The organism is Pedococcus sp. 5OH_020 (assembly GCF_027812955.1).
Taxonomy (GTDB): Bacteria; Actinomycetota; Actinomycetes; order Actinomycetales; family Dermatophilaceae; genus Pedococcus.
In genome coordinates this window covers 226646-280888 of sequence record NZ_JAPYZV010000005.1, presented here as the reverse complement: position 1 = coordinate 280888, position 54243 = coordinate 226646, and the positions used below count along the sequence as shown (strand labels likewise).

Below are 54243 nucleotides of genomic sequence, written 5' to 3'. Positions count from 1 at the left end.
ACGTTGAACAGCGCCACCTGGATCCGCTCGGCCAGGTCCGGCAGCTCGTTCAGACCGAAGACCCCGCGGTTCGAGCGCGGTACCAGCCCGTAGTGGACGGTCTCGGGGTCGCCGAGGGTCCGCCCTTCCGCCACCTTGACGGGGTCCACGTCCCCGACGAGGTCGCCGACGCTCGTGTCGGGCGTCGCCAGCTTCTCGGTGTAGCGCTCCGTCCGGTGCCGCCATACCACGGGCAGGTCGTCGCCGAGCTCGGCCTCGAGCCGCCGGCACCGGACGCACACCGGCCGGACGGGGTCGTCGTTCACCTCGCAGCCTTCGACGGCGGGCGTCCACTCGTCGAGCAGCTGTCCCAGGGTCCGCATCAGCCTCGACTTGCCCTGGCCCCGTTCCCCGAGGAGCACCAGGTCGTGGCCGGCCAGCAGTGCCGCCTCCAGCTCTGGCAGCACCGTGTCGTCGAACCCGACGATCCCCGGAAAGGCCTCCGCGCCGGTGCGTAGACGGGCGAGGAGGTTCTCGCGGAGCTCTTGCTTCACCGAGCGGTGCGCGTAGCCGGTGGCCACGAGCTCGCCGAGGGTGCGCTGCACAGGAGTGGGCGTCATGACCTGAATCTACGTCCGCCGCCGCGACGCCGACACCAGGGCAGTCAGAAGCCTGAGTGCTGGTCCCCGGCAGGCGGCGGGGACCAGCATGCAGTCAGGCGACCGTTCGGCCGGAGAGCCTGTCCCGGAGCCGGTCGACGAGCCCGACGCCCGGACCCACCGCCTTGTGGAAGAGCTCGGAGTTCGGCGCGGAGGGGTGCGGGCGAGTCGGCGCGAGCTTCTTCGCCGTCTCCACCTTGCCGGCGATCTCCACCAGCTCCTCGCGTGGGACGCTGGCACGCAGCTGCGGGAACTGCTCGCTCTCCTCGTCAGCCACGTGGTCCGCCAGGACGGAGTCCAGATGGGTGACCACCTCGGTGAACCGGGGGTCCTCCGGGTTCAGAGCCTCCAGCTCCTTCATCGTCTTCTCGATCTCCTTGTGCTCGGCGATGTCGTGCTCCACGGCCGCCTCCCCGTCCGGAAGATGCTTGCGCATCGCCGGGTAGACGTACATCTCCTCGGCGACGGCGTGCCGCACGACCTCGGTGATGAGCACGTCGGTCAGCTCGCGCGCCTCGCCCAGGTCGGTCGTCCCCAGGATCTGGGTGAGCAGCTCGGTGGCCTCCTGATGGTCGAGCGTCAGCACGTCCACCACATCGAGCGGCGGCAGGTCCACACCGGTTGCGGGCGCCACGTCGACGCCTTCCCCGGCTGAGGTGTCGGCTGACCCGCTCATCGCCTTGGCCGCGACCGCACCGGCGGCGAGGGCGGCGGCGCCGACCGCCCCGGCAGCGACGGCCTTTCCGGAGATCCCGCTCTTCCCGTCGTCGCCACGGGAGAGGTCGGCCGCGTCGACCGACGGCGTGCCGATATCGAGGTCCTCGTTCACCCCACCTCGCCAGCCGCCGGTCTCGCCGGACCGCCCCTCGATGAAGGACTTGAACCGCTCGAGGTCGGCCTCCGCCTGACGTCCCACGACACCGAGCGCGTCGCCGGCCTTCTCCACCATGCCCTCGGGCTCGTACTCCAGCTCCAAGGTCACCTGGGTGCGGCCGTCATCGAGCGGGGAGAAGTAGACGGCTCCGGCGTTGGTGGCACCCGCCAGGGCGGCCCACGCGACCTTGGTGTCCGGGACCTGCTCCAGGATCGCGGCGTCCCACTCGCGGCGTACCCCGGCGATCTCGGCCACCCAGTGCAGGGTGGTCTCGTCCAGCTGGGTGACCTCCTGGACCCCGTTCATGAACTGGGGGAACTCCTCGAACTGGGTCCACTGGTTGTACGCCGTCCGGACGGGCACGTCGACCTCGACCGACTTCTGCACCTTCGTGCTCATGTCTCTTCCTCTCTTGCGACGGCTGGTGTGCGAGACGTGTACCCGCGCGGCGTGGGCGCAACCCCCGTTCCCCGGCCCGGGCCCCCGGGCACGGGCGTCGTGCTCCTCCGAAACGCGTGACCGTGCACAGAGGGGCCGACCAGAGTGGTCGCCAGCAGAGTGGTGGGCCAGGAGAGTGGCTCAGAGGTCTTGGTCGGGGCCAGCGGCTCCCGGGACGACGTCGAGCCGCCGCAGCAGGAACAGCAAGGCTGCCGCGAAGTCGTTGTCCTTGGTCTCCCTGGCGACGTGCTCCCAGTCGACCTGTTCGCGCAACGCTCGGGCGACCGGCAGTAGCCGCGAGAAGTCGCAGTACTGCTCCCGTAGGACGCTCAGCTTCCCGACGATGAGGTCGGTCGCCGGCAGCACGGGCATCTGGACCGACAGTACCTCCAGCGGGACGGCCCGCTCCAGGTCCTCGCGGACCGCACTGCGCCCGGCCGCCCGGAAGATCACGTCGACCAGGGCGCCGTCGAGGTACACCTTGAAGAGCCAGTCCTCCGGCGGCTGCACCACGTCGAAGTCCTTGTCGGCCAGCACCCGCACGGCCTCGGCCGCGTCCTGCTCGGCCACGATGAAGTCGACGTCGTGGTCCGGCTCCGGGCCGCCGAGGGCCCAGACCGCGTACCCCCCGGTCAGCGCGAAGGGGAGCCCCGACTCCTTGAGGGCGACCGCCACCGCCTTCAGTGCCGTACGAAGGTTCTCCTGGTCCTGTCCTTCCATGCGGGGGGTGATACCCCCTGGGGTGCGGGCCAAGCAGGGCGTCCACGACGGCGGCTTCGGGACTGCTCGAGCCGGGTATGGGGGTCTCGTGCGCGTAGCGACGTTCAACATCCTCAACGGCCGCGTCCCGACGGACCAGCACGTCGACCTCCGGGGGCTCGAGGAGTCGGTGCGACTGCTCGACGCGGACGTGCTGGCCCTTCAGGAGGTCGACCGCAACCAGCACCGGTCCAACGACGCGGACCTCACCGCCATCGCCGCCGAGGCGATGGCTGCCCCCGAGCATCGGTTCGTGGCGGCCCTGGCCGGTACGGCGGGGACGACGTGGATCGCCGCGACGGGGGAGGAGCAGCCCGACGCCGCGGCGTACGGCATCGCACTCGTCTCGCGCTTCCCAGTGCATGGCTGGGAGGTCATCCGGCTGGCGCCGCTGCGGACCCGGGTCCCGTTCTGGTTCAAGGGTCGCAAGCTGCCGTACCTCGTCCACGACGAGCCGCGGGTGGCGGTCGTGGCGACGGTCGAGACACCGCGCGGGCTCGTGACCTTCGTCAACACACACCTGTCCTTCATCCCGGGGTGGAACGCCCGACAGCTGCGCCATCTGGTCCGTAGCCTGGCCGGCCGGCCAGGGCCCACGGTCCTCGTCGGCGACCTCAACATGGGGCCCAAGCAGGCCGGGCGTCTGACCCGGATGCGAGCCGCGGCCTCGCACCCCACCTTCCCGGTGGACGGCCCGAGGGAGCAGCTCGACCACATCCTGCTGTCCGACGGCCTGGTCGCCTCCCACGGGCAGGCGCATGCGCTGCCCATCTCGGACCACAGGGCCTTGAGCGTCGAGCTGTCCTGACTACGGGCCGGGCTCTGCTGCGGCGCGCTTCGACTTTTTTCTCTCCGGCGGTATCAGCCACCCCGCCCGCCCCTCTTGTGGTGTGGGTCCGAAGGGATCCGGAAGGACCGGGTTCCGGGACTTCAGTACACATCGACAGCACCACGGGCAGGGGCCACGCGGTGCTGGCAGCCGCGGCGACCGACGGGGGACGCCTGCGGAGGACGGCGGCTCGCCGACCGTCACAACTCATCCCATCGGGTGGCTTCCGCCGGGACGCCATCAGGAAAGGTCAGTCATGTCTGTCACAGCATCACCCACCGACGAGGCGACGCCTCGTTCCGCTCGTCACCGCAGTGGCACCGCGTGGGCTCTCGCCCTCGCTGCAACGGTGTCCGCCGTCTCACTCTGTGCGGCGGGGCCGGCCCAGGCCGACCACACGGCACCGCTCAAGGCGAGCAGCGGAAAGCTGCTGGCCGACAAGTACATCGTGGTGCTCAACGACGGGGCCAGCGGCGCCGCGACGGCGAAGCGCCTCGGCGTCAAGACGAGCCACGTGTACTCGGCCACGATCGACGGCTTCTCCGCGACCCTGACCAAGGCGCAGCTGTCCAAGGTCCGCCACGACGCGTCGGTCAAGTACGTGTCCCAGGACGGCCAGGTGACCGCGGTCGCCACGAAGCCGACACCGCCGATGACGAGTGCCCGGGTCGCCCCTGGCAGCGTCCGGCAGAGCTCCGGTCCCTCGTCCCAGGTGGTCCAGGGTGGCGCCACGTGGGGCATCGACCGCATCGACCAGCGCACCGGGCTCAACGGCCAGTACCTCTACACCACGACCGGTCTGGGCGTCCGCGCCTACGTCGTGGACACCGGCATCTACACCGCGCACAGCCAGTTCGGTGGCCGGGCCACTGTCGGGTTCGACGCGCTGGGCGGCAACGGCCAGGACTGCAACGGCCACGGGACGCACGTCGCGGGCACCATCGGTGGCGCCACGTACGGTGTGGCCAAGCAGGTCTCCCTCACCGCGGTGCGGGTCCTGGACTGCAGCGGCAGCGGGTCCTGGTCCGGCTTCATCGCCGGCGCGGACTACGTGACGTACACCCACAACGGTCCGTCCGTCGCGAACGCCAGCCTCGGTGGCGGCTACAACGCGGCCGTCAACGACGCCGTCGCACGCTCGACCGCACAGGGCGTCACGTGGGCCATCGCGGCGGGCAACTCCGCGACCGACGCCTGCACGCAGTCGCCGGGCTCCAGCCCGTCGGCGATCACCGTCGGTGCGACCCTGTACTCGGGCGGGTACGACTACAAGGCCGGGTTCTCCAACTACGGCCCATGCGTGGACATCTTCGCCCCCGGTCAGAGCATCACGTCGTCGTGGATCGGCAGCACCACCGCCATCAACACCATCAGCGGCACGTCGATGGCGTCACCTCACGTGGCCGGCCTCGCGGCGCTCTACCTCCAGCAGAACCCGTACGCCACCCCGGCGCTGGTCAGCGACGCGCTGAAGTCGACGTCGGCCCGCAACGTGGTCTACTCGGCCGGCACGGGGTCGCCGAACCTGTTCGCCCGCAAGTGGAACTCCAACCTGCTCTCCGGGCAGCAGTCGGTCCAGCCTGACGGCTCGTACTGGTACCAGGCCAACCCCGGCTACATCCAGGGCTGGGTCCAGGGCACGGCCGGCACGGACACCGACCTCCTCCTCGACCGGTGGAACGGCAGCAGCTGGGTGCTGGTCGCCGCCTCGACCTCCCTGTCGAACAAGGAGCGGGTCGTCTACAACGGAGCCGGCGCGAGCTACTACCGCTTCCGGATCCTGAACTACAGCGGCGCGGGCAGCTCGGACCTGTTCACCAACCACCCGAACTGACAGGGCCGAAGGCCTGGGACAACCGTCACGACGAGGCCCGGGACTGCAGAAGCACGAACGGAGGCCGGAGCGACCGCTCCGGCCTCCTTTCGTCGTGCCCGGCCACGCAAGGTCGCAGGCAGCGCCATGGTTGCCGCTGCCTTGGACACCTGGCGCCACGGTGGCTGCTGCTGGACATCACACCTAGCAGGCGGAGTCCAGCCCCAGGGCGCGGTCCACCTCGGACTGGTGAAGGGGCCGGCCGACCGCGGTGACGGTATCCATGACGTCTGCGAGCAAGGTGATCTCCTGCTCGAGGGCGGTGTCGCTGAGCAGTCGGGCGGGATCGCTGGGAACCATGGTGCGCTTTCTCGAGTGATGAGGGTCGACGGTAACCCGCGGTGGCAGGTCGTCCTGCCCCGGCGCGGGCCCCACCCGCGAAATGGCCCGAACGGGTGATGCCAGCCCTACGTTCGGCGGGCAGACTGAACGCGACGTTCAGCCGTCGACGGGTCAAACAGCCGGCCCACCGGACTGCGCTGACCGACCCGGCGCCCCCGTTCTCATCGAGAGCGGGGGCGCTCGCATCTGCCACGGCCGTTTTGCCGCACTCGACTTCGGGTAGACCACCGCCGACCGAGGTTTGCGAGGAGGATGTCGTGCGCGTTGTCGTGACCGGTGGCGCAGGGTTCCTGGGAAGCCACCTGTGCCAGAGGCTGCTGGAGAACGGGTCGGAGGTGCTCTGCCTGGACAACTTCGTCACGGGTAGTGCCGACAACGTCGCGCACCTCATGGCACATCCAGGTTTCCGGCTCGTGCACTGTGACGTGACGAACTTCGTGCACGTGCCCGGCAAGGTCGACCTGGTCCTGCACTTCGCCTCGCCGGCCTCGCCGGTCGACTACCTCAAGCTGCCCATCGACACGCTCAAGGTGGGTGCGGTCGGCACCTGGCACGCCCTGGGTCTGGCGAAGGAGAAGGGCGCCCGGCTGGTGCTCGCGTCCACCTCCGAGGTGTACGGCGACCCCCAGGTGCACCCCCAGCCGGAGGACTACTGGGGGCACGTGAACCCGATCGGTCCGCGAGGGGTCTACGACGAGGGCAAGCGGTACGGGGAGGCGCTGGTGACGGCGTACCGCACCAGCGAGGGCGTCGACGCGGGCATCGTCCGCATCTTCAACACCTACGGGCCGCGCATGCGGCCGTACGACGGTCGCGCCATCCCGACGTTCATCCGCCAGGCGCTGCTCAACCAGCCGCTCACCGTGGCCGGCGACGGCTCGCAGACCCGCTCCGTCTGCTATGTCGACGACCTCGTCACGGGCGTCGTGGCGTTCGCGGAGTCCGGCCATCCGGGTCCGGTGAACATCGGCAACCCCCAGGAGATGTCAGTCCTTCGTATCGCCGAGGACGTCCTGGCCGCCACCAGGTCGGACTCGGAGATCAAGCTCGTCGACCTGCCGACCGACGACCCGAAGGTCCGCCGACCCGACACCACCCTCGCCCGTCGGCTGCTCGGGTGGGAGCCGGTCGTCCCCTGGGAGCAGGGCCTGGCCCACACGGTCGAGTGGTTCAGGGGAGTGGAGCTCGAGGCCGGCTGACGACTGGGTCCAGCAGGCTGGCCAGTAGCTCGGATGCGGCGGCCAGGACCTCGGATACCGTGGTTCGGGCCAGCCGGACGTCCGTCGTGGCGCCGTGCGGGTCCCCGGGCGGGTCTCCCGGTCGCGGGTGCCACAGCACCTTGTGCAGCTGCGGGTCGACCAGCGGCCCCCAGGTCCTCGCAGGGGTCGGCCCGAAGAGCAGCACCGACGGCGTCCCGTAGGCGGTGGCGAGGTGCGCGACCCCGGTGTCCCCGCAGAGCGCCAGTGCGGCGGAGCCCACGAGCTGCGCGAGGGCCGCCACGTCGTAGCGACCGCAGCCGTCGACGGCCCGGGGGTCCGCAGCGGCCACCTGCGCGCAGAGCTCGGCTTCCGAGGGCGTGCCGGTCACGACCACGTCGTGACCGTCTGCTGCGAGCGCGGCGACGACGGCGGCCCACCGCTCGGCTGCCCAGCGCCGCGAGGGCGACGCAGCACCGGGATGGACGACGACATGCGGGGCGCGCGGCAGCGGGGGTAGGCGGAGGTCCTCGGCGTCACACCATCCACCAGCCCAGCGGGCCAACGCACACCAGCGTTCGACCTCGTGGTCGTTCTCGGGCCACGGCGGACCGTCCGCGGGGGAGGCCTCGGGTGGCCTGAAGGCGATGAGCCGCCCTGGGCGCAGGGCGCGCAAGAGGTTGTGGCTCTGCGGACCTCGCCCGTGCAGGTTGACGGCGACGTCCGGCGGTGGGCCGGTCCAGGCGAGGGCCGTCAGCCCCTCGGTGGGTAGCACCGCGTCCACGACGCCGAGGTCTCGCAGCCACGTGGAGAGGGTCGCCGGGCCGGCCAGCACCAGGCGGGCCCGGGGGAACGCCCGGCGTAGCCCGCGCAACGCGGGCACGCCGGTGAGTGCGTCCCCCAGGCCCAGCGCGCGCAGCGCGAGGACGGTGCCCGCCGGGGTGCTCACGGCCAGGAGGGCTCGGTGGAGGTGGCCACCACCAGCTCACGGACCTCGCAGCCCACGGGCATCTGGAGCGCCGAGAGCACCGCGTGGGCGACGTCCGCCGGGTCGCTCAGCTGCGCGTCGGGCCCAGGCCGGTACTGCTCCGTGCGACCGTCGAAGAAGTGCGTCCGCATCCCTCCCGGGACAAGGAGGGTGACGCCGACCCGGCCGGCGAGCTCCATGGCCAGGGCGCGCGTGAACCCGACCACGCCGAACTTCGAGGCGCAGTATGCCGTGGCGTCACCTGCCGGCCGAAGGCCCAGCGTGGAGGCCACCGTCACGACGGTGCCCCGAGTGCGCTCGAGGTGCGGCAGGCAGGCCCGGATGACGGCGGCCGTGCCGAAGAGGTTGACGCGGACAACGCGTTCCCACGTCTGCGCGTCGATCTCGGCGAGCGGGCCGCAGGCGTCCGTGCCGGCCGCGGTCACGACAGCCTGGGGTGGTCCGACGGTCGACACCAGCTCCGCGACGGCCTGGTGTGCCGCCTCGGTGTCCGCCAGGTCCGCCACGGCGTGGGCGATGGTGGCGTCCTCCGGGGCGACCCGGTCGATAACCGCGGGGACTCCGCCGGCCTTCTCGACGGCCGCGACGAGCGCCGCCCCCAGGCCACTGGAACCTCCCGTGATGTAGACGACTCCCAGGTCACGCTGCTCACTCATGCTGTCTCCTCGCTCACGGTGCGGCGGCCAGGATGGCCGTCGTCGAATGGCCTGACAGGTAGGGGACCAGGACGACCCTGCCGCCCCAGCTGCGGACCTGCGCGGCCTCGGGAAGGTCCGCTCCCTCGTAGTCGCCGCCCTTCACCCAGAGGTCGGGGCGCAGTGCGTCCAGAGCCTCCGCCGGGCTGTCCTCGTCGAACACCACGACGGCATCGACGCAGGCCAGTCCGCGTAGAACGGTGGCACGGTCCTCCGCCGGCTGCGCCGGGCGCCCCTCGCCCTTGAGCCGTCGGACGCTGTCGTCGGAGTTGATGAGCACGACCAGGGCGTCCCCGAGGCGGCGGGCTGCCTCCAGGCACGAGACGTGGCCGGCGTGCAGGATGTCGTAGCAGCCACCGGTCGCCACTACAGTTCCTCCCTCCGCCCGGACGCGTCGTACGAGGTCCATGGCGGACTCCGGCTGTCCAGCGCCGGCGGACGCGGCACGGGAGAACGCAGCGGAACGGCCTGTCGAGCGACCAGCGGAACCCGCAGCGGACCCGTCAGGGTGGGAGACCGGCGTGCGGTCGTCGTGCCGGGCGCGGCGCTCTCGGAAACCTGACGTGCCACCGGCCTGGACCCAGCCACGGGCCTGAAGTACGGCGGCGCTGACGGCCTCACTCGTCGTGCTGGCGCCTGCGAGGGCGGTGACGGCCGCCGCGACGAAGGCGTCGCCGGCCCCGCAGACATCGCCGTCCACGGCCGTGGTGGGCGCATACACCGGCTCTCCGGCGGTCGTGGCGAGCCAGGCCCCGGTGGCTCCGGTGGTCACGCAGACCGCCTTCGCCGACCACAGCCGGACCAGCTCGCGGGCGACCTCGTCGGGCGGCGCGGTCGGCAGACCGGCCGCGGCCCTGGCCTCGTCGAGGTTCGGCGTGACGAGGGCGCACCCAGGGATGGGGCGGGGACCGCGGGGGTGGGGGTCCCAGACGACCGGGTGGTGGCCCGCGCGGGCGGTGAGCACCTCGCGAAGCTGCTCGTGAGCCGACATACCCGCGCCGTAACAGGAGACGAGTACTACGTCGGCCGACTCCAGCGCCCTCACCGCCTCGGCCGGGAGAGGGCCGAGAGGGCGCGCGGGGCCGCCCTCGTCGACGCGCAGCAGCGACTGCCCGCCGCTGCGGACCCGGGTCTTGCACCGGGTTGCGCCGTCCTGAGCCAGGCCCAGCACGCGCACGCCGGCCTGCTCGAACGCGTCCCGCAGCAGCCGGGCGGGCGCGTCGTCCGCGAACGGCGCGACGAGGGTGACCTCGACGCCGGGCTGCACGCACAGCAGCGCGCTCAGCCCCGCCCCGCCTGGACCGGCCGACTCGGAGTCCACGTCGACGACCGGCACGGGCGCATCCGGGCAGAGGCGCTCCACCCGACCCACGAGGTCGCGGTCCACCACCACGTCGCCGACGACGACGACCCTGCCTCGGCGGCTCACGCGCTCGCCTCCCGGGCGCTCGGCGACAGCAGCTCACCTCGGGCCTGCAGGGTGGCATCCATGGCCGCACAGATCGCGTGGACGGCCGCCAGGTGCACCTCCTGCACCGCAGCGGTCGAGCCGGCGGTGATCGTCAGAGCCTCGTCGGCGAGCGCGGCCAGGGGGTTGGGTGCCGGCCCGGTCAGGGCCCACACCTGCAGACCCAGCTCGTGGCCGCGCTTGGCTGCGTGCACCACGTTGCCGCTGGTCCCACTCGTGGAGAGCAGCACCAGGATGTCGCCCGGCCGCCCGTGCGCCTCGACCTGACGCGCGAAGATCTCCTCGGCTCCGTAGTCGTTGAGGATCGCGGTCAGGCTGGAGGTCTCGGCGCACAGGGAAAGCGCCGAGAGCGGTCGCCGCTCCCCGCAGAAGCGCCCGACCAGCTCGGCGGTGAGGTGCTGCGCCTCGGCCGCGCTTCCACCGTTCCCCGCGGCGAGCAGCTTGGCGCCTCCCACCAGGCAGGTCGCGAGCTGCTCCCCCCACTGGCGGACCAGCGCGTGCTGGGCGAGCAGGCTCTGCATCCCGTCCTGGAACTCGCGCGCGTGCGCCTCCAGCCAGCTCCTCGTCCGGTCCAGGCTGGGCTGGGGCTGGCTGCCGGCTCTCGACACCGCCTCCACGAGCGCGCGTTCGGTCTGCGCGGTGACGACCGACCAGTCGTACCGCGCGACGGCGCGCGCCCGCGCGCTGCGGCCCCATTGGCGTGCCAGGGCAGGGTCAGCCAGGAGCTCCCGGATGCCGTCGGCCAGGGCCTGGGGGTCCTTGGGCCGCACCAGCCGGCCGGTCTCCCCGTCGACGACCGAGTCGAGCAGGCCACCGACCGCACTGCCGACCACGGGGCGGCCGGAGGCGGCGGCTTCCAGGGGCGTGATGCCGAAGGGCTCGTACCAGGGTGTGGCGAGCACGATGTCCGCGGACCGGTAGACCGCCGGCATCTGGGCGTGGTCGAGCTGCCCCGTCATGAGCACCCGGTCCTCGACCCCCGCCTCGCGGGCCACGGCGCGGAGCCGCCGCGCCTCGGGGTCCTCGTCGAGGAGGTCGGCAGGGGGACCGCCGGCGATGACGAGCTCCACGGTGCCAGGCAGCTCCGCCAGAGCCCTGATGGCGACGTCGAAGCCCTTGCGCTCCACCATCCTGCCGACCAGCAGCAGGCGGGTCCGGGCGTGCGGGGACGCGGCGCCGTCGGGCGTGAAGTGCGCCGTGTCGACGCCACAGGGGATCACGCGGACGTGCCGCGTGGCGACCTGCATGTGCTCCAGCTCTGCCACCTCGTCGGCGCACGTCGCGACTACCAGGTCGACGTCCCGGGCGATGGTGCGCTCGAGGTGCAGCCGCTGCCGCGGGCTGGTGTCTGCCGCTCCCTGGAACCGGCGCTTGACGCTGCCGAGCGCGTGGAACGTCTGGACCACCGCCACCCCGCGGGCGCGGCCGGCCTGCAGGGCGGCGAGGCCCGACATCCAGAAGTGGGCATGGACGACGGCCGGGTCGCCGTGGCGCTCCCAGTCCGCCTCGACCCACCGGCCGAAGTCGTCCATCAGGGGGAGCAGCTCGTCCTTGGGTACTGGATGCGCGGGTCCCACCGGGACGTGGACGACCGTGGCTCCTGGCTCGAGCGTGACCCGCTCGGGCTGGTCCGCGGACTCATGGCGTGTGTAGACCTCGACCTGGTGGCCCCGCCGAGCGAGGCCGCGGGCGAGGGCGTCGACGTGCACGTTCTGCCCGCCGGCGTCCACTCCGCCCAGCGCCGCGAGCGGGCTGGCGTGCTCGGAGATCATCGCGATCTTCATCGTGCTACCTCCTTCAGGATGAGGTCCCAGTCGGTCAGGAACCTCTCGAGCCCGTAGTGGGCGAGGGCATGGGCGCGGCCGGCGAGGCCACGGTCTCGCGCTTCTTGGGGGTCGGCCAGCCACCGCAGCGCGGTGCGACGCAGCAGGTCGAGGTCGTTGCTCACCACACCGGCCTCCGCCGGGACGGCCGCCGGCGCCTCGGTGGTGGAAAGGGCGAGCACCGGCATCCCGAGCGTCATGGCCTCCAGGAGCGAGAGGCCCAGGCTGGTCCAGCGGTAGGGGTGGAAGTAGCAGCGGTGCCGCGCCATGGCGCCGTGCAGCTCGTGCTGCGGCAGGTCGTGGACCGCTCCCACCAGCGACGGGGCTCCGTGCTCCGCGGCCACCTCGGCCAGCTGGTCGGTGCCCATGCCGTAGACGTGCAGCGGCGCGTGCCGCGCAAGGTCCAGGACGAGGTCCGTCCCGGCCACCCGCCAGCGTCGGACCGGCTCGTTGACGACCACGGCGACGCTCGGGTCGTCGCCGGTGTACAGAGGGCCCGGGTCGGGGATGCCGTGGTCGACCACCACGGTGCGCGCCTCACCGCAGTCCCAGGCCATGGCGTTGAACCGAGTGACGTGCACGACCGGCAGCCCCGCCAGCGCGCTGTCCTGCACCACAGGGTGCACACTCCGGACGGCGTGCTCGGTGGGGGCGTTGTGCTCCAGGTACACCGCGGGGACGTCCTGGCCCGCGCGAAGCCCGGTATGCCGCGCAAGCAGCTGGGCCTCGTGAGGCCGCTGCAGCACCACGACGTCGATCTCCTCCTCGCCCAGGCGCTCCAGAGGCACCTCACGGGCCGCCGCAGGCCAGTCCCACGTCCGCGCCCGCCCACGTCCGTCCGGCCCGCGGTCCGCGACGACGGGCAGCACGTACTCGTGGGAGCCGGAGACGAAGCTGGTCGTCCAGGAGCCGTGCACATGCCAGAGCAGGACCTTCACCGGACACCTCCCGCCACCCGTGCGGGAAGGCCCGTGGCCTGCGTGCTGCCTGAGCCCCCCGGTGTCCCGGCGAGCTGGCGCACCGCACCCACCACCTCTCCCGCCGTCACGGTGCCGAGGCAGGGATGACCCGGCAGCGGGCACTCCCGCGCCCGCGTGCCGCGACAGGCGGCCTGCTGGTCGCCCAGGACGAGCGCGGGCACCCCCCAGGGACCCCAGCGCTCGACGGGGACGACGGGGGAGAAGAGGCTCACCACCGGTGTGCCCACGGCCGCCGCCAGATGCGCCGGCCCCGTGTTGCCCACCACGACGCACGCAGCGTCGGCCAGGACCCGGGCGAGCTGGCCGAAGGTGGTGCGGCCCACCAGGTCGCGCACCCCCGGACCGGAGATCGCGCGGGTCTCCGCCCGCTGGTCAGCGGTGCCGGTGAGCACCACCCGCCAGCCCTCCCGCGAGAGCGCATGCGCGATCTCCGCGGCATGCCGGGGGTCGATCGAGCGGCTCGGCACGCTGGCCACCGGATGCAGGACCACGTACGGGCCGGGTAGTCGCAGGTCCGGATCTGCGGAGGGGACGTGCACCCTCAGCCGTCCGTCGTCGTGCTGCGGGCGGGGGAAACCGGCGCGTTCGGCGAGCCGCAGGGCCGCCAGGACCTCGTGGCCGCCCCCGGGACCGCCGTCATCGTCGCCCTGAGGAAGACGACGCTCCCGAAGGTCCAGCAGAGAGCCCGGGTAGTCCTCGCTCATCGCGCTGACGCGAGGCACCCCCGCCATCCGTGCGAGGAGGGCCATGGGCAAGGGGCTCTGGTGGTACGACGTGAAGATCACCGCGTCGGCGTAGCGCCGGTCCGCGAGGGTCTGCACGAGCCCGCCGAGGGCGACGGCGTCCACGGGAGGAGGCGTGTGCCCGCTCCACGGCGCGTCGAAGACCAGCACGTCTCGGACGCCGGGGAGCAGTCGGGCCGCGGCGACACCAGCGGGCGAGACCAGGAGGTCGACGCCGTCGCTTCCCGCAGCCAGGGCGCGCAGGGCAGGCCCGGTCAGCAGGACGTCGCCGTCGCTGTCGAGCCGCACCGCCAGGGTCCTGCCCCGCCTGGCGGTCGGTGCGGAGGTCTGTGCACCGGTGGTGGTCCCTCCCGGCGGCCTAGCCACGGGTCCACCCCAGGATCAGGTCGACCGCTTCGGTGAGGTCGGCTGCCACATGGGGCGCCGCCGCCACCTCCTCTGCTCGCGTCGCCCCGGTGGGCACGAGGACCGAACGGGCCCCGGCCGCGCGGGCGGCCAGGACGTCCGCCTCGATGTCACCGACGACCACGCAGTCCTGCGGCCGCAGCCGCAGCTCTCGCGCCGCGGCGTGGATCATGCCCGGGCGTGGCTTGCGGCAGTCGCAGTCGTCGGCCGGGCCGTGGACGCAGACCTGCCAGGTGTCGAAGACGCCGACCTGGGCCTGGACCTCGGCGTTGACCTCCGCGACCTGCGAGGCCGTGAGCAGACCCCGGGCCACCCCCGACTGGTTGCTGACGACCCCCAGCCGCAACCCGTGGGCACGCAGCCTGCGCACCGAGTCCGCCGCACCGGCGACCGGCCGTACCCTCGCCGGCTCACCGTTGTACGGCACGTCGTGGACCAGGGTCCCGTCACGGTCGAAGAGCACGGCTCTGGGCGCTGGGGGCCACGGCGGGGCCCCCCGGTGGCGCCACCATCCGCGAAGCCGGTGCCAGACGGCCGCCGGCGGGATGGCGGCGCTCGTCCAGAGCATGCGCGTGAGCTCGCTCCGGTCACGGGGACCGGCCTTGGTACGTCGCCAGGTGAAGTCAGCGGTGAGTACCAGCCAGCCCAGGATCCCGGCATACCCTGTGCGGCGTAGGGAACCCGAGCGTCGCCGGGCCAGCGAGGCTTCCGAGGCCGCGAGTCCCGAGACTCCAGCCGCAGCCGCGGCCAGGGTGGCGACGTGCCAGGGCAGGCGCCCCCGGCCGGTCTCTGCCAGCAGCCGCCAGTGCGGCCCGTGCAGCCGGCGCATCAGCGCGTCGTCGGAGTTTCCCCGCTGCACCGCCAGGCTGACGCCGGCGCTTGCCGGCCGTACAGGGTGGCGGATGCTTCTCGAGCCCCGTACCAGGGTCCAGCCTGCCCTCCTGACGCGCAGGGCAAGGTCAGCGTCCTCCCGGTAGGCCCGCGGGAACCGCTCGTCGAAACCGTGGACGTCCTGCAGGGCCTGGCGCCGGTAGGCCATGTCGGCGGTGGCCCAGCGGGCGTCCTGCAGACCGGCTGTGGAGCGTTCCCAGTCGGTCGGCGGGCGCTCGGCCGGAAGGGGTACGACGATGCGCCCGGAGCTCCCGGCCACCGTGGGTCCGGCCACACGGAGGTCGCCGGCCAGCTCGTCGGCCCAGGTCGGTGGCAGGACGATGTCGTCGTCCAGAAAGACCACCCATGGCGCCTTCACCACGTGCCATCCGAGGTTCCGGGCTGCCGCCGGCCCCCGCCCCAGTCCCTGGACGACCCGCACCGGCAACCGCTCGAGCAGCGTCTCCGGCACGGCCGCAGCGGGCTCGGGGTTCGGGCGGTCGTCGACGACGACGACCTCCTCGGGCAGCGGCCCGTCCTGGCCGGCCAGCGAGCGGAGCATCACCTCCAGGCTCGGCCGCGCGAGGCTCGGCACGACGACGGCATAGGTGTCCTCCGGGCGGGTCGGGGCGCTCACCGACCACCGCCGAAGAGCGCCGACCGGCGCACGAGATGAGGACCCACCACCATCGCGTCCACGGGGGCCGATCCGAAGAGCTCCAGCGCGTCGCGGGGGTCGTCGACCATGGGCCGCCCCGCCGTGTTGAGGCTCGTGTTGACCACCACGGGGAGTCCCGTGCGCTCCTCGAAGGCCCGCAGGAGGGCCGCGACGTGTGGGGTGGTCTCGTCGTCGATGGTCTGGATGCGTGCGGTGCCGTCCACGTGCACGACTGCGGGGATGCGGTCGCGCCACTGCGGTGAGACCGAGTGGACGAACAGCATGTACGGGCTTGGGAGCGGGCCGTCCCCGAAGATCTCGGCCGCCCGGTCCGCTAGCACCATCGGCGCGACGGGGCGAAACTGCTCGCGGCCCTTGACGTCGTTGAGCCGCTCGAGGTTCGACGCGCGCCCCGGGTGCGCCATCAGGGACCGGTGACCGAGTGCGCGCGGGCCGAACTCGCTGCGGCCGTCGAACCAGGCCAGCACCCCGTCGCCGGCGAGAATGTCCGCCGCCTCGCCGGCGAGGTCCTCCGGCGTCGTGAACGGTACGGCGGCGGAGTGCAGCCACGCGGCCAGGTCGTCGTCACTCCACTGCCGTCCCAGCGCGGCGGTCGTCATGGGCTCGGGCAGACGGCCGTCGTCACCCAGGCCGGCGTCGCCCTCCAGCGTTGCCTGCAGGGCCGCGCCGAGGGACGTCCCGGCGTCACCGGCGGCGGGCTGGACCCAGACCTCCTCGAAGGGCGTCTCCCGCCAGATCCGGCTGTTCGCCACGCAGTTGAGCGCGGTGCCCCCGGCCATCGTGAGCACCCGGTCTCCGGTCTGGTCGTGCAGCCATCGCGCCAGGTTGACCAGCACCTCCTCGAGCACCACCTGCACCGAGCAGGCGAGGTCGGCGTACAGCGGCGGCCAGTCGGTCTCGCCGCCGTGACGTCGCGGCGCGAAGGCCGTCCAGTCGGGCACCGGTGCGGTGAACCCGCCGTCGCCCGTGGCTCGGATCATGCCGCGCAGCTGCTCCGCGTGGACGGGCTTGCCGTAGGACGCCAGCGCCATGACCTTGAACTCGTCACTGGACCGCAGGAACCCGAGGTGGTCGGTGAGCGACTCGTAGAGCAGGCCCAGGGAGTGCGGCAGAGCCTGCGCCGCAAGCGTGTCCAGGCGGCCGTCGTGGTACCGGCCGGCCAGGTGCGACGCCTGTTCGCCTCGCCCGTCGAGGACGAGCACGCTCGTGCTGCGCCCGGGCCCGGTCACGGGGGTCGCCAGCGCGGCGGACGCGGCGTGGGCGACGTGGTGCGGGACGAACCGCACCCGGTCCCGGTCGAGCCCCGGCAGCGCGGTGCACAGGAAGCCCGGGGCGGACTCGGCGTACACCCGCCGCAGGTGGTCCCAGGGGTCGTCCAGGCCCATGTCCTCGGCAGGTTTGGCGAGTGACGGGTCGAAGGAGTAGGCGACGACGTCGAGATCCTGTGGGCGGAGCCCGGCCTCGGCCAGGCACCACCTCATGGCCTGCTCGGGCAGCTCCCACGCGGAGAAGGGCACCGGGCGCTTGCCGTGCTTGCGCCTGCTGAACCGTTCCTCCTCGGCGGCCGCGACGATCCGACCGTCCACCACGAGGGCGGCGGAGGGGTCGTGAAACAGCGCGTTGACTCCCAGAACTCGCATGCCGCCTGACTACCCGGGGAGAACCGCTTCTATTCGGTCCTGCGGAGAAACGCTTCTCCGTGCCCCTGGCGACGGTCGTGGCTGGACGTTTTGACCAGCGGTTCCTGGGGCAGGGTGCACGCGTGACCACTACCCTGACGCCCCAGGACACCCCCGTCCCTTCACCTGCCCTTGACGCCGCGGATGCACCAGACGCCGCCGAGGCGGCAGGCGCAGCGCAGGTCGCGGCGGCCGTCGAGGGCGCCGCCGATGCCGCGCGCGGCTGGCGCCGGACCTCCCCGGGCGACCGCGCCGCTGCCTTGCGCGAGGCGGCAGCACAGGTCCGCGCGCACGCCGACGACCTCGCCGGCGCGCTGTGCGACACCACCGGCAAGCTGCTGCGCGACGCGCGCGGCTCCGCCCTCGTCGCCGCCGAGCTGCTCGACGAGGCGGCCGTCACCGGTCTGGGTGCCACCGGGCGGACGCTTGCGGGCGGGAGCGGCGCGCTGGACTGGGTGAGAGCCGAGCCCCGCGGCGTCGTCGCTGTGCTGACCCCCTGGAACGACCCCTACCCCGCTGCCGCGGGCTTGCTCGCTGCGGCGCTCGTCACCGGCAACACGGTGGTCCACAAGCCCTCCGAGCGCAGCCTGGAGCCAGGGCTCCAGCTCGCGCGGCTGGTCGCCGGCTGCCTGCCGGACGGCGTGCTGCAGCTGCTGTCGGGAGACGGCGCGGTGGGTGCCCTGCTCGTGCAGGACCCGCGCGTCGACGTCGTCGCGCATGTCGGTAGCAGCGCCACGGGCGCGTGGATCAGGCAGCAGTGCGCGGCCAGGGGCGCCAAGGCGATCGTCGAGAACGGCGGCAAGGACGCGCTCCTGGTGGACGCCGGGGTGGATCCGCGGTGGGCTGCCGAGCAGATCGCCATCGGCGCCTTCACCAACGCAGGACAGCTGTGCACCTCGGTCGAGAGGGTCTACCTGCACGAGGCGGTGGCGGACGCGGTGCTGGAAGAGCTGGTCCGGGTGGCAGAGGAGCTGCGCCCGGGGGACCCTCGCGCACCCGAGACGACGCTGTGCCGGCTGGTGGACGAGCGCCAGCTACACGTGGTGGAGCAGCAGGTCGAGTCGGCCCTCGAGGCCGGTGCCTCCGCCCTGACGGGAGCTCGGCGGCTGGACCTGCCGGGAGCGTGGTACGCCCCGACGGTGCTGACCGGCTGCAGGCCCGGGATGGCGGTCATGGACGAGGAGACCTTCGGCCCGGTCGCACCCGTCATGCGCGTCCCGAGCTGGCAGGAGGCGCTGTGGGAGGCGGACAGCGGGCGCTACGGGCTGGCCGCCACCGTCCTGACCGCAGACCCCCAGCATGCGATGGAGGCCGTCGAGGTGCTGGACGTCGGCACCGTCAAGGTCAACGCGGTCTTCGGCGGGGCCCCCGGAGGTTCTGCCGACCCACGGCGCGCCAGCGGCCAGGGGCGCGGCTACGGGCCGGACCTGCTCGGGGAGCTGACCCAGCTCAAGGCCGTGCACTGGGAGCCGGTGAGTTCGGAGCTCCGCGATGGGTAACACGCCCGGACAGCAGTCGGCCGCTGCGGTGACGACCGTGGTGGCCACCCGGGACCGGTGGCCCCAGCTGCGTGAGTCTCTGCGTCACCACGAGGGTCCGGTCGTCCTGGTCGACAACCACTCCAGCGACGGGACCCCGGAGCGGGTTCGCGACGAGTTCCCCGACGTACGGGTCGTCGAGCTGCGGCGCAACCGCGGAGCCGTGGCCCGCAACGTGGGGGTGCAGTGCGCCACCACGCCGTTCGTCGCCTTCGCCGACGACGACTCGTGGTGGGCGCCCGAAGCCCTGGACCTCGCTGCGACGGTGTTCCGCGACCACCCTCGCCTGGGACTGCTGGCCGGCCGCACCCTCGTAGGCCCGCAGGAGCGTCTCGACCCGGTGTCGCAGGAGCTGGCCCGGTCCCCGCTGGGAACGGCGCCGGACCTCCCGGGTCCGTCGATCCTGGGTTTCGTCGCATGCGCTGCGGTGGTTCGCCGGAAGGCGTTCCTGCAGGCGGGCGGCTTCGACCCCGTGGTGTTCTTCATGGGAGAGGAGGAACGGCTCGCCCTGGACCTGGCGGGACTCGGCTGGGGCCTGTCGTACGTCGAGGCGGTGGTCGCGCACCACCACCCTTCGCCGGACCGCGACGCGGGCCACCGTCGCGCCCGGGAGACCCTCGCCGCCCGCAACCGGGTGCTGACCGCGCTCATGCGCCGCCGCTGGCGGACAGTGGCGCAGGTGACGCGGGACGTCGTACGTCAGGGGCCGGAGGGCCGGGCAGGCCTTGCGCAGGCAGCGCTCCGCTCGCCCCTGGCGCTGGCACGCCGCCGTCCCGTGCCACTCGAGGTGGAGCACTCCAAGGCCCTGCTCGAAGGCCGCTCGGGGCAGGCCGTCCAGGTGGCTGCCTGAGCCTTCCGGTCACTGCCTGAGCCTTGGCGGACCCTGGCGGCGTCCCGCTGAGCGGTGGTCCGCATGCCGAGGGGTGACCGGGGTAGGTACCGACATACCGCAGGTACCACCCACTCACCAGCCAGGAGGAGACATGGCAGACACCGTTCGAGACGCGATGACCGCCGGTGCGGAGTGCATCGGCGAACAGGAGACCGTGGCGGCGGCGGCTCAGAAGATGAAGGACCTCGGCGTCGGCTCGCTGCCCATCTGCGGCGAGGACAACCGGTTGAAGGGTATGGTCACGGACCGCGACATCGTCGTGAAGGTCGTCGCCGCGGGGCAGGACCCCCAGTCCACGACCGCCGGGTCCCTGGCCGAGGGCAAGCCGGTGACGATCGGGGCGGACGACTCGCTCCAGGAGGCCCTGCGCACCATGTCGCAGTACCAGGTCCGCCGGCTCCCGGTGATCGACGGGCATGACCTGGTTGGGATGCTGAGCCTGGCAGACCTGTCGAAGGCGCTGCCGGAGGAGGCCGCCGGGGACCTCGTCCAGGCCATCTCCAGCGGAGGACCGACGCTCTGACTCGTCCGCGGTCCGGAGGCCACCTCTGCCGGCTCTTCCCGACTGCGACGACGCTGCTCTTCCCGGCTGCGACGAACGTCGTGGGAGCGGGGCGCCGAAAGGGCAGCGCGGAGGAGCCGGCAGGCTAGGCCGGAAGAGCCGGCACGCTAAGCCATCGGGTGGGGGGCGTCGGCCGTCTGGACCCTTTCCGGCGCCACCCTTTCCGGCGCCTCCGGCGCCACGGCGCCAGGAGCGTCCGGTGACGGGAAGGTCCTGCTCGCCGGCGTCGAGAGCCTGAGGCGGACGCCGCTGCGAGGCATGGTGGGCATCCGCCGCTCGCTCACCGTCAGGTCCTGGGCAGGCACCGTCCAGTCCAGCGCGGCCAGGAACCCGGCGCTCGTCGCGAGGATGCCCAGGGCGGGGTCCTCTCCAGGGCAACGATGGCCGGCGGCCACGAGGCCGCCACCCTGGGGCACGAGCGCATCTGGCTCCACATCATGGGCACCGAGGAAGCGGTCCGGCCGGAACCGGAGCGGCTCTGGCCAGTAGCGTCCGTCCCGCAGCGTCCCGACGACGTCCAGCACCACCCGGGAGCCGCGCGGGACCACCGTGTCACGGAAGCGCAGGTCGCGTCGCGCGATGCCGACCAACATCGGCACGAAGGGGGCGAGCCGGCGCACCTCGTGGGCGAAGGCGTACGCCGCCGATCCCGGTACGGGTCGTGATCCGGCGACGTGGTGCTGCTCCTCGCGAAGGCGGTCCCGCCACGACGGATGCTGAGCCAGCGCCAGGGCGGTGAAGGCCGCGAAGCGCGCGACCGCGACGGTCGGCCGGAGCAGGTTCAACAGCTCCACCGCCGCGGTGTGGACGTGCAGCGGCGTCCCGTCCTGCTCGGTCCAGGACGCCACGACGTCCAAGGGGGAGCCCTGGGGCGCGGCGGGGCGCCCCTGCCGGGCGTTCGTCACGGTGGACTCCGCCCACTGGTCGCTCTCGTGTCGCGCCCGCCGCGCTCGGACGTACGCCGGGCCTGGGACGCCGAAACCGTCGACGATGAGGGCGAGCCGGCGAGCCACCCGATCCGCCTCGGAGGCGGAGACCTGCACGCCCGCCCAGGCCAGCACCGCCCGACCGATGACCGTCACGGCTTCGTCGTAGACGGACACCTCCTGCTCGGTGGTCCAGGTCTGCGCCCGGCGCGCCCACTCCGCGGAGACCTCGTCGACGAGGGCGACGACCGAGCGGGGCCCGAGCACCTGGACGAACATCGCCTTGCGGTGTAGGTGAGTGGCGTCGTCGAGGCCGTGGACCGCACCCTCACCGAACAGGACGTTGGCCACGAAGGGTGGCATCGCGTCCCGCCGCCGCACGGCGGAGGTGTCGGTGAACAGCCGCACCGCCTCGGGGCCACGCACGAGGACGGCTGGGCGCCCCATCATCCGCACCGGGATGGCATCCTCGTCCCCGCCAGGCACCTGGCGGGCCCGCACGTGCCGCGACAAGTCGTACCCCCGGGACAGGAGGGGGACCGAGAGCTCCATGAGGCCGGTTCGCATGAGCGGGGACTACCCGGCCAGCCGCGGGCGTAACCGACCAGCGCTCGCTGCTGCGACCTCGCGCCTCAGCGGCTGAGCAGCGGTGCGTAGGTCCCGGAGACTATGTCGTCGACGACGTCGCGGAGCTTCAGGTTGTAGTCCTGGGAGAACCGTCGGAGCACCTCGAACGCGGAGTCTGCCTCGAGGCTCAAGTGAGCCCTCAGGATGCCTTGCGCGACACCGATGGTGTGCCGGGTCTTGAGCGCCGCTGGGAGGTTGTCGACCTCGTCCGCCGCGGCGAGCGCGATGCTGGCCTGCGCGGCGTACATGTGCGCGATCCCCACGTCCTGCGGGTCGAAAGCCCCCGGCCTGTGGGAGTACAGGTTGAGGGAGGCGCTCATACGACGTCGGTGAAGGCCGGGGTCCGGGGTTCTCGCTGCCCCTCGCGGGCCGACACGGTGGCCACGTCACAGCCGTCGACCGCCTGGACGACCAGCTCCACGACCCGCTGCGGGGTGGTGTCGCTCGGGCCGCGGTCCACCATCGAGGACGCCAGCTCGGCGAGATAGTCGAGCCCACGGAGCAGCTCCGCCTCCTGCCAGGGTCCCGCGGGAGGGACGCCGCCCGGGTCGTCGGTCATGGTTCATTGTGTACTGCCCTGGCAGTGCCGGGCGTCCAGGTCGGTCGCGTTTGGCCGAAGCGACCACGGGTATCTCGAGGCTGACGGGCGCCCACGCACCCGAGGTCCTCCCATACCCTGGAATGTCCCCTCGACCCCGGGCCCCGGCTGCACCCGCACCGGTGTCCCGGGCCGGACGGCAGGAGCGCCATGACGTTGAGCCACCTCGGGCACCGGTGGACGAAGCGCGCCTCGCCCACGACATCGGGAGCCCTCCCCACCGTCGGCGTCGAGGAGGAGTTCTTCCTCCTCGACCCGCGCAGCGCCGCGCCCGTCCCGATCGCCGCCCAGGTCCTCAGCGCTGCCCGCGGGGAAGAGGCGGGGGACGAAGACACCACGTTCCAGGCGGAGGTGCTGCGCTGCCAGGTCGAGACGGCCAGCCCCATCTGTCACGACCTGGCCGAGCTCGAGGAACACCTGAGGTGCTCACGGGCGCGGCTGAGCGCCGCGGCCAGGAGGCACGGAGCCGTGCTGGCCGCCGTCGGCGCCGCCCCCTGGGGCGAGCCGGATCCGCAGATCACGCCCACCGACCGGTACCTCGCGATGCGCAAGGCGGCCCCCGCGCTCCTGAGCGAGCAGCTGATCTGCGGCATGCACGTCCACGTCGAGGTGCCGAGCCGCGCCGTCGGCGTGGACGTCATCAACCGGCTGCGTCCCCAGCTACACGTCCTGCTGGCCCTTTCGGCCAACTCACCGTTCTGGCGCGGCGCGGAGAGCGGGTTCGCGAGCTGGCGCGCGGTTCAGTGGCAGCGGTGGCCGGTGGAGGGACCGCCGCCGTTCTTCACGGGCGCGGAGGACTACGAGCGACGGGTGCAGACGCTCCTCGACACGCGGGTCATCATGGACAGGGCCATGCTCTACTGGCACGTCCGGCTCTCCGACCAGTACCCCACGGTCGAGGTCCGGGTGGCCGACGTGGCGGTCGACGCCGCCACGGCGTCCGCGCATGCGGGTCTGGTGCGCGCCATGGTGATGAAGGCCATGCGTGACCGGGCGGCAGGCATGGCCGCGCCGCGCACCCCCTACGAGGTGCTGCGCGCCGCGTCGTGGCAGGCGGCCCGCGACGGGCTCGGCGGAGCGCTGGTCGACCTGGCCGGCTCGCCCTGGAAGGCGCCGGAGCTCAGACCCGCGCGAGAGGTCGTGCTCGGGGTGGCGTCCCAGGCCTGCACCGCTGTCCCCGAGGCGGAGGCGGAGACTGTGCTCGCGGGCGTGCACGCGGTCCTCGAGCGGGGTGACGGCGCCCAGCGTCAGCGTCGCGCGGTGGCGTCCGGGGGCGTCGCGGCCCTCCTGGCGCTGTGGGACGACGGTGAAGCATGATCCGTGTCAGCAGCGTCGGACCGGACGGGTGCCGCCCCTCAGGTGGCTCTCAGACAGCGGCCAGCAGAGTGGTCCGGTGACCTCTCCACCGCCGGGCGCCCCGGCGCGGCGGGCCGTCCTCGCCGCCGGCCTGGCGGCCATCGCGCTGGATGGCTGCTCGGGCGCGAAGCAGCAGGGAGCGCCACCCGTCAGCACCACCTCGGGCGTAGGCGCAGAGGGAGAGCCGTCGTCGGGCCCGCGCACCAGCTCGCCCACCCGCTCGACGGGGCGCCGGCCGCCCGCCACGACGACGGGGCGCCCAGCCGAGACCGGTCGACCGACGAGGCCACCGACTCTGGCGCAGGTCGCAGGCCCGGACCTCACCCATGGCCCCCGCACCGTGAGAGCGGTCGCTCTGACCTTCCACGGGCAGGGTCCCGCACACCTCGCGCAGGACGTTCTGCAGACCTGTTCGGCGGCCGGCGCTCGCGTCACCGTGTTCGCCGTAGGCTCCTGGCTCGTGACGGTCCCCGCGCTCGGCCGCCAGCTCCTGGCCTCGGGTCACGAGCTGGGCAACCACACCTGGAGCCATCAGCAGATGAAGGAGCTGTCGGCCGCCCAGGCCGTCCACGAGGCGGTCAAGGGAGCGGAGGCGCTGCGCAGCGTCGTCGGGACGGCGGGCTGGTGGTTCCGGCCGTCCGGGACCCGGCACAGCACCTCCACCATCCGGGCGGCCGCGAAGGCCGCCGGGTACCAGCGCTGCGTGTCGTACGACGTCGACCCCGAGGACTTCCTCGACCCGGGAGCGGGAGCGGTTCGCGACCGGACCCTCGCCGCGGTCCGGCCCGGGTCCATCGTGAGCCTGCACCTCGGACATCCCGGGACCGTCGCGGCGCTTCCGGAGATCCTCGCCGGGCTGAGCAGGCGAGGGCTTGTCCCAGTGACGCTGTCGCAGCTGGTGACGCCGCGATGACCCGCCAAGGGCAGAGTCTCACTCGCGGCCGCGGCCGCGGCCGGGTCGTGGGAGTCCTCGGAGCCGTCATGGCTCTGGCTGGCTGCTCGGCCGACCCCACGGGCCCGACCGCCTCGGCTGGCGTCTCGTCGGTGGGTGCGACTGCGACGGCCACGACAAGCGGCATCTCGAGGCCCACGACGGCGGCCGCCAACGACGTGTACGCCGCGGCGACACCAGGCGCCCTCAGCGCTGTTGCATCGTCGGCGCGGTCCATGGTGTACGTCCCCAACACGCTCGACGACACCGTCCAGCTCATCGACCCCAAGACGTATGCGGTGGTCGGGCGTTTCCGCACCGGCCGGGAGCCGCAGCACGTGGTCCCGGCCTGGGACCTGCGAACCCTGTGGGTCAACGCGGACCGTGCGAACACCTTGACCCCGGTGGACCCGCGGACCGGACGGGCGGGACGGCCGGTGCCCGTCGCCGACCCGTACAACCTGTACTTCACCCCGGACGGCAAACACGCGCTCGTGATGGCGGAGCGCCTGCGGCGCATCGACGTGAGGGACCCGCACACCATGCGGCTCCAGCGGTCGCTGCGGGTGCCCTGTCACGGCGTGAACCACGCCGACTACACCGCAGACCTCCGGTTCCTGCTGGCCAGCTGCGAGTTCGACGGGAAGCTCGTCGTGACCGACAGGGATGCCAGGTCGGTACGCAAGGTCATCGACCTGAACAAGGTCAGCACTCCGGGCGCCACCTCTCCGCACGAGGCCATGCAGCTGCCCGGCAGCCCGAAGAGCGAGCTGCTTCCCGGGTCCAGCGCGATGCCGCAGGACGTGCGCCTGACCCCCGACGGGCGGCACTTCGTCGTCGCAGACATGCTCCGCAACGGTGTGTGGGTGATCGACGCGCGGACGATGCGGTGCACCGGCTTCGTCCACACGGGCCTCGGAGCGCACGGCATCTACCCGTCTCGCGACGCCACCCGGCTGTACGTCTCGAACCGCGACGCGGGCACCGTCAGCGTCCTCGATGCCAGGACTCTGCGTCCGGTGGCGCTCTGGCGCGTTCCCGGCGGCGGTTCGCCCGACATGGGCGGCGTCACAGCGGACGGGAAGGAGCTGTGGCTCTCCGGTCGCTACGACAAGAAGGTCTACGTCTTCGACACCCGGACCGGGAAGGTCACCCACACCATTGCGGTGGATGCCGGGCCGCACGGCCTGTGCGTCTGGCCGCAGCCAGGGCGCTTCAGCCTCGGCCACACCGGCAACATGCGCTAGCCACGCCATCGGCGTGCAGACGCGAGCCGAGGGCTGCGGGTCACGCCGGCTGTGACCCGGTGACGACGGGCACCGCGCGGACCCGCGCACCGGCCGCCACCGCGTACGCCTCCTCGTTGCGCCACAGGACGTCGGACCAGTCGAACGGCGGCCGGACCGCACGGCTGGCGGTTCGCATCCGGTCCAGCAGCAAGGGGTCGCGGCACAGGAGGGCCAGGTGATCGGCCATCCGCGCGTCGTCAGGAGCCAGCAGGCCGGTATGTCCGTGGCTGACGAAGTCGCCGACTCCGGTGCCCTCCCGCGCCAGGACGACCAGACCGCTGGCACGGGCCTCCAGCGCCGCGATGCCGAAGGACTCGGCGGCGGCGGGTGCGACGAAGATGTCGGCGTCGTGGTAGAGCGAGCGGAGGTCGTCGTGGCTCAGCGCCCCCGGCGTCCGGACCCAGGACTCCATCCCCGCACGGCGGACCCGGGAGCGCAGCGTCGCCAGCTGCTCGCCGTCGCCGACGACGACGACCCGCACCCTCACGTGGTCCGGCACCCCTGCCCGCGCCCGTTGCAGGATGGACACCAGACGCAGCGGCCGCTTGCGGCGCACCATGCGCTGCACTGCGACGACGGTGATCCCTTCGAGGGGTGCGAGGCGGGGCTGCGGAGCCCAGGTGGCCACGTCGATGGCGTTGGGCAGGACGAGGACCGGCCCCCGCGTCACCGCGGCACGCACTGCACCGGCGGCGGCCTCGCTCACCGCGGCCCACTGGATCGGCAGGTCCGGCCACCGCCGAGCGAGCGCCACCGCCCTGACGACGGGCCACGCGGCTCCCCACATGGAGTGGACGGTGGCGACGACGGGGACGTCTGCCTGCGCGGCCACCTCGGCGCCCCGCAGGGCCAGCGGCGAGATCGCCGACACGTGCGCATGAACGCAGTCGGCCCAGCGCACCAGCTCGGCGAGCCGGCGGGGGTCGCGGCAGACGGTCGGGCCGGCGCCGGTGCGCCCGCGCGGCTCAGCCTGCTGGAAGGCTGGGTCGAGGTACGCAGGCTCGCTGCCCGCAGGGTCGGCGGCGACTCCCGGGGAGGCACGGGTCAGGACGGTGACCTGGTGGCCGGCTGCGCGCTGGTGGTGGGCCAGGGAGGAGACGAGTACCTCGATGCCACCGACGGTGGGGGAGTACGTGTCCGTGACGTGGAGGAGTCTCATGTGGCGCGGGCCTGAGCGCACCACCGGGTCAGGGCCCACCCACCCAGCCACAGCCCCCCGACCGGAATCTCGAGCAGGAAGATGAAGCCGCGGTAGAGCAGCACGCCCACAGCCACCGCCGTAGGGTCACCGCCCACGGCACAGAGCACGGCCACAGCGCCGCCCTCGGCCAGGCCTGTCCCACCGGGAGTGATCACCACCACGGTGAGCAGCCGCTCCACGGCGAAACCGGCCAGGACGGCAGGCCACGGCAGGTCGGCACCGGCGACGTGCAGGCACCCGCCGAGGAGCAGGGCCTGCAGGACCAGGTAGGCGCTCATCCCGGTGGTGAGCTGCAGCCACCCGCGAACGATCAGGTCGCGAGCCACCGCGCGCGTGTGCAGGATCACGGCCACGAGGGCTTCACCGTCGCGGAACCGGCTGGGGAGCAGCCGGTGCGCCACAGTGCCCGCCCCTCTCGCCACGAGCGACGACGCCCGGTCGCTGACCAGCGCGGCGAGGACGAGCGAGACGACCAGCGCCAGCGCCACGACGGCGAGCTCGGCGCCGACGACGAGTGTGGGACTGCTCAGCCCGCCCGCCACGAGAAGACAGACCAGGGCGACCAGCGGCAGCACGAGCTTGCCGATGACGTCCCAGATGTTCGTCACGACGGTGTAGGCGGCGAACGCCGACCGGCGGACGTGCCACACGCGCGTCATGGCGAGGTTCGTCGCCACCGCCAGTGGACCGCCCATCGGCACCACGTTGGCCACCGCGCTGCCGGTGAGGTTCAGGGTCAGGGCCCGTCGGCGGCTGAGCCCCGGCATGGCACCGGTCAGCACGATGGAGTGTGCGACGACACCGAGAGCCCAGAGCGCGGTAAGGACCATCAGCTGCGAGAGCGTCACGCCGGCCAGGGCTGCTACCACCTCGCTCCAGGACGTCCCGCTGACGCGCGGGATGGTCCACCACAGCAGCACCACCGCCAGACTTGCGGCCAGCATCCCCCTGGTGACCAGCCCCGCGACTCGCACGGTGCGCATCACGGACCTCCGATCTCCACCCTTCGCGCTCCTGTGACCCTCCCGCAGCGCACCTGAACGGTTCCTGAGCCAGTGTGGCCCCTTGCGGCGCGTTCAGGAACCACTCAGCCGGCGGAGGGCATCGTGGACGGACGTCCCGCCTGCCGAGACGGTACGTCAGGGTAGCGGGCGCCACGGCCGCCGTCCCGCGACGTCGGCCCAGGACTCGCCCTAGGGTTGAGGCGACGGGAGCGGAGGACGAACGTGCGGGTGCTGCTTGTCGAGGACGAGCGGGCGTTGGCCGAGACCCTTCGGCGGGGTCTGACGAACGAGGGCTTCGTCGTCGATTTGGCCCACGACGGGGTCACGGGCCAGTGGATGGCGACCGAGAACCCGTACGACGTCATCGTCCTCGACATCATGCTGCCCGGGCGCAACGGCTACGACGTGCTGCGCAACCTGCGCGAGCTGCTCGTCTGGGCACCGGCGCTGATGCTGACGGCCAAGGACGGCGAGTACGACCAGACCGACGCGTTCGAGCTGGGGGCCGACGACTACCTGACCAAGCCGTTCAGCTTCATCGTCCTCGTAGCCAGGCTGCGCGCGCTCGTCCGGCGTGGCGCCCCACAGCGCCCGGTCACCCTGACCGTGGGAGACCTCGTGCTGGACCCCAACACCAGGCAGGTGAGCCGGGGCGGTCGGCGGGTCTCGGTGACCGCCAAGGAGTTCGCCGTCCTCCAGTTCCTCATGCGGCACCCGGGCGACGTGCTGTCCAAGGGCGAGATCCTGGAGAACGTCTGGGACCGGGCGTTCGACGGCAGCGACAACATCGTCGAGGTCTACATCGGGTACCTGCGACGCAAGATCGACGCCGCCTTCGGCGTCCGGTCCCTCGAGACGGTGCGCGGGATGGGCTACCGCCTCGTACCTGCGACGGTCGCTGCGACCGGGGCGCCGACGACCTGACCGCCGCAGCAGGTCTGGCGACCTGAGCGCCTCAGGCGGGTCCCGACGCGGCACTGGCGGGCAGTCGCACCTCGAAACGGCAGTCCCCGCCTGGGGTCTGCGTGGCACGGATCCGCCCGTGATGCGCCTCGACCAGGGTGCGGGCGATGGCCAGTCCCAGCCCGCTGCCGCCACGGTCGCGCTCCCTGGCCTCCTCCAGGCGCGTGAACCGTTCGAAGACGGCGTCCCGGTCCGCCTCGGGCACCGGGCTCCCCGCGTTGTCCACGGTCAGCAGCACCTCGTCGTCCACGGTGCGCACAGCCAAGCTGATCGGGCCGGTGGTGTGGCGGGCCGCGTTGTCGACGAGGTTGCGCACCACCTGCTCGAGCCGGCCGTGGTCCCCCATGACGCGGGCCGCCCCGATGGAGGCACGGACAGCCTGCTCACCGGTGCCTCGCAGGCGCCGGACCTCGGCGTCGACGATGTCGTCGAGGTCGACCTCCTCGCGCTTCATCGGGAGGCCGTCGTCCACCTTGGCCAGGGTGAGCAGGTCGTCCACCAGGCGCTGCATCCGCATCGTCTCCGCGAGGACGAGCTCGTCCCGCGTCGGGTCCGGTGGCTGGCCGCTCGCCTGCGACACCTCGATGACCGCCCGGATCGTGGCCAGCGGGCTGCGGAGCTCGTGGGAGGCGTCGGACACGAAGCGGCGGGTGCTGGCGTCGGCACGGTCCAGCCGGTCCAGCATCCGGTTCATCGTCTCGGCCAGCTTGGAGATCTCGTCGCCGGACGGCGGCACCGTGAGGTGCCCCCGGTCGCGCACCTGGGTGATCCGGTCCACCTCGCTGCGGATGCGCTCCACCGGCTCCAGGGCCCGGCGCATCACTCGGCCCACCAGGACCAGCAGCAGGAGGAGCAGGACAGCCCCGCCCAGGACGAGCAGCAGGGTGGCCGTGCGGACCGTGGCCGTCTCGACGCGCAGGGGGCTGGCCACCACCACGACGTAGCTCACCCCTCGCCGGTCGCGGACGCCCTCGGCCACGACGGCGTACGGCTCTCCCACCTCGCCGGGCAGACCCGTGACCTGGTCGGTGGCCACGGACCCCGGTGACGGGGACAGCCTGGTCAGCGGCGCGTGGCTGGCGGCCGGGTCCGACGCCGCCAGCACCCGGTGGCCCGCGTCGAGCACCTGGAGCAGCGAGCCCCTGCTCGGCACCTCCTGCACGGCCCCCGCCACCGCGGACTGCCCCGAGGTCACCGTCGCCGAGATGTCGCTCGCCTGCAGCGTGGCGGCATCGCGGGCCGCGGCGTACAGGATGCGGTCGAGGGTGACCGCGTAGGCCGAGATCCCCATGACGATGGCCAGCGTCACGGCAGCGGCGGAGACGGCGACGACGCGCCGTCGCAGCGACCACCGTTCCCACCGTCTCACGAGGCCGTCCTCCTTCCTCCGGGCCGACTCATTCTCGCCGATCGCCGAGGCCCCTTCGGTGCCGCCGCACGCTCGGCCCGCGCGAAGCCGGCAGCCGCAGTAGGTTCTGGTCATGACCTACGTCGCCGACCCTCGCGTCGATGCCTACATCGACGCGCTGCCGCCGTGGCAGCAGGAGGTCTGCCGCCAGGTCCGCGACCTGGTGCACGCTGCCGACCCGGAGGTCGAGGAGACGGTCAAGAGGACCGTGCAGCCGTACTTCGTGCTGGACGGCAACATCTGCGCCCTGCTGGCCGCGCGAGACCACGTCAACGTGTTCCTCTACGACGGCGGCATCGTCCCGGACCCCGAGGGGATCATCACGGCGGGCCACGACAACAAGACGGCCCGGACCGTTGCGGTCTACGAAGGGCAGACGCTGAACGCGCCCGCCCTCTCGGCGATGGTGAGCCGGATCATCGCCGACAACCGGGCCGGCGGCTGGCGGGTGCTCAAGAGGCGCACCGAAGCGCCTGGGAGCCGCCACTGAGGGCCGCGCCTTCGTTTCCGCACCGTGTCCGGACCTTCTCCGCACCCTGTCGTCGCACGCGTTTGCGCTGGTGAGCAGGGGGTACGGGCTGCATTGACTCGATTCGAGTCGTGTCGCTCTCAGGGAAACGGACACTGGAAATGGACAACAGACGACGGACCGACGAGCCCGCCGACGAGCGGGTGGTAGGCGGAGCCCACGACACCGCGGCGGAACGCGAGCGGGTAGTGGTCGGAACCCACGACACCGTCGCGGAACGCGAGCGGTTCGGGGGCGTGAAGGCCGGTTCGGCCTTCTTCGGCTGGCTGACAGCCATGGGGATGGCGGTCCTGCTGACAGCGCTGCTCGCGGCGGCGGGCACGGCCGTCGGTCTCTCGAAGGGGACCGACGCCCAGAAGGCCACCGCGGACGCTGCCGACAACGTCACGACGATCAGCGCCGTGGGAGCTGTGGTCGTCGCCGTCGTGCTCTTCGTCAGCTACTACTGCGGTGGGTACGTCGCGGGTCGGATGGCGCGCTTCAACGGTGCCCGCCAGGGCGTCGCCGTCTGGGTCTGGGCCCTCGTCATCGCCATCGTGGCGGCTGTCGTCACGGCCGCCGTCGGCAGCAAGTACGACGTGCTCTCCCAGCTCAACACCTTCCCGAGGATCCCCGTCTCGGAAGGCAACCTGACCACCCTGGGGATCATCGCCCTGGTGCTCGCCGCCCTGACGAGCCTCATCGGCGCCGTCCTCGGGGGGCTGGCCGGCATGCGGTTCCACCGCAGGGTCGACCGCGCCGATCTCACCAACGAAAGGTACTGACGACAATGGCCAACACCCGAAACACCACGACCGATATGTCCACCAGGACGCCCGTGCAGAAGGCCGCCGCGGCTGTGGGTGCGGTGTTCCTCCTCGTCGGCATCCTGGGCTTCGTCCCGGGCATCACGACGCACTACGACCAGCTAGGGGGCGCCGGCCACGGCTCCGGTGCCATGCTGCTCGGAGCGTTCCAGGTCTCGGTGCTGCACAACATCGTCCACGTCCTGTTCGGCGTCGCGGGGCTCGCCCTCTCGAGGCAGGCGCGGACCGCGGCGAGCTACCTCGTCGTCGGCGGTGCGATCTACCTCGTGCTGTGGCTCTACGGCCTGCTCATCGACAAGAGCTCCTCGGCGAACTTCGTGCCGGTGAACTCGGCCGACGACTGGCTGCACTTCCTGCTGGGCGCGGGCATGATCGCCCTCGGCGTGGTTCTGGGGCGCCGGGACCGCGCGCTGCGGGACGGGAGCGTCACCGCCCGCTGAGCCGAAGCTCGCGCTCGGCCAGCTCACGGCGCAGGCGGCGCCGTGAGCTGGCCGCCAGCGGGACCCGGCGGCCGTGGTAGACCACCCCGCCTCGGAGCCGGACCACCACGGCGGCCCACGCGCAGACCCCTCGCTCCAGCGCCCACAACGGCGCGAACAGAGAGGTGCTCGCCGGGAAGGCCGCCGTACCCCCCGCCCGCCGGCGTCCCACCTCCGCCAGCGCGGCCGTCGCGGCCGCCCCGCCCACCAGGCGCACCGGCCGACGTCGGCCGAGCAGGACGGCGGGCACGACGCTGAGGGCGACCAGGCAACGCAGAGGCTGCGCCTGGTCCTCGTACGCCTGGCGGACCCGTTGGCGGAGGAAGTGGTCCAGTGACGGGGGCTCGCGTCGGACCAGGATGTCGGGCCGCCGTTGGTACCGGCCACCCGCCGCCTGGACGGTCCGCACCATCTCCAGGTTCTCGAACAGCGCCTCCGTGCTCCAGCCGTCGGCGCGCAGGACGAGGTCACGGCGCAGACCGAAGGTCCCCGGCCAGTCGGCCGCGAACGCCCGGTTCACCAGGATGCGGCCCGCCTCCCATCGCGCCCACCAGGGCCATGTGGTCGAGACGTTCTGGGGCGCCACCACGTCGGCCGAGGCCATCGCGGAGACCAGGGATGCCAAGGAGCCGTAGTCGTAGCGCACGTCGTCATCGGCCAGTACGACGGTGGGGTGCCGCGCCGCCTCGATGCCGGTCATGGCCCCCGACACCTTCCCGTTGCTGCCGGCCCACCTCTTGGCGGGCACCAGGACGCGTGCCACGTTGCCCCACCGGTCTCGCCGCGACGCGGCGTGTGGGCCCTGGGACCCGTCCACGACCGTGACGTCGCACCACCGCGCGACCGCACGCAGGTACTCCTCGAAGGCCGCCTCCGACTCAGGCACCGGCTGGCTGGGCCCGTCGTCCCACCGCACCGGGACCACCATCTCCACGGCGAGCCGTTCGAGCTCCGCTGCCGCCGGTGCAGGAGCAGTCAACGGAAACCTCCGGGGGACAAGGCGTTGTCGCGGTACGGCGCCGGGACGGGATCGGACGGGCTCCGCAGTACCCCGCGCCCCGCACGGCAAACCGGCACGGGAGCCCGTCGCCCCACACCCGGAAGGGCGCACGGACCCCCGGGTAGGCGGCACGGACTGAGTAGCGCCCACGGACTGAGTAGCGGCCACGGACTGAGTAGCGGCTACGGACTGAGTAGCGGCTACGGACTGAGTAGCGGCCACGGACGCCGGGTAGAGGGCCTGCGACCGAGCAGCCGGGGAGGAGCAGCATGCGTGTCGTCGTCTCGGGAGCCAGCGGGAACCTCGGTACCGCCCTCCTGCGAGCCATGCAGGGGCGAGGGCACGAGGTCCACGCGCTGGTCCGTAGGCCGCCGCCGCCTCAGGGTGTCTACGCCGAGGCCCGGTGGACTGCGGTCGACCTCTCCCGGGACGAGTCGCGAGCGGTCCTGCGTGGTGCCCTGCAAGGTGCGGATGCCTATCTCCATCTCGCCTGGGCGCTTCAGCCGATGCGCCGGCCCGGGTACCTGCACCGCGCCGGCCCACTCATGCTCCATCGGTGCGTGCAGGAGGCGATGACGGTCGGCGTCCCGCAGCTCGTGCACGTCTCCTCGGTGGCGGCTTATGCGCCACGCCGCAGCGAGGCGCTCGTGGACGAAAGGTGGCCTGTGGCGGGGGTGCCGAGCTCGACCTACAGCCGCGACAAGGCCGCCGGAGAGCGAGTCCTCGACGTTCTCCTGCGGCAGCGCCCCGACCGCTCGAGGGTGGCAGTCCTGCGCCCATGCCTCATCGCCCAGTACGCCGCGGGTGGGGCGATGCTGCGCTGCGGGACGCCCCTTGTCCTGCCAGGACGCGTGCTGCGGCACGCCCCCGCCCTGCCGTTCGACCCTCGGTTCGGCATCCAGCTGGTGCACGCCGCGGACGTGGCCGACGCCGCGCTGCGCGCCATGGAGAGGGGAGCGCAGGGGCAGTTCAACATCGCCGGGGAACCCGTGGTCAGGGGCCGGGACATCCTTGATGCGCTGCGTGCCAGGCCGGTCCGGCTCGACAGTGCCCGCACGCGGCGGCTCCTCGCCGCTGCCTGGGCGGCACGGCTCTCCCCGCTGGACCCCGGCTGGGTCGACATGGCCCTGCAGTGCCCCTGGATGGACACCACCCGAGCGCGCCGAGACCTCGCCTGGCAGCCCGCACACGACGCGCGTGAGGTGTTGGTGGAGCTGGTCGCAGGTATGGCTGAGGGCGCCGGCACAGAGAGTGCGGCGCTCAGGCCACGCGGGCTGGGGGACGGCCTGCGGTCACTACTGCGCGGCACCGTGCCACGTCGGGAGGCGACGTGAGCGGCGGGTCAGCCGGATCGCGGGTGCCCCTGCTCCTCAGATGGGCTCTCGAGCGGTCTCGTGGACCGACGGATGGTCGAGCTCGGCGAAGACCTCCCCCAGGTTGGGGTATCGCCGCGTGGGGGACAGGGGCATGAGCTCCCAGAGCAGCCGGGCCGGGGCATGGACCCGGATCAACGTGGCCTGGAGCTCGTCCTGGGTTGCCGGGAAGCAGCCCTGCCCGAGGTGATGCGCCAGCTTCGACCTGGTGTCGGCATCGGCGGCGGGATCGATATGGCGGGCGGCAGTGGCCGTCATGGTTCCTCCAGCGGGCGTCGTCTCCAGCAAGGCGGAGCGCACGCCCGGCAGACAGGATACGCCCATCCCTGGAGGGAACAACGGCCGTGCCGGGTATGGGTTCGGTAAAGGGACGCTTCCGGCGCAGCTCTCGGGCAGCCCGGCCGCCCAGCGGTCGCCGAACCGGCCGGTGGAGGATGACATCGCCCGCCCCGCGCTGCTGGAGGCGGACGACGCCATGCCGCGCGCCTACCCCCCGAGGCACCGGTTATTCGGTAAGCCGAGGCTGCATTTCCGCCACCGTGCTCCCAACGGCGTAGGTTTGTTCTTGGGCGCGGGCCCCGCGCACGCCCACATTCCCCGAGCAGGAGGCGCAGATGTTCGACAAGGCCTCGCTGCTCACCACCCTCGCCAGGGAGATGGCCCGGCAGGAGCCCGGCCTGCCCCTGGCCAGCCGGCTCTGCTCCTCGGCCGTGACGGTCCTCGGGGTGGACGGCGCCTCGATCACGCTCGCCTATACGGCCGCCGACCGGGTCACGCTCTGCAGCACGGACGAGACCGCGGCCAGGCTCGAGGACTGGCAGGAGGTGCTCGGACAGGGGCCCGGCCCGCAGGCCTACGAGAGCGGTCTCCAGCTACGGGTCGGCATCGACGGTGGTGACGACGTCCGCTGGCCCGAGTTCGCCTACGCCGTACACCGCGGGCTCGGCGCCATCCAGCTCGCTGCCATCCCCATCCGCCCGGACCAGGAGGTCCTCGGCGTGCTGACCTGCCACCTGCCCCGCGAAAGGCTCATCACCCTCGCCGAGCCGGAGGCACAGTTCCTGGCGGACGCCGTCGGCGTGGCCCTGTTGCGAGACCCTCAGGCCGCGGAGACGGACATGGAGGGGCCATGGGCCACCAGGGCGCAGATCCATCAGGCGACCGGGATGGTGGTCGCGCAGCTGCGGCTGGGGCTGGACGACGCCCTCGCGCTCCTGCGGGCGCACGCGTTCGCGCACGACACGACGGTGGCGGAGATCGCCGCCCAGGTCGTCCAGCGCACCCTCGACTTCAGGTACGACGACACCGCCAACGGGAAAGAGTCGTGATGACTGGTAGCAACCCTTCACGGGCGCTGGCGCGCGCAGCCTCAGCGCTCGTCGGAGAGAGCGACCTCACGCACGTCCTTGCCGACCTCGTCGCGGACGCCGCCGAGGTCCTCGCCGCGGACGCCATCGGTGTGCTCGTGACCTCTCCGGACCACGGGCTGGAGGTGCTCAGCGCCACCAGCCACAAGGCACACGACCTGGAGCTGTACCAGGCCCAGTCAGGCTCGGGTCCGTGCGTCGACGCAGTGGCGCACGGGGCACTGGTGTCCGAGTCCAGTGCCGACGCGATCATCGGTCACTGGCCGGACGTCGGCCACGAGATCGTGGCAGCCGGCTACACCTCGGTCCACGCCTTTCCGATGGACTGGCACGGCACGACGCTGGGGGGTCTCAACGTCTTCCACTCGACCGTGCCGCAGGGCGTCGACATTCCCCTGCTGGGTCAGGCCTTCGCCGACATCATCACCTCGCTCATCCTCCAGCCCGAGCAGCTCAGCCGGCGGTCCATCGCGGCCAAGGTGGGCCGCGCGCTGTCGGGACGGACGGTCATCGAGCAGGCCAAGGGCGTACTGGCCTACCAGGAGACCCTCACCATGGATCGCGCCTACGACCGGCTGCGGGAGCTTGCGACGAGGAACCACGCGTCGCTGACGGACATGGCCAATCGCATCCTCGCCGAGGCCAGCCGTCCTGCTGCCCGGGGCTGAACGGCGCTGACGACCACTGCGTGCGCCGTGCGGCTGTCGCAGGTTTGGTGTGCCGTCCACCGGGAAAATGCCCTCCATGACCGTGAGCACCGCCGAACAGCTCCCTGACTCGACGCCGACCTCCAGCACCGACGCCCCCGCCCTCGTGCGCCTCGTGCACCGGCTCGAGAGCGCCGCGTCGCTGGACCGGCTGACCCCGGTCCTGCGGGCCCTCAGCAGACCGGTGCGGTCTCCGGCCGTGATCCGGGTGCTGACCGGTGAGTTCGCCGGCCACGCCCTGCACCCTGCCCTCACCGACCTACCGCTGGGCCTGTGGACCTCCAGCGCTTTGCTGGACCTTCGAGGCCGGGACGCGGACCGTCCCGCCTCGCGGCGTCTGCTGGGGGCCGGCATCGTGACCGCGGTCCCGACCGCCCTGACCGGTCTCGCCGAATGGGGCGGCACGAGCCGCCCAGAGTCGCGCGTGGCGTCCCTGCACGGGCTCCTGAACAGCGTCGCCCTGGTGTTGTATGCCGCCTCCTGGGCGGCCAGACCGCGCGCCCACGGCACGGGCGTGCGTCTCTCGCTGGCCGCCACGGCGCTGTCCGGTGTCTCGGGCTTCCTCGGCGGCCACCTCACGGTGGCGCGCAAGACGGGGAGCCGGCACGCCGCATACGTCGAGGACGGGGTAGGGCCCCAGCTGAGCCGCGGCGACACGCCAGTGGTCGCCTGACTGCGGCGCGCGGACCGGCGCCGGGACGCGGCTGCGAGACTCTGACCAGCAGAAATATAACCGCCCCCACTTGCATAGTCGGCGGTCCAGTGGTTGTGTGGACGTACGCGCTTGGTCCAACAGCGGTGCCATCGCTTTCCGAAATCGCTCTTCTGGAAGGCAACCCATGGCATCGCTACGACAGGTCAACCCCACTTCCCGTTCCCTCTCCAGCGCCCAGCACGAGCGTGCCGAGGCGTTGCTGGAGGCCGCGCAGGAGTGCCGCGACGAGAGGAAGGCCGCCCGGCTGCGCAAGGAAGCCGTGGTGCTCACCCTCGACCTGGCCGACTCGTTCGCACATCGCTACCGGGGTCGGGGCATCGACATCGACGACCTCGTCCAGGTGGCCCGGATGGCGCTGGTGAAGTCTGCGCTGGGCTACCGGAACGGCAAGGGCAGCGGATTCACCGCGTACGCCTCGGCCACCATCTCCGGTGAGCTGAAGCGGCACTTCCGCGACTTCGCGTGGTCGGTACGCCCCCCGCGCCGGCTACAGGAGCACCGTGCCGACCTGGTGGCCGAGGAGGAGCGCCTGCGGCACGAGCTGCACCGGACGCCGTCGGTGACGGAGCTCGCCGAAGCGCTGGACCTCGACTGTGCCGAGGTCCGTGAGGCGGCCGCCTGCTCGGCCGCCTACCGCGCACACTCGCTGGACGCCCCGACCCCGCACGGGACGACGGTGGGGGAGTCGCTCGCCTCGCCGCAGGACGACTTCGAGGTCCTGGAGACCAGTGCCGCCCTCGGCTGTCTCATCAAGCAGCTGAGCGACCGCGAGCGCGAGATCCTGCGCCTGCGGTTCGTGGAGGAGAAGACGCAGTCCGAGATCGGCGCTGCCCTCGGCGTGAGCCAGATGCAGGTGTCCCGGCTGTTGTCCTCCATCCTCGGCCGCCTCCGCGCCGACCTCGTCGACGAGCGGGCCACAGCCTGACGAACGGGCTGAGCGCCTGACCACCGATCCGTTTGGCCGCGGCTGCTATCAGCTGGCCGGCGCGCCAAGCGCCACCGCGTCGAGCACGTCCGTGACGCAGGTGTAGCGACGGGTGGGGGAAAGCGTGGCAAGGCGGCACAGGAGGCGGGCAGGCGCGCGGTGCCGGATGAGGGTGGCGAGCAGCTCGTCCTGACGGGCGGGAAACGCGACGACCTGAAGCTCCCTGCTCAGCTGAGCCTGCCACCCCTCGTCATGCTCGGCGTCGGGCGGCGTGCTGGTGGTCGCGGTCATCGGTGGTGGCCTCCTGTCTGAGGCGCTACTCCGGCGGGACGCGCGCTCACCAGCAGTTTTGCCCCGCGGAAACCTGGACGAAACGTTCAGCCGCGAGGACGCCCGGCGGCGATGCAAAGGTCCGCAACCAGGTCGGCGTACTCCTCGTCGCGGCGCCGGGACCTCAGCACCGACGCCGGGTGCGCCGTGGCGACCACGAGCTCCGGGCCGGCGCCTGCCAGGTCTGGCGGCCACTCCAGGGGCCGACCACGGCTCGCCCCCACGCGGAAGGACGGCCCGAACACCGACTGCCCCGCCGTCGCACCGAGTAGCACCACCGTGGTGGGCCGGACGACGTCGAGCTCGGCGAGCAGCCACGGCTGGCACTTGGCGACCTGCCACCGGGAAGGCGACTTGTGGATCCGCTTGCCGCCCCGCTGGTCGAAGCGGAAGTGCTTGACTGCGTTGGTCCGGAAGACGGAGTACGGCTCGATGCCGGCGGCCGCCAGCGCGTCGTCGAGCAGGCGTCCCGCAGGCCCCACGAACGGTTCGCCGGCGACGTCCTCCCGGTCGCCGGGCTGCTCGCCCACGACCATGACCTCCGCGTCCGCGGGTCCGGACCCCATCACCGCCTGCGTCGCGTCGGCGAAGAGGTCGCAGCCTCGGCAGCCCTGAGCGGCGGACGCCAGCTGGTCCACACCGGCCCCGTCTGGGACCCACTGCTGCGCTCCCGGCCAGCTCGACGCAACACTGCGCGACGTCAACCGCCTCACCTCGCCAGGACTCGGACCAAGCACTCGGACCAACCTCCGCGGCCTCATACCCCCGGTCGCGACAGGAAAACGGCCTACCGAGGCGAAGTGGTGCGTCGACCGTTTGAGCCCGTGCCACCCCGGGCACCTCTTGTGACAGGTCGAGCGCCGAGCCGGACGAGAGGGAGAGCACGAAGGAGGTCGCTACGGTGGACGAGGGGGTTGCCCTGGGACTGGGGTGGCTGATCTTCCTCGCTCTGGTCGCCGTGCTGGTGTACCGGCTGCTGTGGTGGCGGCGGTGAGCGCCCGCTCCGGGTCCACTGTGATGTCTGTGCGCTCCACTGTGCTGTCTGTGTGGTCGACTGTGCGGTTCAGACCACGGTCCAGCCTGCGGGGCGCCGCGCCGGGGATCGCACTGGCGTTGCTGCTCAGTGGGTGCGTGGTTCCGGCCCGCACCGACGCCGGCTATCGCACTGATGCCTCGATGGCCCTGGAGTCTGCGACGAGCGCGACGCGCACCGCGCAGCTGGCCCTCCAGCAGTGGCTCCAAGGCCGGATGCCCCGGACCTACGCCAACATCGTGGTCACCGACAGTGAGAGTTCCCTCGGCCCGATCCAGGCCAGCTTCGGCGGCGTCGACCCGCCGAACCGGAAGGTCGACAGCCTGCGGGCAGAGGTCGGGGGAGAGCTCTCCGACGCCGCGGACGCCTTGGCGCAGGGCCGGATCGCCCTCCGACGTTCGGACCGGGCAGGGGCCATGAAGGCGGTGGCCGCGCTGGGGAAGGTGTCGTCGACGCTGGAGAAGACGGGGGCGGGGGTCCAGTGAAGAGGCTCTTCGCGGTCGCCCTCGGTGTCCTCACCGCCATCGGTGGCTTCGTCGATATCGGGGACCTCGTCACGAACGCCGCGGTGGGTGCCCGGTTCGGCCTCTCGTTGGCCTGGGTGGTGGTCGTGGGCGTGCTCGGCATCTGTGTCTTCGCGGAGATGAGTGGGAGGGTGGCCGCCGTCAGTGGCCGGGCCACGTTCGACCTCGTGCGCGAGCGGCTCGGGCCACGGGCGGGGCTGCTGAACCTGCTGGCGTCCATGGCGGTCACCTTCCTGACGATGGCCGCGGAGATCGGTGGCGTGGCTCTCGCCTTCGAGCTGGCCACCAGCGTCAACGCCTACCTCTGGATGCCGGTGGCCGGGGCGGCGGTGTGGCTCGTCCTGTGGCGGGTGAAGTTCGCCGTGCTGGAGAACGCGTTCGGGCTGGCGGGGCTGTCCCTGGTGGTGTTCGCCTTCGCCGTCTGGAAGCTGGGTCCGGACTGGGGCCACCTGGTCAGCGCAGCGCTGCATCCCAAGGTTCCGGTGACCGAGGACGCGTTCGTCTATGCCTACTACGCCATCGCCCTGTTCGGTGCGGCGATGACCCCGTACGAGGTGTTCTTCTTCTCCTCCGGCGGGATCGAGGAGCACTGGGACGTCAAGGACGTGGCAACCATGCGTGCCAACGTCTTCGTCGGCTTCCCGCTCGGTGGGGTGCTCTCCCTGGCCATCGCCGCCTCGGCGGCCCTCGTCCTGCTGCCGCGCGGCATCGAGGTCGACACCCTCGGACATGTGGCCCTGCCCGTGGGGGAGGCAGTGGGCAAGCTCGGGCTCGCCTTCGCCCTGCTCGGGTTCTTCGCCGCGACGTTCGGGGCCGCCTGCGAGACCGGTCTCTCGGTCGGCTACAGCATCGCCCAGTACTTCGGCTGGCAGTGGGGCAAGTTCGTGGAACCGCTGCGGGCGGCGCGCTTCCACGTCGTACTGCTGCTCGCCTCGGCGACCGCCGTCGCCATCCTGCTGACCACGGTCGACCCCATCATGCTCACCGAGTACAGCGTCGTGTTCAGCGCGGTGGCGCTGCCGCTGACCTATCTGCCGATCCTCGTCGTCGCGAACGACCGCACCTACATGGGGGACCACGCCAACGGGGTGGTGGCGAACCTCCTCGGGTCGGTCTACCTGGTGCTCGTGGTCCTCGCCTCGGTGGCGGCGCTGCCGCTGATGCTCATCACCAAGGCGGGACAGTGATGAACGGCGCTGCCGATCTCGCCCAGGGGCGCATCCCCCTGGTCCTGCGGCTGCTGGACCACCAGATCGTGGGAGCAGAGGACGAGCTGCTGGGCAACGTCGACGACCTCGAGCTGGCCGAGACGGACCGGGGGCTCCTGGTGGTGGGCCTGCTCAGTGGACCCGCGGCCTTGGCGGTCCGCCACGGCGGGCGCTCCGGGCACTGGCTCGCGGCCATCTGGCGCCGTCTGCATCCCGACCATCACCCGCACGTCCTGTCCATCCCGATGGCCCACGTGACAGCGTTGGACTCCGCCGTCCACGTCAGCCGCTATGCGCAGCGGGTGCTGGAGCAGGAGGCGGGGCTCGAGCTGTGGCTTCGTCGGTATGTCGTGTCCAGGCTCCCGGGCGCCCGCGGCGGAGGCGACGACCGTCAGCACAACGCCGTCATCACCTCCCGCGAACGACACGAAGAGCTGGCGTGCGCCGACGACGCACCGCGGCTGAGCCGGCTGCTCGGGGCGGAGGTGAGAACCCGCTCCGGTGAGGTGCTCGGCACGGTGATCGAGCTCACCGCGGAGGCGTTCGAACGTCGCGGGCTCGAGCTCGGCCGCCTCCGGCTGGTCGAGGTGGTGTGCTCACGTCGGCACCTCGGTCAGGACCTCGGCTACACGATGGCCCCGCAGGGACCGGCGCTCGTGCGGGGCATCCTGCGGCGATGGCACAGCGGCGACCGACGCCTCTCCCTCGACGACCTTGTCCACGTCGACTGGCGGGAGCAGACGCTGACCTTCCCCGACGGCGTGACGGCACGGCACCCCCACGAGCGGCTCCCGCAGGAGCGGTGAGCGATGCTCAGCGGTCGCGCCAGGAGTCGAGCAGCGCTGCAGGGTCTGCGAACGTCTCGACGGCACCCGCTGCCGTGAGCTCCTCGGCGCTCGTGCCGCCACAGGTCAGCCCGACGCAGGGCACCCCGGCCTTCGCGGCCGCCTGGACGTCCCAGACCGAGTCCCCGACCATCACGGCCTCGTCCGGGCTCAGCCCGGCCCGGTGCAGAGCCGTCTCGACGATGTCGGGGCTGGGCTTGCTGTGCTCCGCGTCGTCCCCGGTGGTGAGCACGTCGAAGTCCGGATGGCCGAGCACGTCGAGCATGGCGTCCAGGTCGCGCTGGCCGGAGGAGCTGGCCAGCGCCACGGTGAGCCGCTCGTCACGGCACCACCGGAGGAGGGCCTCCGCGCCGGGCAGGGGCCGGACGGTGGCATGCCAGGTGGCAAAGAGCACGTCGTGGGCCTTCGTGATCTCCTCGGCATGGGTGCACCGTTCAGGCAGGACGTGCTCGATGAGGTTGTCGCCCCCCATCCCGACCGCGCGGTGGATCCGCGCCATGGGAACGGTGTACCCGAACTGCTCGAACGCCTGCCACCAGGAGACGGTATGCAGGTAGCCGGTGTCCACCAGGGTGCCGTCGAGGTCGAAGATCACCCCGGCGGGGCGCGCGCTGGAAGTCGACATGGTGGTCCCTTCCGTCATTGCTGGTTGTTGCGGCGGGCGGCCCGGGTCCCCAGCGTGGTGAGGACGTCCAGCAGCCTGGAGTCGATGACCCGCTGCAGCGTGCCCCCCTCGCTACTGCGGGTCAGCCGGGGGACGGTGCCGTCCTCGTCGAAGGTGTGCGACGTAGCGGTCTCGGTGCCTGGTGCAGAGGGCAGGAGCCGGCCCATCAGGCCCATCAGCCGGATCGTCGTGCCCGGAGCAAGCCCGCGCACCCTGATGCCGACCCACGCCAGGGGCGTCACGGTGACGAACGGGCGCCCCGCCAGGATGGCGCGCACGATCTTCCTGGCCGCGTGGCCAGAGCTGGAGGACAGGAGAGGCAGGGACCCGCCCGGCGCGAACCACGCATACTCGCGCTGCGCCTGGCCGGTGAACCGGGCGTGCACATGGCCACCGGTCCGCATGAGCCCTGGCACGGCGGTCGTGGCGGTCACCCCCGTGCCGGTGAGCTCGGCGGCGAGCCCGTCGGAGAACCCGACCGCGCCGAACTTCGCTGTGGCGTAAGGGACGAGATGCGGCGGCGCCACCATCCCGCCGATCGACGTGATGGTGCCGATCCTGCCGTGGCCCCGTGCTCGCATCGCCGGAAGGACCTGCAGGGCCACGTGGATCGGTCCCCACGTCATGGTGGCCAGGGCGTCCTCGTACGTCTCCCAGCCGATGGCCTCCACCGGACCCACGTCGATGATGCCGGCGACGGTGATCGCGACCTCCACGGGTCCCACCTCTGCCTCGCACCACCGCACCAGCTGGGCGACGTCGTCGCGGACGCGGACGTCGCAGACGCGGACCTGGACGCGGTCACCCCGGTCGAGGCCGGCCGCGGCACGGTCCAGCTCGTCGGGGTCGCGAGCGGCCAGGACGACGACGTGACCCCTGGTCAGGAGCTCCCGCGCGAGCTCGAGACCCAGACCACGGGAGGAGCCGACGACCAGGGCAACGGGGGATTGCGTCACCTGATCGAGGGTAGATGCCGTTCGACGGCAGTGCCCACTCGTGAGCGGTGCTCGCAGTGAGGCGGTCCGACGATGCCGAGACCGGTACGACGACGAAGGGAACGCGCTGTGAAGGCACTGACCTGGCAGGGGATCGAGGACGTCAAGGTGATGGAGGTGCCGGATCCACGGGTCGTCGAGCCGACGGATGCCGTGGTGCGGGTGACCTCCACGGCGATCTGCGGCTCCGACCTGCACCTGTACGGCGTCCTCGCGCCGTATCTCACGCCCGGGGACGTCCTCGGACACGAGTTCATGGGGATCGTCGAGGAGGTGGGGACCGGCGTCGAGAACCTGGCCCGGGGCGACCGGGTGGTGGTCCCGTTCAACATCTCCTGCGGGGACTGCTGGATGTGCTCGCGCGGCCTCTTCGCGCAGTGCGAGACCACGCAGAACCGTGACCAGAACAAGGGCGCGAGCCTCTTCGGCTACACCAGCCTGTATGGCGCCGTGCCGGGCGGACAGGCTGAGCTCGTGCGGGTGCCGCATGCCGACTTCGGGCCGGTGAAGCTGCCGCAGGCGGGAGAGGACGAGCGATACCTGTACCTCTCGGACATCCTGCCGACAGCATGGCAGGCCGTGAAGTGGGCGGATGTCCCCGAGGGCGGGACCGTGGCCGTCTTCGGCCTGGGACCGGTCGGACAGCTGGCTGTACGGTCTGCCATGCATCTCGGGCACAACGTCATCGGCGTCGACCTGGTCCCCGAGCGGCTCGCTGCGGCCCAGCAGTGGGGAGCCGTCGCCGTCGACGCGGGGACCGTCAAGGACGTCCCCGGCACGCTGCGCGAGCTCACCGACGGCCGGGGTCCGGACAGCACGGTCGATGCGGTCGGCATGGAGGCGCACGGCAACCCCGTCGCGGAGAAGGTGATCGCCGGCGCGAAGCGGCTCCCCGGGCCAGCGGCGCGCCTGGCGATCGAGAAGATGGGCATCGACCGGCTGGCCGCGCTCCACGGCGCCATCTCGTCCGTGCGGCGCGGCGGCACGGTGTCGGTGAGTGGCGTCTACGGTGGCGCCGCAGATCCCATGCCGATGATGGAGATGTTCGACAAGGGGCTCACCATCCGGATGGGCCAGTGCCATGTCCGCCAGTGGACCGACGAGCTGCTCGAGCTCGTCAACGGCCCCGAGGACGTCTTCGGCGTCGAGTCCCTTGCCACCCACCACGTGCCGCTCGAGGAGGCCCCGGAGATGTACCGCCTGTTCCAGGCCAAGGAGGACGGCTGCCTCAAGGTGGTCCTGACGCCGCAGTGACCGCCGCAGTGACCGGACGGGGTGTCCTACCCGTCACCACCACCCGCCCGTCACCACCAGCTGCCCGGTCACCAACGCCTCACCACCAACCCCTCACCACCAACCCTGCCGCCGCGCCCACCGCAGCAGCCAGAGGCTGATCGTCAGCATCACCAGGAGCACCGCGACCAGCTGGACCCAGTGCGTCTGGGTGTTGACGATCACGTTCATGCCGTAGACCGAGGCGATAGCGGTCACCGGAAGGGTGATGGCGGCGATGACCGCGAGTCGCTCCATCGCCACGGTCATCTTGGTCGTGACCCGGGTCTGGTACAGCTCGATGACCCCGAAGAGGAAGCCACTCTCTCCGTCGGCCATGCTGCGTACTCTCGCGAACTGCTCCGACAGGTCCTTCGCGTGACGCTGGGACTCGGGCGTGGCGAACCGCTCGAGCGAAGCCAGCCGCCCGTAGATCTCGTGCGCCTGACCCGCCTGCGTGCGCGAGATCAGCAGCTCGTGCCGCAGGAGGAACAGCTCCTCCAGCAGCTGCTCGGGCTGGTGGAAGTCCGAGCCCATCACTCGCATCTCGAGCGCCGGTAACCGTTCCGCCACCGACCTCACCGCAGCGCTCTGGCGCCGTGCCACAGCTGAGCCGATGGCGTAGGACAGCTCGCTCGGGCTCCCGGGCGTGAAGCGCCCCGCGGCGACCCGTTCGCGGACCGCGTCGGTCTCGGCCGTCGCGTCGGCCAGCGACACCGCGGGGTTGCGCGGACCGTGAACCGTCACGAGGTAGCGGGTCCCCACGAGCTGGTCGAGCTCGAGCATGTGCACATGGCCACCCTCGCCCCGCAAGGGAGTGTGGACGATGACGAAGGTGTGTTCCTCGTAGCCGTGCACCGTGGGTACGAAGTTCCGCTGGCGGCACGCCTGCAGGACCAGCGGGTGCGCGTGGAACCGGTCGCGCAGCACTGCTTCAGCCGGCTCGTCGAGCTCGGGAACGTCGACCCAGACGAACCCGTCGGGTCGGTCCAGCAGGGCCTCGATCTGGCTGGCGTCGCAGTGCTCCAGACCCTGCGCTCCGACCCACCAGGTGTCCACTGGCGACCCTCGGCCCGCTCGCCGACTCGTCCTCCCCGGATCCGCCGGCCTAGCCCTCGAACCTCGTCTCGAGCGTGATCGGGACGGCAGCGAGCGCCTGGCTGACGGGGCAGCCGGCCTTGGCGTCCTGCGCCGCCTCCTCGAACTGGTCCGCGGTGATGCCAGGGACCTTCCCGACCACGGACAGCGCGATCCCCGTGATCCCAGTACCTGGCTGGAACGTCACGTCGGCGGTCGTGTCGATGCTCGCCGCGGGCGTTCCGGCATTGGCGAGCGCGTTCGACAAGGCCATGGAGAAGCAGGTGGAGTGCGCGGCCGCGATGAGCTCCTCGGGGCTCGTCCTCCCGTTCGCCTCTTCCGCCCGCGAGGCCCAGGTCACGTCATACGTGCCGATCCCTGACGACTCGAGGGTGACCTGGCCGGCCCCCTCCTTGAGCGAACCTTCCCAGTGGGCGGCGGCGGTGCGGGTGGTGGCCATGTGGAGGTCTCCTTCGAGAGTGGGCGTTGCGGTGGTGCCCGCGCGGGGCACCGTCGCTGACCCAATGTAGGCGCTCTGGGTGGCGTGGCAATGGGTTGACCGTCGCGGGCCCCTACCTACGATGCTGTCCGTGACGGACGACACGACCCCGGCTCCCGGGCCCGGCAGGATGGCGCGGCTGTCTTCACTGGACCTGGACGACCTCCTCCAGGAGCTGCGCACCCGGGCCGGCGCCGCACGGGTGGCGCAGGCGCGGCTGTCGGCACTCCTGGACGCCGTCGTCGTCGTCAGCTCCGACCTCGAGCTCGCCGCCGTGCTGCGCCGGATCGTGGAGTCGGCGTGCCGGCTGGTCGAGGCGCGGTATGGCGCACTCGGGGTCCTCGGCCCCGGCGGTGAGGACCTCGTCGAGTTCGTCACCCACGGCATCACGGCGCAGGAGCGTGCCGCGATCGGCCCCCTGCCCCACGGCCGCGGCCTGCTGGGGCTCATCATCCATAGCCCCGAACCGACGCGCGTGGACCGCATCAGCGAGCACAGCGACTCCTACGGGTTCCCGCCGGGACACCCACCGATGACGACGTTCCTCGGCGCTCCGGTGCGGGTCCGCGACCAGGTCTTCGGCAACATCTACCTCACCGACAAGCTCGACGGCGCAGTCTTCTCAGAGGACGACGAGGCGATCCTGACGGCTCTCGCGGCAGCCGCGGGCGTGGCGGTCGACAACGCCCAGCTCTACCAGCAGAGCCTCGCCCAGCAGCACTGGGGCGAGGCGACCCGCGCGCTCGTGTCGGCCCTGCTGCAGGGTCGTTCCGAGCAGGAGGTCCTGGCCGACGCCGCCCGGCGGGTGATGCTCTTGACCCAGGCCCAGGAGTGCCTCATCGCCAGGCCGCAGGGACCGGACCTTGTGGTGGTGGCGGCCGCCGGTGACAGCGGCCGGTCAGTCGGCAGCCTTGTGGAGGACGCCAGCTGGCGTGCCGGCCTCGCGGCGTCGCCGCCGCGCCACCCCGAGGCGAAAGCGAACGAGCTCCTCCTGCAGCTGGGGGTCGAGGACGGTCCCGTCCTCGGACTGCTGGCCGTTCGCGGAATGTCCACCGACCCCGGCGCCACGACGGCGCTGCTCGCCGAGTTCAGCCAGCGCCTGTCGGTCGGCATCACGGCCGCCAGCTCCCAGCGTGAGAAGGCGCGCGTCGACCTCCTCGAGGACCGGGACAGGATCGCCCGGGACATGCACGACCACGTGATCCAGCGGCTGTTCGCCGCCGGGCTGACCCTCCAGTCGGCCGGGCGGCTCACTGACAACGCCCCGGTGCGCGACCGTATCGAGGGCGCGGTGGACGAGATCGACGCCGTCATCAAGGACATCCGCCACACCATCTTCGCGCTCCACCGAGCCCCCGAGTCGCGCAGCCTGGGGGCGGAGATCTCGGCGATCTGTGAAGGCGCTGCCGTGACCCTGGGGTTCGCGCCGTCGCTGACCATCCACGGCACTCTGGGGCGGCTCGGCGGGCAGGTCGCCGCCGACGTGCTGGCCGTCGTGCGCGAAGGGCTGAGCAACGCCGCGCGCCATGCCAAGGCCACCGAGGTCCAGGTCCAGGTGCATGCCGGGCGTGACGTCACCGTCGTGGTTCGCGACAACGGCCGGGGGATGACCGAGTCCGCACGCCGCTCCGGGCTGGAGAACCTCGCCCGTCGGGCGCAGCAGCGTGGCGGGCGCTTCGTGGCCGAGCCGGTCGAGCCGAACGGCACGCAGCTCACGTGGACCGTACCGGTGGAGACCTGAGGCCGGCCGTGGCGCATCGTGGACTGACGACCGGCTCGCTACGCTCCCATGCAGAAGAGGAAGGCGCACCATGACCATCCGGCTCTTTCTGCTCGACGACCACGAGGTCGTGCGCCGCGGTCTCCGGGAGCTGCTCGAGATCGAGGGCGACCTCGAGGTCGTGGGTGAGTCAGGCTCCGCCGCGGAGGCGACGCGCCGGATCCCGGCCCTGCGCCCCGACGTGATGGTGCTCGATGCCCGCCTGCCCGATGGCTCGGGCATCGACGTATGTCGCGACGTGCGGTCGGTGGACGACGGCATCCACGGTCTCATCCTCACCTCGTACGACGACGAGGACGCGCTCACGGCGGCGGTGGCTGCCGGGGCCTCCGGATACGTGCTCAAGGACATCCGGGGCGGCGACCTCGTGGACTCCATCCGCCGGGTCGCCGCCGGGGAGTCCCTCCTCGATCCGCCGGTCGTTCGGCGGCTGCGCGAGAGATGGGGGCACGCGGAGCCCGCCGACCCGCGGCTTGCCGCGCTGTCCCCCCAGGAGCGCAGGGTGCTGGACTGCATCGGACAGGGGATGACCAACCGGCAGATCGGCGAGTCGCTGTCGCTGGCCGAGAAGACCGTCAAGAACTACGTGACTGCCGTGCTCGGCAAGCTGGGCATGGAGCGACGCACCCAGGCGGCCGTGTACGTGGCTGAGCAGCGGGTCAGCCCAACGCGCGACCGGTGATGCTCGCGGTCCGCACGCGGATCCACTGGTAGCCGTGCTCGTGCTGAGGTACCCACGAGCGGGCGGAGCCGAGGTCGAGCCGGCGAACGTCAGCCTCCTGGGTGACCAGGACTGCGGTGCCCTGGACGAGCACGCTCCAGCCGGTGCGCGTGCGGGCGTCGAACCCGTCTACCTGGTAGGCCACCCGGTCGTGGTCGACCGCAGCGCCGACCTTGGAGCTGCCCGTGGTGCGGAAGCACACGTCCACGCCGTCGCGAGTGTGGACGACGGGTAGCACGGTGACCTCGCCGTCGAGCACGAAGGCGATACGCCCGACGGCGGTGCGGTCGAGCCGCTCGAGGCACTCGTCGATGCTCAGCACGCGGAGACCGGTGTGGTCGGTGGGGCGGACGTCGGGGGTGGAGGTGTCGGTCGACATCGGTGCTCCTCGGGGTGGGGCTCCGCGGCTTCGGAGCATCTGCTGACCAGGGTGAGGGCCCGCCGACGCAGAGCCCAGGGACTTTCGGCCCTGAACGTGCGAGCACGGCCGCCGCACTCTTGCGCTATGGACACAGACACGTACCGGACCCCGGAGAAGGGGTCCACCTGGCTCGAGGTCCCGCAGTGCTGGGCCTTGCTCCGTCAGTCGGCGGTCGGGCGGCTCGCAGTGCTGCACGACGGCCGGCCCGACATCTTTCCCGTGAACTACGTGGTGGACCACGGCACCGTCGTGCTCCGTACCGGTTCGGGTGCACTGTTCACCTCGGCGAGTGAAAGCCCGGTGGCCCTCGAGGCTGACGGGTACGAACTGCACGACGCCACCGCGTGGAGCGTCGTCGTCAAGGGCGTGGCCCACGAGGTGTACGAGGTCGACGACGCGGTCGACGCCATGCGGCTGCCGCTCGTTCCCTGGCACGACGTACCCAAGCCACGCATCCTGCGCATCCATCCCGACTCCGTGACCGGTCGCCGGATCGCCGTCCGAGGGGGCCATCGCGAGCCCGGCTCCTCGACGGCGGCACGGGTGTGACCACCGCCATGAGCGCGCACGTGGCCGTCATGCCGCTCTCGGAAGTCGGGACCTAAGGCCCTGCCGGACGTCCTCGCGCGGGACGAGAGTGGTTCTGCCAGAACAGATCACACAACGGGCGCCAAGCCCGAAGGAGGAACATCATCATGCGACGACGTACACTCGACGCACTGCTCACCACCGGCGGTGTCATCGTCGCCGCCGTCCTTCTCGTAGTGGGCGGGCTGATGACCTGGGCCAGCAGCTTCGTGGCGGACAACGTCCACACCCAGCTCGTGGCTCAGCGGATCTACTTCCCGAAGGCGGGCTCGGAGCAGCTCAACGACCCGAGAGTCAAGCCGTACCTCGAGCAGTACGCCGGCCAGCAGCTGTCGACCGGCGCGCAGGCAAAGGCCTACGCGGACCACTTCATCAAGGTCCACCTCGGCGAGGCGACCGGGGGCAGGACCTACTCGGAGCTGAGCACCATCGCGCGGGCCAACCCCACCGACCAGAAGGCAGCCGGACTCGTCGACCTCGCCTTCCGTGGTGAGACGCTGCGCGGGCTGCTGCTCAACGCGTACGCCTTCGGCACCATGGGCACGATCGCGATGTACGCGGCGTGGGCCAGCTTCGTCGGGGCTGCCGCCATGGCGCTGCTCAGCCTTCTCGGGTTCCGGCACCTGCGGCGAGCTCCCGCCGAGAGCGAGGTCCGGCTCGGCGCAGGGATCGCGCCGAAGCCGGCCATCGCCTAGCTCCACCCAGCGATGCCCCTGCCGCGAGAGGCGGCAGGGGCATCGCTGTGTGCTCAGGTCACCGTCCGAGAAGCTGCTCGAACGGGACGGGGTCCGCGAGCTCGACCCCGAGCTCGTTCACGCTGGCCGCCTTCGAGGGCCGGGCCGCCACGAGGTCGGCGAGCTCCGCGGCAGCCACGGCGATCCGGTCCGAGAGCCCTGAGCCCACAGTGCCACCGGTGCCCCAGTCCTCGGAGGCTGCGAACACCGCGGTGCCCACCGTCGTGGCCTTGAGATAGGCGAACATCGGCCGCATCGCGTGCTCCAGTACGAGGGAGTGCCGGGCGGTGCCCGCCGTGGCCGCCAGCAGGGTCGGCGTGCCGCGCAGGGAGCCCTCGTCGAGGACGTCGAAGAACGTCTTGAAGAGGCCGCTGTACGACGCCTGGAACACTGGCGTGACCGCGATGAGCGCATCCGCACCCGCCACGCTGTCCAGCGCGTTGCGCAGCCCGCCGGTCGCGAAACCGGTGAGCAGCGCGTTGGCGAGGTCGTGTGCCAGCTCCCGCAGGTCCACGAACACCACCTCGGCCTCCGTACCGCGCTCCAGCAGCGCGTCCTCGGTTCCCGAAGCCAGCCGCTGCGCCAGCAGCCTGGTCGACGACGGCTGGCTCAACCCTGCCTGGACGACCACCAGTCGGCGCCTCCGGTCCTGCAAGGTCATCGGGACACCTTCTCCGCGGTCAGGCCCGTCGCCTCGTCGGTGCCGTGGACCGTCGCCTGACGGCGCCCCGCCGCGGCGACGCGAGCGGCATGGGTGGGGGCGTCCGGCACGTGAGCGGGCTTGCGGGCTGCCGCGATCTTGCGCAGCTCGGGCACCACCTCGGTGCCGAGAAGCTCCACCTGCTCCATGACGGTGCGATGCGGCAGGCCGGCATGGTCGATGAGGAAGAGCTGGCGCTGGTAGTCGCCCACCGAGTCCGCCATGGCGGCGTACCGCTCGACGACCTGCTGCGGCGACCCCACTGTCAGCGGGGTCTCCCGGCTGAACTCCTCCAGCGACGGCCCGTGCCCGTAGACAGGGGCGTTGTCGAAGTACGGGCGGAACTCGCGCACTGCGGCCTGGCTGTTGGCCCGCATGAAGACCTGTCCGCCGAGGCCGACGATCGCCTGGTCCGCCTTCCCGTGGCCGTAGTGCTCGAACCGGCGGCGGTAGAGCGCCACCATCTGCTTGGTGTGGGACATCGGCCAGAAGATGTTGTTGTGGAAGAAGCCGTCACCGTAGTACGCCGCCTGCTCGGCGATCTCGGGGCTGCGGATCGACCCGTGCCAGACGAAGGGGGGGACACCGTCGAGCGGACGAGGGGTGGCGGTGAAGGACTGCAGCGGGGTGCGGTACTTCCCCTGCCACGTCACGACGTCCTCGGTCCACAGCCGACGCAGCAGCGCGTAGTTCTCGATGGCCAGCGGGATGCCGTCCCGGATGTCCTTGCCGAACCACGGGTACACCGGGCCCGTGTTGCCGCGCCCCATCATCAGGTCGACGCGGCCATCGGCGAGGTGCTGCAGGGTGGCGTAGTCCTCGGCGATCTTCACCGGGTCGTTCGTCGTGATGAGGGTGGTCGAGGTCGAAAGGAGCAGCCTGTCCGTCTGGGCGGCGATGAAGCCGAGCGTCGTGGTAGGGGAGGAGGGGACGAAGGGCGGGTTGTGGTGCTCGCCGGTCGCGAAGACGTCGAGGCCGACCTGCTCCGCCTGACGAGCCAGCTCCACGGTGTTCTTGATGCGCTCGTGCTCGCTGACGGTGGTGCCGGTGGTGGGGTCGGTGGTCACGTCACCGACGGTGAAGATCCCGAACTGCATCTGTCCCGCGCTCCTTAGTAGTTGCGATTTCAACTACTCTAACGGGGCATCAGCCCCATTCATTCCGGTCCCTCGGCGAGCCCCGCGCAGGTCCTGGAGGCGTTCCAGGCGGCGAGCAGCCTTGCACTGTCGGCGGGGCCGGGCTCCCGCGGTATACCGTCGCGACCGACGAGCATCGGCGTCCAGTGGGCGGCCCGCACGGCCGGGTCCGCGCTCCTCGCCGTGCCACGGGCAGCCGCGACGTCGACGGACAAGGTGAGGACTCCGGAGCGGGAGTCCGGCTCGTGGCTGCGCCACCAGACGAAGTTGCCGAAGCCGTAGTCGACGTAGGCCCGTCCGAGCCACCCTGCGCCGTTGACCCGGTGCGAGTGGCCCCCGACGACGATGTCGGCTCCGGCCCGCTCGAGGGCGTGCGCGGTGGACACGGACAGGCCGTCGGGGCAGCGCTGGTAGTCGGTGCCCCAGTGCAGGTACACCACGACGAGGTCGTACCGTGCTGACGCCTCCGCCACCGCTGTCCGCAGGCGGTCCACCGGCGTGCTGCTCGCGATCCCCGCCTTGCCCGGACCGGCCGAGTATCGCGCCAACGTCATCTCGAGGACCTGGGACGCCCCGAGGACCGCGACGCTCAGCCCCTTGGCGTGCAGGACCACTGGCGCGAAGGCCTCCTTCTCGTCCGCCCCGATGCCGACGATGGGAACGGGGCTGGTGCTTTTGGCGGCGAGCGTGTCCTGCAGGCCCACCGGGCCGTAGTCGACCCCGTGGTTGTTCGCCATCGTGAGCACGTCGACCCCCGCGTCGGCGATCGTCGTCAGCGCCGAAGGCGGGGCCCGGAAGTGGAACTCCTTGCCGATCTTCGTGCCGCGCTGCGTGATCGCCGTCTCGAGGTTGACCATGGCGAGGTCCGCGGCGCCGAGGGTCGTCTGCAGCTGGTGCAGACCATGCGGGTCGCGGGCCAACGGGGACAGGTACTCCTCGAAGTGCACGTCCCCGCCGAACGCCAACGTGAGGGTCCGGGGTCGGAGGCGGGCGTGGGGGACGGGGCCCGGGACCGCGACGCAGAGCTCGAGGTCGTGCCGGCGGCGGTACCGGCGGCGACACCGGCGGCGACACCGGCGGCGGACGACGCCGTGGAGCTGCCGCCTAGCGCTGCCGCCGTGCCGGTGGGGCCGTCGGCGGGGGCCGCGGACGACCCGGAGCACCCAGCGGCGGCGAGGCCGAGCACGAGGGCTGCCAGAGCCGGCGCGAGTGGGTGCATGCTCGGTGAGTGTAGGTGCGCC

56 protein-coding genes and 1 pseudogene (1 of these 57 running past the window's edge) are annotated in these 54243 nt (G+C 72.0%); 26 read left to right on the top strand and 31 right to left on the bottom strand.

All coding sequences use genetic code 11. The annotated features are described in order from the left end of the window. The 3 genes from PHA84_RS11250 to PHA84_RS11235 form a co-directional block, all read right to left on the bottom strand. Positions 1-599 carry the start of a sigma 54-interacting transcriptional regulator gene (locus tag PHA84_RS11250; protein ID WP_270888192.1) on the bottom strand. 793 nt of this gene lie to the left of the window's left edge, so only the first 599 of its 1392 coding nucleotides appear in the window; its start codon is at positions 597-599; its stop codon lies beyond the left edge, outside the window. A 94-nt stretch (positions 600-693) separates the two neighbouring features. Further along, entirely contained in the window at positions 694-1911 is a 1218-nt protein-coding gene (locus PHA84_RS20705; RefSeq protein ID WP_333742290.1) for an SRPBCC family protein, read from the bottom strand. Between the two features lie 180 nt (positions 1912-2091). Further along, positions 2092-2670: a nucleotidyltransferase family protein gene (locus PHA84_RS11235; RefSeq protein ID WP_270888191.1), complete on the bottom strand. Its 579-nt coding sequence runs from the start codon at positions 2668-2670 to the stop codon at positions 2092-2094. Here PHA84_RS11235 and PHA84_RS11230 point away from each other — a divergent pair. Together PHA84_RS11230 and PHA84_RS11225 are read left to right on the top strand one after the other, a co-directional pair. After that, positions 2669-3517 carry an endonuclease/exonuclease/phosphatase family protein gene (locus tag PHA84_RS11230; protein WP_270888190.1) on the top strand — a complete coding sequence of 283 codons (849 nt, stop codon included), beginning with the start codon at positions 2669-2671 and terminating at the stop codon, positions 3515-3517. The two genes, PHA84_RS11235 and PHA84_RS11230, sit on opposite strands and share 2 nt — an antisense overlap. Positions 3518-3794: 277 nt before the next feature. Then, on the top strand, positions 3795-5372 hold the full coding sequence (locus tag PHA84_RS11225; protein WP_270888189.1) for a S8 family peptidase: 1578 nt from the start codon (positions 3795-3797) through the stop codon (positions 5370-5372). Positions 5373-5555: 183 nt separating this feature from the next. On the opposite strand, the gene PHA84_RS11220 is transcribed toward PHA84_RS11225, so the two are convergent. Continuing rightward, a complete protein-coding gene (locus tag PHA84_RS11220; RefSeq protein WP_270888188.1) occupies positions 5556-5711 on the bottom strand; it encodes a hypothetical protein in 156 nt (51 codons plus the stop codon). Positions 5712-6010: 299 nt separating this feature from the next. On the opposite strand from PHA84_RS11220, the gene PHA84_RS11215 reads away from it, so the two are divergent. Continuing rightward, a complete protein-coding gene (locus PHA84_RS11215; protein WP_270888187.1) occupies positions 6011-6952 on the top strand; it encodes a UDP-glucuronic acid decarboxylase family protein in 942 nt (313 codons plus the stop codon). Here the strand turns inward: PHA84_RS11215 and PHA84_RS11210 are convergent. The 9 genes and pseudogenes from PHA84_RS11210 to PHA84_RS11170 form a co-directional block, all read right to left on the bottom strand. Then, positions 6924-7898 (bottom strand): glycosyltransferase family 9 protein, encoded by a 975-nt coding sequence (locus PHA84_RS11210; RefSeq protein WP_270888186.1) that lies wholly within the window; start codon positions 7896-7898, stop codon positions 6924-6926. The two genes, PHA84_RS11215 and PHA84_RS11210, sit on opposite strands and share 29 nt — an antisense overlap. Beyond that, on the bottom strand, positions 7895-8593 hold the full coding sequence (locus tag PHA84_RS11205) for an SDR family oxidoreductase (RefSeq protein WP_270888185.1): 699 nt from the start codon (positions 8591-8593) through the stop codon (positions 7895-7897). The genes PHA84_RS11210 and PHA84_RS11205 overlap by 4 nt, the downstream gene beginning before the upstream one ends. Positions 8594-8606: 13 nt before the next feature. Continuing rightward, entirely contained in the window at positions 8607-10061 is a 1455-nt protein-coding gene (locus PHA84_RS11200; RefSeq protein ID WP_270888184.1) for a PfkB family carbohydrate kinase, read from the bottom strand. Beyond that, positions 10058-10621 (bottom strand): D-sedoheptulose-7-phosphate isomerase, encoded by a 564-nt coding sequence (locus tag PHA84_RS20785; RefSeq protein ID WP_442952880.1) that lies wholly within the window; start codon positions 10619-10621, stop codon positions 10058-10060. The genes PHA84_RS11200 and PHA84_RS20785 overlap by 4 nt, the downstream gene beginning before the upstream one ends. Before the next feature lie 57 nt (positions 10622-10678). Beyond that, positions 10679-11884: pseudogene (locus PHA84_RS11195) on the bottom strand (glycosyltransferase); the annotation flags it as partial. Further along, complete coding sequence (locus tag PHA84_RS11190; RefSeq protein ID WP_270888182.1) at positions 11881-12861, bottom strand: glycosyltransferase; 981 nt, start codon at positions 12859-12861, stop codon at positions 11881-11883. The pseudogene PHA84_RS11195 and the gene PHA84_RS11190, both read right to left, overlap by 4 nt. Next, a complete protein-coding gene (locus tag PHA84_RS11185) occupies positions 12858-13934 on the bottom strand; it encodes a glycosyltransferase family 9 protein (protein ID WP_270888181.1) in 1077 nt (358 codons plus the stop codon). Before PHA84_RS11185 ends, PHA84_RS11190 begins: the two co-directional genes overlap by 4 nt. Positions 13935-14004: 70 nt before the next feature. Continuing rightward, positions 14005-15558 carry an HAD-IIIA family hydrolase gene (locus tag PHA84_RS20700; RefSeq protein ID WP_333742289.1) on the bottom strand — a complete coding sequence of 518 codons (1554 nt, stop codon included), beginning with the start codon at positions 15556-15558 and terminating at the stop codon, positions 14005-14007. Next, entirely contained in the window at positions 15555-17240 is a 1686-nt protein-coding gene (locus tag PHA84_RS11170) for a carbamoyltransferase family protein (RefSeq protein ID WP_270888180.1), read from the bottom strand. Before PHA84_RS11170 ends, PHA84_RS20700 begins: the two co-directional genes overlap by 4 nt. A gap of 122 nt (positions 17241-17362) precedes the next feature. Between PHA84_RS11170 and PHA84_RS11165 the strand changes: the two genes are divergently transcribed. The 3 genes from PHA84_RS11165 to PHA84_RS11155 all read left to right on the top strand — a co-directional run bounded on the left by PHA84_RS11165 (position 17363) and on the right by PHA84_RS11155 (position 20232). Continuing rightward, a complete protein-coding gene (locus PHA84_RS11165) occupies positions 17363-18778 on the top strand; it encodes an aldehyde dehydrogenase family protein (RefSeq protein WP_270888179.1) in 1416 nt (471 codons plus the stop codon). Then, positions 18771-19667: a glycosyltransferase family 2 protein gene (locus PHA84_RS11160; protein ID WP_270888178.1), complete on the top strand. Its 897-nt coding sequence runs from the start codon at positions 18771-18773 to the stop codon at positions 19665-19667. The genes PHA84_RS11165 and PHA84_RS11160 overlap by 8 nt, the downstream gene beginning before the upstream one ends. Before the next feature lie 133 nt (positions 19668-19800). After that, a complete protein-coding gene (locus PHA84_RS11155) occupies positions 19801-20232 on the top strand; it encodes a CBS domain-containing protein (protein WP_270888177.1) in 432 nt (143 codons plus the stop codon). A 146-nt stretch (positions 20233-20378) separates the two neighbouring features. Here PHA84_RS11155 and PHA84_RS11150 read toward each other — a convergent pair whose 3' ends face one another. The 3 genes from PHA84_RS11150 to PHA84_RS11140 all read right to left on the bottom strand — a co-directional run bounded on the left by PHA84_RS11150 (position 20379) and on the right by PHA84_RS11140 (position 22383). Further along, positions 20379-21764, bottom strand: a complete 1386-nt coding sequence (locus tag PHA84_RS11150) for a cytochrome P450 (RefSeq protein WP_270888176.1) — start codon at positions 21762-21764, stop codon at positions 20379-20381. A gap of 65 nt (positions 21765-21829) precedes the next feature. Then, positions 21830-22144 carry an ANTAR domain-containing protein gene (locus tag PHA84_RS11145; RefSeq protein WP_270888175.1) on the bottom strand — a complete coding sequence of 105 codons (315 nt, stop codon included), beginning with the start codon at positions 22142-22144 and terminating at the stop codon, positions 21830-21832. Further along, on the bottom strand, positions 22141-22383 hold the full coding sequence (locus PHA84_RS11140) for a hypothetical protein (protein ID WP_270888174.1): 243 nt from the start codon (positions 22381-22383) through the stop codon (positions 22141-22143). Before PHA84_RS11140 ends, PHA84_RS11145 begins: the two co-directional genes overlap by 4 nt. A gap of 189 nt (positions 22384-22572) precedes the next feature. On the opposite strand from PHA84_RS11140, the gene PHA84_RS11135 reads away from it, so the two are divergent. The 3 genes from PHA84_RS11135 to PHA84_RS11125 all read left to right on the top strand — a co-directional run bounded on the left by PHA84_RS11135 (position 22573) and on the right by PHA84_RS11125 (position 25956). Beyond that, positions 22573-23739, top strand: a complete 1167-nt coding sequence (locus tag PHA84_RS11135) for a carboxylate-amine ligase (protein ID WP_270888173.1) — start codon at positions 22573-22575, stop codon at positions 23737-23739. A 76-nt stretch (positions 23740-23815) separates the two neighbouring features. Continuing rightward, the gene (locus PHA84_RS11130; RefSeq protein WP_270888172.1) at positions 23816-24691 is read left to right on the top strand and encodes a polysaccharide deacetylase family protein; all 876 of its coding nucleotides are present in this window, start codon (positions 23816-23818) and stop codon (positions 24689-24691) included. After that, entirely contained in the window at positions 24688-25956 is a 1269-nt protein-coding gene (locus PHA84_RS11125; RefSeq protein WP_270888171.1) for a YncE family protein, read from the top strand. The genes PHA84_RS11130 and PHA84_RS11125 overlap by 4 nt, the downstream gene beginning before the upstream one ends. A gap of 40 nt (positions 25957-25996) precedes the next feature. On the opposite strand, the gene PHA84_RS11120 is transcribed toward PHA84_RS11125, so the two are convergent. After that, positions 25997-27157 carry a glycosyltransferase family 4 protein gene (locus tag PHA84_RS11120; protein ID WP_270888170.1) on the bottom strand — a complete coding sequence of 387 codons (1161 nt, stop codon included), beginning with the start codon at positions 27155-27157 and terminating at the stop codon, positions 25997-25999. Continuing rightward, a complete protein-coding gene (locus tag PHA84_RS11115) occupies positions 27154-28182 on the bottom strand; it encodes a lysylphosphatidylglycerol synthase transmembrane domain-containing protein (RefSeq protein WP_270888169.1) in 1029 nt (342 codons plus the stop codon). The genes PHA84_RS11120 and PHA84_RS11115 overlap by 4 nt, the downstream gene beginning before the upstream one ends. A 243-nt stretch (positions 28183-28425) precedes the next feature. On the opposite strand from PHA84_RS11115, the gene PHA84_RS11110 reads away from it, so the two are divergent. Next, a complete protein-coding gene (locus PHA84_RS11110; RefSeq protein ID WP_270888168.1) occupies positions 28426-29127 on the top strand; it encodes a response regulator transcription factor in 702 nt (233 codons plus the stop codon). 31 nt (positions 29128-29158) lie between these two features. Here PHA84_RS11110 and PHA84_RS11105 read toward each other — a convergent pair whose 3' ends face one another. Next, positions 29159-30535 carry a sensor histidine kinase gene (locus PHA84_RS11105; RefSeq protein ID WP_270888167.1) on the bottom strand — a complete coding sequence of 459 codons (1377 nt, stop codon included), beginning with the start codon at positions 30533-30535 and terminating at the stop codon, positions 29159-29161. A gap of 112 nt (positions 30536-30647) precedes the next feature. Between PHA84_RS11105 and PHA84_RS11100 the strand changes: the two genes are divergently transcribed. The 3 genes from PHA84_RS11100 to PHA84_RS11090 all read left to right on the top strand — a co-directional run bounded on the left by PHA84_RS11100 (position 30648) and on the right by PHA84_RS11090 (position 32349). Further along, complete coding sequence (locus PHA84_RS11100; protein ID WP_270888166.1) at positions 30648-31064, top strand: DUF1801 domain-containing protein; 417 nt, start codon at positions 30648-30650, stop codon at positions 31062-31064. A 140-nt stretch (positions 31065-31204) separates the two neighbouring features. Then, positions 31205-31867: a hypothetical protein gene (locus PHA84_RS11095; protein WP_270888165.1), complete on the top strand. Its 663-nt coding sequence runs from the start codon at positions 31205-31207 to the stop codon at positions 31865-31867. Between the two features lie 5 nt (positions 31868-31872). Further along, a complete protein-coding gene (locus PHA84_RS11090) occupies positions 31873-32349 on the top strand; it encodes a DUF4383 domain-containing protein (RefSeq protein ID WP_270888164.1) in 477 nt (158 codons plus the stop codon). Here PHA84_RS11090 and PHA84_RS11085 read toward each other — a convergent pair. Continuing rightward, a complete protein-coding gene (locus tag PHA84_RS11085) occupies positions 32336-33367 on the bottom strand; it encodes a glycosyltransferase (protein ID WP_270888163.1) in 1032 nt (343 codons plus the stop codon). The two genes, PHA84_RS11090 and PHA84_RS11085, sit on opposite strands and share 14 nt — an antisense overlap. A 290-nt stretch (positions 33368-33657) precedes the next feature. Between PHA84_RS11085 and PHA84_RS11080 the strand changes: the two genes are divergently transcribed. Next, positions 33658-34722 carry an NAD-dependent epimerase/dehydratase family protein gene (locus PHA84_RS11080; RefSeq protein ID WP_270888162.1) on the top strand — a complete coding sequence of 355 codons (1065 nt, stop codon included), beginning with the start codon at positions 33658-33660 and terminating at the stop codon, positions 34720-34722. Positions 34723-34758: 36 nt separating this feature from the next. Here the strand turns inward: PHA84_RS11080 and PHA84_RS11075 are convergent, their stop codons facing one another. Continuing rightward, positions 34759-35019, bottom strand: coding sequence for a DUF2795 domain-containing protein (locus PHA84_RS11075; RefSeq protein ID WP_270888161.1), 261 nt, complete (start codon positions 35017-35019; stop codon positions 34759-34761). 356 nt (positions 35020-35375) lie between these two features. Here PHA84_RS11075 and PHA84_RS11070 point away from each other — a divergent pair, with 356 nt between their 5' ends. From PHA84_RS11070 to PHA84_RS11055, 4 genes are all read left to right on the top strand, one after another. Continuing rightward, positions 35376-36089: a GAF domain-containing protein gene (locus tag PHA84_RS11070; protein WP_270888160.1), complete on the top strand. Its 714-nt coding sequence runs from the start codon at positions 35376-35378 to the stop codon at positions 36087-36089. After that, the gene (locus PHA84_RS11065) at positions 36089-36796 is read left to right on the top strand and encodes an ANTAR domain-containing protein (protein ID WP_270888159.1); all 708 of its coding nucleotides are present in this window, start codon (positions 36089-36091) and stop codon (positions 36794-36796) included. Before PHA84_RS11070 ends, PHA84_RS11065 begins: the two co-directional genes overlap by 1 nt. A 76-nt stretch (positions 36797-36872) precedes the next feature. Continuing rightward, the gene (locus PHA84_RS11060) at positions 36873-37508 is read left to right on the top strand and encodes a DUF2231 domain-containing protein (protein WP_270888158.1); all 636 of its coding nucleotides are present in this window, start codon (positions 36873-36875) and stop codon (positions 37506-37508) included. Between the two features lie 166 nt (positions 37509-37674). Continuing rightward, positions 37675-38475, top strand: coding sequence for a sigma-70 family RNA polymerase sigma factor (locus PHA84_RS11055; RefSeq protein ID WP_270888157.1), 801 nt, complete (start codon positions 37675-37677; stop codon positions 38473-38475). A gap of 48 nt (positions 38476-38523) precedes the next feature. Here PHA84_RS11055 and PHA84_RS11050 read toward each other — a convergent pair whose 3' ends face one another. Beyond that, positions 38524-38766 carry a DUF2795 domain-containing protein gene (locus PHA84_RS11050; RefSeq protein WP_270888156.1) on the bottom strand — a complete coding sequence of 81 codons (243 nt, stop codon included), beginning with the start codon at positions 38764-38766 and terminating at the stop codon, positions 38524-38526. A gap of 86 nt (positions 38767-38852) precedes the next feature. Next, the gene (locus PHA84_RS11045; protein WP_270888155.1) at positions 38853-39509 is read right to left on the bottom strand and encodes a UdgX family uracil-DNA binding protein; all 657 of its coding nucleotides are present in this window, start codon (positions 39507-39509) and stop codon (positions 38853-38855) included. Positions 39510-39849: 340 nt separating this feature from the next. On the opposite strand from PHA84_RS11045, the gene PHA84_RS11040 reads away from it, so the two are divergent. Genes PHA84_RS11040 through PHA84_RS11030 form a run of 3 tightly spaced genes read left to right on the top strand, consistent with a single transcriptional unit; the run spans position 39850 to position 42376 of the window. Continuing rightward, a complete protein-coding gene (locus PHA84_RS11040; protein WP_270888154.1) occupies positions 39850-40323 on the top strand; it encodes a hypothetical protein in 474 nt (157 codons plus the stop codon). Next, complete coding sequence (locus PHA84_RS11035; protein ID WP_270888153.1) at positions 40320-41549, top strand: NRAMP family divalent metal transporter; 1230 nt, start codon at positions 40320-40322, stop codon at positions 41547-41549. Before PHA84_RS11040 ends, PHA84_RS11035 begins: the two co-directional genes overlap by 4 nt. Then, positions 41549-42376: a hypothetical protein gene (locus PHA84_RS11030; protein WP_270888152.1), complete on the top strand. Its 828-nt coding sequence runs from the start codon at positions 41549-41551 to the stop codon at positions 42374-42376. The genes PHA84_RS11035 and PHA84_RS11030 overlap by 1 nt, the downstream gene beginning before the upstream one ends. A 7-nt stretch (positions 42377-42383) precedes the next feature. Here the strand turns inward: PHA84_RS11030 and PHA84_RS11025 are convergent, their stop codons facing one another. Further along, complete coding sequence (locus PHA84_RS11025; RefSeq protein WP_270888151.1) at positions 42384-43040, bottom strand: HAD family hydrolase; 657 nt, start codon at positions 43038-43040, stop codon at positions 42384-42386. A 14-nt stretch (positions 43041-43054) separates the two neighbouring features. Beyond that, positions 43055-44035, bottom strand: coding sequence for an SDR family NAD(P)-dependent oxidoreductase (locus PHA84_RS11020; protein WP_270888150.1), 981 nt, complete (start codon positions 44033-44035; stop codon positions 43055-43057). 108 nt (positions 44036-44143) lie between these two features. On the opposite strand from PHA84_RS11020, the gene PHA84_RS11015 reads away from it, so the two are divergent. Then, positions 44144-45328, top strand: coding sequence for a zinc-dependent alcohol dehydrogenase (locus PHA84_RS11015; RefSeq protein WP_270888149.1), 1185 nt, complete (start codon positions 44144-44146; stop codon positions 45326-45328). A gap of 93 nt (positions 45329-45421) precedes the next feature. Here the strand turns inward: PHA84_RS11015 and PHA84_RS11010 are convergent, their stop codons facing one another. After that, entirely contained in the window at positions 45422-46405 is a 984-nt protein-coding gene (locus PHA84_RS11010; protein WP_270888148.1) for a CorA family divalent cation transporter, read from the bottom strand. Positions 46406-46454: 49 nt separating this feature from the next. Further along, positions 46455-46883, bottom strand: coding sequence for an OsmC family protein (locus PHA84_RS11005; protein WP_270888147.1), 429 nt, complete (start codon positions 46881-46883; stop codon positions 46455-46457). A gap of 130 nt (positions 46884-47013) precedes the next feature. Here PHA84_RS11005 and PHA84_RS11000 point away from each other — a divergent pair, with 130 nt between their 5' ends. Then, on the top strand, positions 47014-48663 hold the full coding sequence (locus PHA84_RS11000) for a GAF domain-containing sensor histidine kinase (protein WP_270888146.1): 1650 nt from the start codon (positions 47014-47016) through the stop codon (positions 48661-48663). Positions 48664-48733: 70 nt separating this feature from the next. After that, positions 48734-49384, top strand: coding sequence for a response regulator (locus PHA84_RS10995; protein WP_270888145.1), 651 nt, complete (start codon positions 48734-48736; stop codon positions 49382-49384). Here PHA84_RS10995 and PHA84_RS10990 read toward each other — a convergent pair. Then, complete coding sequence (locus tag PHA84_RS10990; protein ID WP_270888144.1) at positions 49362-49802, bottom strand: pyridoxamine 5'-phosphate oxidase family protein; 441 nt, start codon at positions 49800-49802, stop codon at positions 49362-49364. The two genes, PHA84_RS10995 and PHA84_RS10990, sit on opposite strands and share 23 nt — an antisense overlap. A gap of 126 nt (positions 49803-49928) precedes the next feature. Here PHA84_RS10990 and PHA84_RS10985 point away from each other — a divergent pair, with 126 nt between their 5' ends. Next, positions 49929-50393 carry a pyridoxamine 5'-phosphate oxidase family protein gene (locus PHA84_RS10985; RefSeq protein ID WP_270888143.1) on the top strand — a complete coding sequence of 155 codons (465 nt, stop codon included), beginning with the start codon at positions 49929-49931 and terminating at the stop codon, positions 50391-50393. Positions 50394-50539: 146 nt separating this feature from the next. Further along, positions 50540-51127 carry a hypothetical protein gene (locus tag PHA84_RS10980; RefSeq protein WP_270888142.1) on the top strand — a complete coding sequence of 196 codons (588 nt, stop codon included), beginning with the start codon at positions 50540-50542 and terminating at the stop codon, positions 51125-51127. A gap of 58 nt (positions 51128-51185) precedes the next feature. Here PHA84_RS10980 and PHA84_RS10975 read toward each other — a convergent pair whose 3' ends face one another. The 3 genes from PHA84_RS10975 to PHA84_RS10965 are packed head-to-tail and all read right to left on the bottom strand — an operon-like array spanning position 51186 to position 53967. After that, positions 51186-51827 carry an FMN reductase gene (locus tag PHA84_RS10975; RefSeq protein WP_270888141.1) on the bottom strand — a complete coding sequence of 214 codons (642 nt, stop codon included), beginning with the start codon at positions 51825-51827 and terminating at the stop codon, positions 51186-51188. Beyond that, positions 51824-52963, bottom strand: a complete 1140-nt coding sequence (locus PHA84_RS10970; RefSeq protein WP_270888140.1) for an LLM class flavin-dependent oxidoreductase — start codon at positions 52961-52963, stop codon at positions 51824-51826. Before PHA84_RS10970 ends, PHA84_RS10975 begins: the two co-directional genes overlap by 4 nt. A 59-nt stretch (positions 52964-53022) precedes the next feature. Further along, complete coding sequence (locus PHA84_RS10965) at positions 53023-53967, bottom strand: CapA family protein (RefSeq protein WP_270888139.1); 945 nt, start codon at positions 53965-53967, stop codon at positions 53023-53025. Positions 53968-54243 lie beyond the last annotated feature (276 nt).

What these genes read in the sequence shown, in the direction of transcription:
- PHA84_RS11080 (WP_270888162.1), top strand. Translation starts at nt 33,658, where the DNA reads ATGCGTGTCGTCGTCTCGGGAGCCAGCGGGAACCTCGGTACCGCCCTC.
- PHA84_RS11030 (WP_270888152.1), top strand. Translation starts at nt 41,549, where the DNA reads ATGAACGGCGCTGCCGATCTCGCCCAGGGGCGCATCCCCCTGGTCCTG.
- PHA84_RS11075 (WP_270888161.1), bottom strand. Translation starts at nt 35,019, where the DNA reads ATGACGGCCACTGCCGCCCGCCATATCGATCCCGCCGCCGATGCCGAC.
- PHA84_RS11005 (WP_270888147.1), bottom strand. Translation starts at nt 46,883, where the DNA reads ATGGCCACCACCCGCACCGCCGCCGCCCACTGGGAAGGTTCGCTCAAG.
- PHA84_RS11060 (WP_270888158.1), top strand. Translation starts at nt 36,873, where the DNA reads ATGACCGTGAGCACCGCCGAACAGCTCCCTGACTCGACGCCGACCTCC.
- PHA84_RS10995 (WP_270888145.1), top strand. Translation starts at nt 48,734, where the DNA reads ATGACCATCCGGCTCTTTCTGCTCGACGACCACGAGGTCGTGCGCCGC.
- PHA84_RS11160 (WP_270888178.1), top strand. Translation starts at nt 18,771, where the DNA reads ATGGGTAACACGCCCGGACAGCAGTCGGCCGCTGCGGTGACGACCGTG.
- PHA84_RS11220 (WP_270888188.1), bottom strand. Translation starts at nt 5,711, where the DNA reads ATGGTTCCCAGCGATCCCGCCCGACTGCTCAGCGACACCGCCCTCGAG.
- PHA84_RS10970 (WP_270888140.1), bottom strand. Translation starts at nt 52,963, where the DNA reads ATGCAGTTCGGGATCTTCACCGTCGGTGACGTGACCACCGACCCCACC.
- PHA84_RS11025 (WP_270888151.1), bottom strand. Translation starts at nt 43,040, where the DNA reads ATGTCGACTTCCAGCGCGCGCCCCGCCGGGGTGATCTTCGACCTCGAC.
- PHA84_RS11205 (WP_270888185.1), bottom strand. Translation starts at nt 8,593, where the DNA reads ATGAGTGAGCAGCGTGACCTGGGAGTCGTCTACATCACGGGAGGTTCC.
- PHA84_RS11065 (WP_270888159.1), top strand. Translation starts at nt 36,089, where the DNA reads ATGACTGGTAGCAACCCTTCACGGGCGCTGGCGCGCGCAGCCTCAGCG.
- PHA84_RS11155 (WP_270888177.1), top strand. Translation starts at nt 19,801, where the DNA reads ATGGCAGACACCGTTCGAGACGCGATGACCGCCGGTGCGGAGTGCATC.
- PHA84_RS11140 (WP_270888174.1), bottom strand. Translation starts at nt 22,383, where the DNA reads ATGACCGACGACCCGGGCGGCGTCCCTCCCGCGGGACCCTGGCAGGAG.
- PHA84_RS11145 (WP_270888175.1), bottom strand. Translation starts at nt 22,144, where the DNA reads ATGAGCGCCTCCCTCAACCTGTACTCCCACAGGCCGGGGGCTTTCGAC.
- PHA84_RS11170 (WP_270888180.1), bottom strand. Translation starts at nt 17,240, where the DNA reads ATGCGAGTTCTGGGAGTCAACGCGCTGTTTCACGACCCCTCCGCCGCC.
- PHA84_RS11070 (WP_270888160.1), top strand. Translation starts at nt 35,376, where the DNA reads ATGTTCGACAAGGCCTCGCTGCTCACCACCCTCGCCAGGGAGATGGCC.
- PHA84_RS10980 (WP_270888142.1), top strand. Translation starts at nt 50,540, where the DNA reads ATGCGACGACGTACACTCGACGCACTGCTCACCACCGGCGGTGTCATC.
- PHA84_RS10975 (WP_270888141.1), bottom strand. Translation starts at nt 51,827, where the DNA reads ATGACCTTGCAGGACCGGAGGCGCCGACTGGTGGTCGTCCAGGCAGGG.
- PHA84_RS11135 (WP_270888173.1), top strand. Translation starts at nt 22,573, where the DNA reads ATGACGTTGAGCCACCTCGGGCACCGGTGGACGAAGCGCGCCTCGCCC.
- PHA84_RS20705 (WP_333742290.1), bottom strand. Translation starts at nt 1,911, where the DNA reads ATGAGCACGAAGGTGCAGAAGTCGGTCGAGGTCGACGTGCCCGTCCGG.
- PHA84_RS11115 (WP_270888169.1), bottom strand. Translation starts at nt 28,182, where the DNA reads ATGCGCACCGTGCGAGTCGCGGGGCTGGTCACCAGGGGGATGCTGGCC.
- PHA84_RS10985 (WP_270888143.1), top strand. Translation starts at nt 49,929, where the DNA reads ATGGACACAGACACGTACCGGACCCCGGAGAAGGGGTCCACCTGGCTC.
- PHA84_RS11055 (WP_270888157.1), top strand. Translation starts at nt 37,675, where the DNA reads ATGGCATCGCTACGACAGGTCAACCCCACTTCCCGTTCCCTCTCCAGC.
- PHA84_RS11090 (WP_270888164.1), top strand. Translation starts at nt 31,873, where the DNA reads ATGGCCAACACCCGAAACACCACGACCGATATGTCCACCAGGACGCCC.
- PHA84_RS10990 (WP_270888144.1), bottom strand. Translation starts at nt 49,802, where the DNA reads ATGTCGACCGACACCTCCACCCCCGACGTCCGCCCCACCGACCACACC.
- PHA84_RS11095 (WP_270888165.1), top strand. Translation starts at nt 31,205, where the DNA reads ATGGACAACAGACGACGGACCGACGAGCCCGCCGACGAGCGGGTGGTA.
- PHA84_RS11125 (WP_270888171.1), top strand. Translation starts at nt 24,688, where the DNA reads ATGACCCGCCAAGGGCAGAGTCTCACTCGCGGCCGCGGCCGCGGCCGG.
- PHA84_RS11235 (WP_270888191.1), bottom strand. Translation starts at nt 2,670, where the DNA reads ATGGAAGGACAGGACCAGGAGAACCTTCGTACGGCACTGAAGGCGGTG.
- PHA84_RS20785 (WP_442952880.1), bottom strand. Translation starts at nt 10,621, where the DNA reads ATGCAGAGCCTGCTCGCCCAGCACGCGCTGGTCCGCCAGTGGGGGGAG.
- PHA84_RS11150 (WP_270888176.1), bottom strand. Translation starts at nt 21,764, where the DNA reads ATGCGAACCGGCCTCATGGAGCTCTCGGTCCCCCTCCTGTCCCGGGGG.
- PHA84_RS11100 (WP_270888166.1), top strand. Translation starts at nt 30,648, where the DNA reads ATGACCTACGTCGCCGACCCTCGCGTCGATGCCTACATCGACGCGCTG.
- PHA84_RS11050 (WP_270888156.1), bottom strand. Translation starts at nt 38,766, where the DNA reads ATGACCGCGACCACCAGCACGCCGCCCGACGCCGAGCATGACGAGGGG.
- PHA84_RS11230 (WP_270888190.1), top strand. Translation starts at nt 2,669, where the DNA reads ATGCGGGGGGTGATACCCCCTGGGGTGCGGGCCAAGCAGGGCGTCCAC.
- PHA84_RS11225 (WP_270888189.1), top strand. Translation starts at nt 3,795, where the DNA reads ATGTCTGTCACAGCATCACCCACCGACGAGGCGACGCCTCGTTCCGCT.
- PHA84_RS11120 (WP_270888170.1), bottom strand. Translation starts at nt 27,157, where the DNA reads ATGAGACTCCTCCACGTCACGGACACGTACTCCCCCACCGTCGGTGGC.